The sequence below is a fragment of the Flavitalea plasmicola genome (genome assembly GCF_030546645.1).
In the GTDB taxonomy this organism is placed as follows: domain Bacteria; phylum Bacteroidota; class Bacteroidia; order Chitinophagales; family Chitinophagaceae; genus Puia.
Genome location: NZ_JAUOTO010000006.1, coordinates 173,014 through 230,684, shown reverse-complemented (window position 1 = coordinate 230,684; position 57,671 = coordinate 173,014). Strand labels below are relative to the sequence as shown.

The following is a 57,671-nucleotide window of genomic DNA, read 5'->3' as shown; positions in this document are numbered from 1 at the left end:
GGTGCTCCGTATACATTGTACACACCGGCCGTCCAGTTGAAACCAAATCGTTTTTTTCGGGGCGGGTGATAGCTGGCTGAAAGATCCAGGCGATGATAGGGCCTGGTACGATAGTCATTGACCCCCGAAAAATGATAAATGAACCGGTAGCTTTTCAACAGATCGTCCGGGTTGGAGATCTGCTGGGCGTTGTCGTAATCCGGGTAGATGCGTTCCGGCAGCGTAAAAACATCGCCCGAAGATATCATCCACAGTAAAGATATGTCTTTACTTTTGTCCGCCTTGTAGGTAACGGCCATGTTGAAGTTGTGGCGCCGATCGTATTTAAATGGGAATTTCCTGCCTTCGTTGATCTGATCGAACTGCCGCCAATTCCAGGACAGGGTGTATGCGATATGCATATTGAGCTTGCGCCCCTTCTTATCTCCCGCGAATTCCAATCCATAGCTCCAGCCCTTTCCCGTCTGGACATTCTGTTCCCAGGTGGAGTCGGTGTTTATAAAAAAGCTCTTCCCTTCCGAGTAGTTGGTCACTTTGTACATTTTCTTCCAGTAGCCGCCGATGGTAAAGGAAAGGTCCTTTTTCCCTTTATAAGCATATCCCAGATCGACGCTCTTCCCATTTTCCGGCCCCAGCGCACCGGTGCTGGGCACCCATGTATCGCTGTTGATGCCCAGGGAGGGGTTTGTCAGCAAATGGAGATATTGGGTCATCCTGCTGTAAGAAGCATAAATCTGTCCCGTGGCACTGAACTTGTAGACGGCATATAGCCTGGGTTGCAGAGAAGTGTACCGATCGTCTTTGAACCTGTATTTTGAAAAATGGATCCCCGGTCGCAGCAGGAAGCGTTTGGTTACATTGACGTCCGCCTCTGAATACAATGTGATCTCCCGAAATGGCAACGGCGTGAACGATTGAAAGCTGGCCGGGTCGATGGCGATGGTGGAGTCGATCCTGCTTTCGAAGGGTTTGATCCGGGTATAAGCAAATTCGGCCCCGGAATTTAGCCGGATCGCATTGGTCATCCGCATTTCGACCTGTGTCCGACCGGAATAATGTGCCAGGGAGGAATACGTATTGAAGGATCGCCGGGAGAGCGGCAGGCCGGAAGAGTCATCATAATTCGTATAGATAAACCCGGCGAGGTTGTAATAGTTACTGTTGGAGATCGTGGTGGTGACAAAAGCGTTGGAAGAAAGCAGATGGGTCCAGCCAAGTGAAGCGACCTGGTTGCCCCACCGCTGTCTATTGTTCAGATTGTTGTTGCTGACCTGGAGGTTGAGATGGTCGATGCCAGTGTAGGCGTTGAATATCAGTTTGTTATTTTTATCGAGCAGATGGGTGCATTTGAATTGGATGTCATAAAAATTGTTGTTGAAATCTTTCTGAAAGAGGTTGATCAGGGAATTGAACATGCTGTGGCGGAAAGACAGCATAACGGCGGTCTTATTCTTTCTTAAGGGGCCTTCGATGGTAAACGATCCTGCCAGGAAGTTGAGATTGGCTTCACCTCCCCATTTCTCCATATTCCCATCCTTTGTATTGACGTCAATAACAGCCGAAAGCCTGCCTCCATACCGGGAGGGAAAGTCGCTTTTGAACAGCTGCATTGATTTCATGGAAGTCTTATTCACGATGGACAGGGCGCCCAGCATATGGGTAGGGTTAAAAACGGGGTTCCCATCCAGCAAAAAAAGGTTGCCGTCCTGCTCGCCGCCCCGGACCAGGAGCCCGTTGGCTGCGTCCGTCACATTCATCACGCCGGGAAAAATATAGAGTGAACGGAGGGCATCGTTCTCGCCCAGAAAGTTATTAAAACCATCGTACTCGCCAGGATGGATCTTATCATTGGCGTTCTTCTTTATCCCATTATCCGCGGAGACGATCACCTCGGGGAAGTCTTCCTTGCGGGCCAGGAAGATATCGGTGCGAAGGCCCCAATGCAGTCCTATCTCCAGCTGCCGGGGCTGGCATCCCGCGTAGCTGATCTCCAGGATGTGACGTCCTTCAGGCAGCAACATGGTGAAATAGCCATGCGTGTTGGTTACGACGGCTTTATGGGTGGATGGTTCATATATGACCGCATCGTGCAGGGGTTCGCGGCTGCCTTGCTCGGCGACAATACCAAAAAGAGAATAAAGGGGTAAAAGCGCGTCATCCGCCAATGGAGTGGCAGCAGGCGCCAGAATGATCTTATCGTTCTTTTCTATGGCTTTTACTTTCTCGCCGGAAAGGACCTGCTGCAGGAGGGCGCCCAGTGTCAGCGCATCCCTGTCCGGGGTGACGATCCTGCCGGCCTGAAAGCTTACCGATGCATATTCGATCTGTATGCCACTGCTGGCATTGATCTCGTCCAGAAAATCCCTGATAGTGCCTTTTTGCAGGTGGGAGCGGAAGGGTCTGTATAGCATGCTGTTCTTTTGGGCCGGCAGCCGGAGAGCAACCAAAAAGAATAAGAGAAGAAAGCAGCAGTATATCAGTGTGCTCCTCATTTCCGGGCAAAGAACAGGGTATCTTTTTCCTGTTTGGTTTGAAGACCTGTCGTCAGCCGTACCTCTTCCAGCACCTGTTCCAGCGGCTGATGGTCAAAGCGGGCCGTGACTTTTATTTCTCCTGCCTCATTGCGGAGGTCCGGAGCAATGGAAACGGATGCTTTGAAGTGATCACTGATGTCCCGCGCTACCTGGTCCAGGGGCGCCTGCCTGAATTCCAGCAGGCCTGTCTTCCACGAAATAAAGTTAGGTGTACCCATTCCGGAAAATGACAATTTATTTTTCGAGATCGTTGCTTTCTGTCCCGGAGAAAGGACCAGCGGATGGGAAAGGTCTTCATTGGCCGTCAGCTTCACCTTTCCCGTAGCTACAACGACCTCTCCCCCCGTGTCGCGGTCTTTCACCAGAAAAGAGGTGCCAATGTCCTCGATGGTGACATGGGTGGTATGTATCCTGAATGGCCGGGTAGCATCCGGAGCGGGTGCAAAAAAGGCTTCACCGCTGAGCTCCACCTGGCGGGCCCTGCTGCCGAATCTATTGGGATATAGTAACTCAGCTCCTTTTCGCAGCCAGACCATCGATCCATCGGGCAGGGTCAACTGCCTGACGTCCCCGGCGGCAAGGACATGCTGTTGCGGGCCATTGCGGCTTGCATTATAATACCACCATCCGGCGCCCATCACCAGCAGAACGGAAGCTGCTGCAAGGGTTTTCGTCCAGCGTCGCCGGAATATTACCGGTGACGTATAGGTGTCCGGACTTGCCTGTTGCCGGGGATCGATCTTCTTCCAGGCGGCTTTCTCATCAAATCTCCGCTGGTTGAACAGGTTTCCGCTGGACTCCCACAGCTTTTTCATTGCTTCCAGCTCGATGGGATGATCCGGGTCAGCGTCCAGCCACTGTTGCAGGGCTGCCTCCTCGTCCGGAGAGGCACTACGGCTAAGGTACTTTGTCATCAGCCGTACATGTTCGTTGTCCTCCATCATGAAAGGTGGTTTATATAAGAACGAAAAATTGGCCTTTTCCCCCACGTACTCATAAAAAAATATTAACCAGGACCCAGGCCAGGTAAACTCCTTTATCCTTTAAGAAAGCCCTTATCATCTTCAATGCCTTACTCAGCTGATTTTCCACTGTTTTGACGGAAATGTCCAGGCTTGCGGCGATCTCTTTGTAGGTCATATTACTGATCCTGCTCAAAAGAAATACTTCCCTGCACCGGGGAGGCAGGCCTTCGATGGCTGTCCGGACGAGCGCCATGTAGTCTGCCGGGCCGTTTTCTTTGTCGGGAATGTAATCGACCCCATCCTCTTCCCATTCCACCCTGCCGCCTTTTTTTTCCCGCCGAAGCTTGGTGATACAATTGTTGCGGACTGCCGTGAAAAGATAGTATCGTATGCCGTCCGTCTCTATAAGATCCGGGCGGTCCTTCCATACGCGCATGAAAACTTCCTGAACGATGTCCTCGCTGTCGCTTTCGTCCTTTAAAAAGCTATCGGCATAATTACAAAGGGGATTATACCAGGTATTGAATATTACCTCAAAGGAATGGTATAGGTGGTCCCTGTTAGTGCTCATACGTTAACGGGCCCAAGTTAGCAGCTTTGGTATAATCCGTTGAAAAAATTTCGCGCCGATGAAAAAAAAACCAGACCTTTGAGCGCAATAATGGCCAGCATATGAAATTTTAACTTTCCCTTCGCATTGTCGGCAGTCTCTGCCGACTCCCTCTACCGGCTGATCTTTTATTTTCCAATTTTTTAAATCGGGTTCAAATGTCTTCTGATCAAACTACTTCGGGCAGTAATAATTCTGTCTATTCCGTTATAAAACAAGCTTTGTCCGGCGAGCACCGCGACTATACCACAGGCAGCATCCGCAGGGCCGTCATTTTTCTATCCATCCCCATGATCCTGGAAATGTGCATGGAATCGGTGTTTGCGGTGGTAGATATATTTTTTGTAGGTCGCATCGGTAAGGAAGCCGTAGCAACGGTGGGCCTGACGGAGTCTGTCCTCACCCTGGTATATTCCATGGCCATGGGGCTCAGCATGGCGGCTACCGCAATGGTGGCGCGGCGTACGGGCGAGAAGAATCCCGAAGGGGCCGCGCATGCGGCTGCCCAGGCCATCAACCTGGCCCTGGGCGTCACCGTGGTGGTCAGTCTGGCAGGCTTCCTTCTCGCTCCGGATATCCTGCGGCTGATGGGCGGTTCCCCGGAAACGGTAGCAAACGGCGCCATATACACCCGGATCATGTTTGGCGGCAGCGTGGTGATCATGCTGCTGTACCTGATCAACGGCATCTTCCGCGGCGCCGGCAACGCTTCCATGGCCATGTGGTCATTATGGCTCGCCAATGGCTTTAATATCCTCCTCTGTCCCCTCCTCATCCATTATTTCGGATTGAAAGGAGCGGCTATTGCTACGACGGTCGGCCGGGGTATTGGCGTCATTTACCAGCTCTATCATCTCTTCAGGGGTAAGGGCATCATCCGGATAAGCGCGAGATCCTTCAAGCCTGATCTGCCTCTTTTGAAGGCAATCGCCAAAGTTGCCTGGACCGGTACTACCCAGTTCCTCATCCAATCCGGCAGCTGGATCGTTTTGGTATGGATCGTAGCTCATGTGGCGATCTCCAAAGACGCAGCTATCGCAGGTTACCAGGTGGCCATCCGGATCTTCATCTTCTTCCTGCTACCGGCCTGGGGCATGAGCAATGCAGCCGCCACGCTGGTGGGCCAGAACCTGGGGGCACAACGTCCCGACAGGGCGGAGCAATCCGTGTGGACTGCGGCCCGCTATAACGGTATCTTCATGTTCATCGTCACCCTGCTGTTCCTCTTTGGCTCGGATGCCATCGTCTCTTTCATGAACAAGGACCCGGAAGTACAAAAAGTGGCTGTGTTGGCCTTGCGTGTCGTCAGCCTGGGATACATCATCTACGGAGTGGGCATGGTGCTGACCAATGCTTTCAACGGGGCAGGAGATACCCGTACTCCCACGCTGATCAATATCTTTTGTTTCTGGGCTTTCCAGATCCCGCTGGCGTATATCCTCGCCATGGCGCTGCACCTGGGCCCCCTGGGCGTCTTCATCGCCATCCCTGTTACGGAGCTGGCCGTGATCATTTCGAGCTACCTGATATTCCGAAAGGGTAACTGGAAAAAGGTAAAAATATGACCTTATAGGACATTTAAATATTCCATTGATAATTAACCCCTTACAGGCCGTAAGGGGTTTTTCTTACTCCTTCGAAAAAGGGAAAGATCGCACAATAAAAACTTTCTCTAAAAGGTTCTTGTACAAGCAGGAATAAGATAATATTTTAGTTTCCCGTCCGTTTAATGTCCGGAAAACGGAGGTCCCTAAAATGTAATCCGTTTTCCGGAAAGATCTAATATCTGTCCTTCGGACAACGAACCTCCGGTTCGTTCTGAGAGACATCAAATTAAAACCTTTAGAACAAAATGCGTCGTATTCTTTTTAACCCGCTGTGCTGGCTTGTGGCGCTCGCTTTTTTGGCGCCGGTGAATGTGCTGAAAGCAGGTGAGGGAGATGGTCCCCGGGGGCACAAACATACTATTGGGATCAAGGCTACCAGCGCCAAAGCAACTGCCAAGGCGGCGGCTTTTGCGGAAGAGGTTGCCGCGCTTTATGAGCAGATCAACCTGAAGGAGACAGGTCTGACGAAGAAGGCTTTCGAATATGCCCTGAAGGGGTATTATTATATGCTGGAACATCATTGGCTGAGCAAAACAAACATCCTGTCTATCTGTGACCTCAGCCAGTCTTCCCGGAACAAGCGTCTCTATGTGCTGGACCTGGAGCAGAAGACGGTGCTGGTGAATACCTATGTGGCGCATGGTCGGAATTCGGGTATGGAATATGCGCGGAGCTTCTCCAACAACCCGTCGTCGCACAAGACGAGCCTGGGTTTTTACGTGACGCAGGACACCTATTTTGGATCCAACGGTTTGTCGTTGAAGATACGGGGCATGGAGAATGGGTTTAATGACAGGGCGACGGGACGGAATATCGTGGTGCATGGATCGGAATATGTGGGGCCGGATTATCTGCAGATGAATGGCGTCAGTGGCAGGAGCTACGGGTGCCCGGCGATCCCTGCTGATGAGTCGCAGGAGATCATCGACTTAATTAAAGAAGGTTCTTGTCTTTTTATTTATCATCCGACTAAAAGATATATTACGCGATCGAAGATACTTAACGGCTAGCTTCTAGCATGGACGCAAACTTCAGATGGTTTGAAGGTGAAAAAGCTCAATATAGGTTCGTACCCTATGATTGGGCTTTTCTTTTTTCTTGTGGTTTGATTAGGTGCTTTGAGATTTTTCTTCTGTGTTATTTGCCGCAGCTATGTACCTTCCGTCGCTGTACATTGGGTACCACTGAACATTTTTTCATAGTTGCGCGGATCTTCTATTGGGCATTTGTGGCTGAATGCGCTGACCCAATGTAAGGCTCCTCCAGGTCATAGCTGACGGCCTGGTCGCGGAGAGGGCCAGCCGTAGTGGATGGGTTAAGCAGAAGAGTCAGTGGCTGTGGGGAGAGTTAACAGGTGAGATGAGTTCGACTGTATGAAGTTGGCGATTTGCCGATCAGTGGCATTGAGGTCGACCCTGCCGTGAAGTCCGCCTTACCTTTCCTACGGTGGAGATTTAGGAAAATGTTGATTATAGTTATCGTTGAAAAAAGTACTCCGTTTTATCGGAGATGGAAAGTACAGCGGCGGAACGGTTAGGGTCGCCGATAATAGCGGAGAAAGAAAATCCCGAAACACCTAGAAAAATCCAAAAAGTCGAATAGCCACGCGCCAGTACAAGTGAGTGACACAACGGCTGCTGAACCCTGCTGGACCGCCGGCACCATTCAAAATTGCCAGGCGATGAATTGGGCGAGCATCCCTACGGCAAGGCCGGAATACATTTCAAACGGGGTGTGATCCCCCGTGAGTAAGCGCGAAGTGGTTACCAGCCCGGCGGCTAATACGGAGATGGAAAGATACAGACCGGAAGCGTAGCTATCCGTAAACGAGAACAGAATGAAGAACATCACGGCGCCTCCCAGGGCGATGCCGTGCATGCTGATCTTAAAATAAATATTGGCGATCCATCCTCCGCACAGGGCCAGGAAAGCTCCCAGCAGAAAATGAATGGAGATGGGGGGGCTGTCCGAAAGATTCTTGTACACGTTCCAGGTCCACCAATAGAAGATCATGGCAATGATATAGGGTATGATCCGCTCTTTCTCGGTGCGGAGGTGCATGGATTTAATGAAACCCAGTCTCCACAGGAGGAATACGGCAAAAGCGGGGAAGAGTGCGTCGCAGAGGACGACGTTGAGAAAGCGAAAGAACTTTATCCTGGGGTCGAACCCGGTGAAGGCATAGGGATGAAAAAAGATGAGAAAGGCCATTACATAGCTGGTGATAAATAATGGATGGAAGATATAGGCGATCAGGCGGGCGAAAAAGCGCAGGATCGGATGGGGTTTGCCCGGATGCGGATGGCTTACTGTAAGTGCAGGATTTGCGTTGCTCATACTTTCGATTTATAACTCTTTCCGTAGGCGGGCGACGGGGATGTTCAGCTGCTCGCGGTATTTGGCTACCGTGCGGCGGGCAATATTGTATCCTTTTTCCTGGAGGAGCTCGGTCAGCTTCTCATCGCTGAGCGGCTTTTTCTTGCTTTCTCCTTCGATGAGATCGCTGAGGATCTTCTTTACTTCGCGGGTGGACACTTCCTCGCCGCTGTCGGTGCTGAGCGATTCACTAAAGAAGAATTTCAGGCGATAGGTGCCGAATTCCGTCTGGACGAATTTGCTGTTGGCGACGCGGCTGACGGTGGAAATATCCAGCGCGGTCCTTTCGGCAATATCTTTCAGGATCATGGGCCGCAGCGTGGTCTCATCACCTGTGAGGAAGAACTCGTGCTGGTAGTCCATGATCGTGTGCATGGTATTGTAAAGCGTTTGCTGCCGTTGTTTGATGGCGTCGATGAACCATTTGGCGGCGTCGATCTTCTGCTTGATGAACAGCACGGCCTCTTTCTGGCGTTTGTCCTTTTTGCTCCCGCGGTCGTATTCCTTCAACATCTCCTTGTATCCTTCGCTGATGCGGAGATCGGGCGCATTCTTGGAATTCAGTGACAGCTCCAGCTTTCCGCCTGTGTTGGAAATGAAAAAGTCGGGGATCACGTAGCTCTCTGCCTTATTCACTTCGCTGACGTCGCCGCCGGGCTTGGGGTTGAGCTTGACGATCTGGTTGATCACGTCTTTCAGCTGGTCGTCAGTCAGGTTGAGGCCACGCTGGATCTTATCGTAATGCTTCTTGGTGAATTCGTCAAAATAGTAGGTGAGGACATCGATGGCCATTTCGACGCTTTTACCGTCGCCCTTTTTCCGATTGAGCTGGATGAGCAGGCATTCCTGCAGGTCCCGGGCGGCGACGCCGGGCGGGTCGAACTGCTGGATCTTTTTGATGAGGGATTCTATCTCCTGTTCCGAAGTTTCAATGTTCTGCCGGAAAGCCAGGTCGTCTGCAATGGAGGCGGTCTCCCTGCGCAGGTAGCCATCATCGTCGATGCTGCCCACGATCTGCTCGGCGATCTTGCGGGTCCGATCGTCCACCACCAACATGCCCAGCTGGTCCAGCAGTAATTCGTGGAAAGAGGTCTCCACTCTGTGGGGCATTACCCTGTCTTCGTCCAATTCAGGGTAGTTCTCGTCCCGTAGCTTGTAATCCGCTACGTCATCATCGTATTCGTTGACATATTCGCTGATGTCGATGTTCTCATATTCGTCCTCGCTGCCGTCCTTCTCTTCAAACTCCTCCGTATTCTCGAATTCGTCCTTCAGCTCTTCTCCATCGCTGTGATCATCCTCTGTCACTTCCAGGGCAGGGTTCTCCTCCAGCTCTTCCTTGATCCTTTCTTCAAGGTTGGCCGTAGGCACCTGCAGCAACTTCATCAGCTGAATTTGCTGTGGCGACAGTTTTTGTAGTAACTTTTGCTGTAAAGATTGACTTAACGACATTTAATCAGGGGTTTTGCTCTGTCGGTCATTTCCAAAAAAGGGAAAAGGCCGGCGCGAACCACAAAAATCAGGCCGTAAATCTACATAAAAAGGATAGAAGCACCATGCAACGAAAAAAAATGTTTCTTGTTGTATGTCTTTCAGCTCTTCTGGCAGGAAGCGCGAGCGGGCAGAATTTTTTGCCGGAGAAGGCTAAACTGATCCCGGTCCGCCAGGATGGGGGCGAGGAATCTTTCCTTTTCCGGGTCATCCCGGCCTGGGAGGTATCCGGCAGGGGGAAAGCGGGATGGGGCATTGTTTTGCCGGAGAGGGGCCAGGGAAATGAGGGGATGGGGAGAAGGATGGTAGGTGCGGATGCCCGGTGGACAGGGGGTTCGACGCTGGGGGCGATGACAGGGTTTCGGGAGGGACAGGCCGGATCGGGCGTCCGGGGAGGAAGGGGGTTGACGAATAGGGAGGGTACCAATGGATATAATGGTGGTGTTGGTTATAATAATGGTGTCATTCCGGCAGACAGGGTGGTCACGCATTTCGGGTTCTTCTGCAAAAGGGAGCTGGAGCTGGAAAAAACGATCCGTTTGCCCCTCCGTTTTCGGCTGGGCTCGCTGGAATATTGCAACAGGCTGGAGGGAAAATAGGCTGTCCCCTGCCGGATCCATGGTAGCTTTACGGCATGACGGCCTGGTCACGACTACTGCGTCCTTCCCGGGTCAAACAGCTGCTTTCTCGCGGCTGAGCACTTTCTTTACCGCCGCCACGATCTTTTCTCCTTTCTCTTTCAGCTGTTCTTCCGTCCATGCAAGGCTGATGGCGGTGGAAATGCAACGTCCGATGACACGATCGCTGACGGGGAAGGCTTCCGGTGAAAGCCGTTTCAGCGCTGCCTGCTGTTCGTCGTTGAGCCGGTTGAGGCTTGCTCCCTGGTGGAGGTGCGTCCATTTGCGGTAATAATGCCAGTTATTGTCGAACCAGTAGAAGTTTCCGGGAAGGATGCCCTGCTCTTTCAGCTCGGCTACCAGGCTTCGGGTGATCGCTTCCGTGGGTAAGAACCAGCTGAGGAAGGTGCAGCTATCTCCCGCGGGGTCGGGTATCTGCCGGAAGGTGATCTCTGGAACGGTGGACAGTATCGCTTTCAGCTGCTGGTGATTTTTTTTCTGGATGGCGAGAAATTTGTCCAGCTTGCGGATCTGGGCCAGACCCACGGCGGCGTGCAGCTCGGAGATCCTGTAGTTATAGCCGATGAAAGGATGGAGGTCTGCTCCCCGGTCGACCCCGGCATGGTCATGGCCATGGTCTGTATATCCGTCCGCCTTGATATAAAGGTCTTCGCTGTTGGTCAGCACGGCTCCGCCTTCGGCGCAGGTGATGGTCTTTACAAAATCAAAGGAGAAGGTACCGGCATGGCCGATGGTGCCCAGGGCTTTGCCCTTATATTGAGCGCCGATGCTCTGGCAGGCGTCTTCCAGCAATATCAATTGATGTTCTTTGCAAATTGCCTGGAGGGCATCCAGGTCCGCCATGCTTCCGCACATATGTACGGGCATCACACATTTGGTGCGGGGGGTGATCGCCCGGCGCACGGAGGCCGGGTCGAGCGTCAGGGTTTCATCCACATCCACCAGCACGGGAATGGCCCCCACGCTGAGCACGGCTTCGAAGCTGGCCACGAAAGTAAAAGTGGGCATGATCACTTCATCGCCGAAGCCGATGCCCAGGATCGCCAGCGCGGTGGACAAGGCGGACGTGCCACTGGAGGTCAGCTGCGCATATTTTACACCAAAGGTCTCGCAGATGGCTGCTTCCAGCTCTTTGGACTTCCAGATCCCTTTGCGGGGACCGTCGAATCCATAGCGCATGTAGATACCAGTTTCCAGGACATCGTTGACCTCCTTACGTTCTTCGGGACCAAATAATTCAAAACCAGGCATATATGTGGATTTTATCTGTTCTTAATCTGCGTCAAAGTTAGGCAAAAGGTTGCGAATGGCTACGGGTGGACTTTCCATATTGGTCCTGCCGATGGCTGTCGCGAAATAATAGTATTTTTTCCCGGCGGGCTGGGTGTAGACCCTGATATGGAAGCCGGCTACGGGATCATAGGGAATGTATTGAAAGACCTGCATGGAGTCGATGTTGCATACGGGGGCTTCCGAGCGATAGAGCGCATATCCCCTTAAAGTGTCCTCATTGGCGCCCTTTGCCATCCAGACTGTCTGGACGGCCTCTTTCTTATTGTATTCGTTATGGGCGAAGGGCTCGTGGGGTCTCGTGGAATCGATCCATGGCATGGGCGGGATAAGGGCCGGGTAATTATAATAGGTCAGCTGGAGGCTGTCGCTCCATCCGTTGGGATTGGTCTCGAATGATTTGCTGCTGAAATAGATCGCACCCTGTATGCTGTCCGTATTGCGTTGGAGCTGGATCTGGCGGGTCAGCTGGGTCCTGTCCCTCCAGGCAGCGTTGGTGCCGGCCTTATAGACGGCCAGGCCTACATAGCAGTGTCTGCCATAGGTATGGCGGGCCCACCAGGGCAGCAGGACGGCATAATCGGCTCTTTTGTAGCCTATCTCCAGGTAAAGCTGGGGCGCTACGTAGTCGATCCATCCATTCTTCAGCCAGAGGAGGATATTGGCGTAGAGGTGGTCGTAGTTCGTCAGGCCAGCCATGGTCTCGCTGCCTTCGGGATCCTTGCTGCTGTTGCGCCAAACACAGAATGGGCTGATGCCGAACTTGCAAAATTTTTTCTCCTGCTTGATCATGGTGCTGACGTGCAGTATGATGGAGTCCACATTGCTGCGTCTCCAGTCGTCCCGGCTCATGCCGTTGCCATATTTCGCATAGCTGGCATCGTCAGGGAAGTCTTTGCCGCCAATGGGATACGGATAGAAATAATCGTCGAAGTGCAACGCATCGATGTCATAACGGTGCACGATGTCCTGTATCACATGAACGACGTACTGCTGTGCCTCCTTATTACCGGGATCGAAGTAAAGGGTGCCGCCATAGTTAACGAACCATTCGGGATGCAGGCGGGTGATATGCGTAGGTGAAATGGAAGACTTGCCGACGGTGAATACGGCCCTGTAAGGGTTGCACCAGGCGTGAAACTCCATGCCGCGTTTGTGTGTCTCCTCGATCATGAACTGCAGGGGATCGTAGTAGGGCGAAGGGGCTTTTCCCTGCACGCCGGTGAGCCATTCGCTCCAGGGTTCGTACGGCGAGGGATAGAGCGCATCTGCCGCGGGGCGTACCTGGACGACGAGGGCATTCATGCCATTGTGCTGATGCATGTCCGCCAGCTGGAGAAATTCCAGCCTTTGACTATCGGAGGACAGGCCTTTTCGGGAGGGCCAATCGATGTTCTCCACGGAAGCGACCCAGGCGGCCCTGAACTCATATTTGGGTGGGGACGCCTGCCTGGTGACAGGTGGTGCCGGAGGCGGGGTCAGCTGACAAAAAGAGAGGGCGGGAACGGCCAGGAGGCTGGCGGCAAGCAACGATCGGTACAATCTATTCATCCTTTGCATTTCTTATCTTATCCAACAATTCATTCAATGTTTGCGCTTCCTGTTCTGTAAGGTTCTTCATGATGGCGTCCATCTGCTCGCTGTATTGATCGATCTTTTCCAGGAGTTTTTTTCCTTTATCCGTGATGACGACGTCCACCAGACGGCGGTCCAGCTTGCAGATGCTTTTTTTTACCAGTCCTTTTCTCACCAGTCGATCCACGATCCGGCTGGTGTCGCTCATCCTGTCCAGCATCCTTTGACGTATCTGTAAGGTAGATAACGGCTGACCTGCGCCCCTGAGTATGCGCAGGATATTGAATTGCTGGGCGGTGATATCCCATTCGTCGAAGAGCTTATTCATCTTTTCCGCCATCCAATTATGCGTATAGATGATATTGATCGCGGATTTTTGGTATTCGTTACGGAACTTTCGCTGGTTTATTTCATTTTCAAGCGACATGGTTAGCTGCTGATTTGCGGGCGGACCTGTGGCCCGCCCTAAGTTGTAAATGTACAGAAATGTCCTGAAAATGGATGTCCTGGAATATGTACCCCGTTTTTTGGAAGCACTTTTACATACGGGCTTTGCGCAGGTCCTGCGTCAGCATAAATAGCGTGAACAGGTGGTGGGCTTCATGGAGGAGATAGAACTCTGTCCATTGTGTGACGGTGAGCAGGCCGTATTTGGGATGGAGGCCGGTGCGAAGCAGGCCGGCTTCATTCGTTTGTGCGAGGATGGTATTGATCTGTGCGGCCTGTGCGGATATCAGCTCCCATAGCGCTGCGAGGGGTTTGTCCAGGCAGGCATAGAATTGCGGATCTTTTTCCGCCACGTATCGTTCGAAGGAGGGGGTGGGCGCCGTAGCTATTTTTTCCAGGCGGCTGATGAAGGCGGGTTGATAGGCGGCCAGGTGAGCGATATGTTCAAAGGCGCTCCATTTATCAGGGTTGACGCGTTGTTTAAGCGCTATTTCGGCGAGGTCGCCGGTGATCTCCCGGAGGGATTCATGCTGGTGGCGCAAGCGGGTCGATATGGAAGCGGATAAGGGCATCAGTCGCTCCATACTTTTGTTCCTTCGCTGCAGTTGGCGCAGATGTCGATGTTCCTGCGACTTTGGAGGATCTGGCGGCGGAAGTCCACGTATTGCTCATTATGCCAGATCTCTTTGAATGGCCGGCCTTTCAGGTCGCCCAGCTGGTGCTGCGCATCCTTGTCAAAGCAGCAGGGGACGACCAGTCCATCCCAGGTGATGACGGTGGCATGCCAGAGGCGCCAGCAATGGTTGTCCAGGGAGCCTTTGAATGTATAGCTGCCGTTATCGTCCTTGCGATAGCGGCTGTATTTTTCGTTGTCCGGAATAAGGTGGTTGGGGTCGTTGCCGTAGTCATACACCTGCGCGGTCTTGAAGCGGACCTCGTCCACGCCTACTTCTTTAGCCAGGCGGCGGATGTCGTCCAGCTGATGCTCGTTGGGTTTTACCACCAGGAACTGGAAGAAGACGAAAGGTTTGCTACGCTTCAGCTCTTTCTTCCATTTGACGATGTTGCGGGCACCTTCCAGGACTTTTTCCAGCTTGCCGCCTACGCGGTATTGTTCGTATACTTCCTGGGTCGTTCCGTCGATGGAAATAATGAGCCTGTCGAGACCGCTCTCCACCGTTCGTTTGGCATTCTTATCGTTCAGGTAATGGGCGTTGGTGGAGGTGGCGGTGTAGATCCCTTTTTTGGCCGCATAGGTCACCATATCCAGGAAAGCGGGATTGAGGTAGGGTTCGCCCTGGAAATAAAAGATGAGGTAGAGCAGGTCTTTGGACAACTGATCGATGGTGTCCTTAAAGAAATCGTTCTCCAGCATGCCGGTGGGGCGGGTGAAGGCGCGCAGACCGCTGGGGCATTCCGGGCAGCGCAGATTGCAGGAGGTAGTGGGCTCGAAGGAGATGCTGACGGGGTAGCCCCACTGGATGGCCTTCCCGGTGAATTTGCTCATATAATAGCTGCTGAGGACCTTTGTTCCATTCCACAGGCGCCGGAGCGTGAGCTTCGATAAAAGGTTGATGGTATCGTTACGGTTAAATGCGGGCATGGAAGGTTAAAATTAGGCATTTTATGTAGGTTTTTGATGAAGGTTTTTCATAGGATCAAAGTCTTACCTGATGGACAGGAAGAACCTGACATGGCAGGGGAATTCCAGCGGGCATTGAATATAGTGCATTGACATTGATTGCAGAATCAAGCATTTTGATGTAGGTTTGCATCCGCAGCTATGGCGCAAGCATCGAACAAATATATTGCCTGGAAGATCATATTATTGTCTATGGGGGTTGGGATGGTCGTCATGCTGGGTTTTGCGGCATATGACTGGTGGATGGAGCGAAGGGCCCATTTTGTCCGCTATCCTGAATTCGGGATAGACATTCCTGTTAATTATACGATTCATGGCATCGATGTGTCCAAATACCAGGATGTCATCGATTGGGAATCCGTGCGGGATATGCGGGTGGGGAATGTGCAGCTGGGATTTGCATTCATCAAGGCGACGGAGGGGTTGGGCAATGAGGATGCGTTGTTCCAGCGTAACTGGAAGAAGTCGAAGCATGCGGGGCTGGTGCGGGGGGCCTATCACTTTTTCCTGGCCACGAAGAGCGGCAAGGCACAAGCAGAGAATTTCATCAATTCCGTGGAGCTGTCGCCGGGAGACCTTCCGCCCGTGCTGGATATCGAGCAGACGTATGGGGTGCCGGCGGACAAGCTGCGGGAAAGGGCCAGGGACTGGCTGCTGACCATACAGGAATATTATCATGTCACGCCGATCGTGTATACCAATGTGGATTTTTACCGGCAGTTCCTGAAGGATGACTTTGATGGTTTTCCTTTATGGGTGGCGCATTACCTGCAGAAGGAGCGGCCCCGGACGTACAGGGAATGGACCTTCTGGCAGCACAGTGAGCTGGGGAGGGTGAATGGGATTGTTACGAGGGTGGATTTTGATGTTTTTAACGGGGATAGTGTGGAGTTCAAGAAGTTGTTGGTGAATTGATCAGGTCTAGCTGCTGTGGTCGGACACGATGACCCAGCGACCATCGATCTTGCGGAACAATAAGGTATACACGCCGCCGACGTCGCCGGCTTTTCTTTTCAGCTGCCATTTACCCACGACGAAATAGTATTCGGCGGAAAGCCTTTCCAGCCTGAGGAGGGTGAAGATCAGCTCTCCCATCTTATCGGGGGTGTCGTAATGTTTCTTATAATTATTCAGGGCGGCGGTGTAACCGTAGGTGATACCGGCCTGGCCGATGAAGGTCAGGGAGTCACTTTTCCAATAGCCTTTCATGAAATTATCGAGATCGCCCTTGTTCCAGGCGGTGATCTGGTCGGCCAGGATCTGGCGGATGGTGGATTCGTCGCCGGATTGTGCAAAGGAGGGGGCGGAGAGCAGGAGCAGGAGGCTGAAGAGGAGGGAGGTTCTTCTCATGGGTTATTTTTGCGGAAAGTTACTACACCTCTTCCATTTCCCGCAGCAGGTCCTCCAATTTCCGGATGTGCTGTCCATACAGCCGCCCCACATACCATACATTGAGGAAATAGACGGCAGCGGTGACGGGAATGAGCAGGCCAATCCAGGTAAGGGGATGCTGCCACCAGGGTGATCCACTGATGCGATAGAAAAGGTCTGCCCCGGGTAGGGGCGGGAATTTCCAACGGATGATGAGCCAGGTGAGGATGGTCATAATGGGGATCATGGCGGTGCCTGCGCGGACATAGAAGCGGATGTATCTTTTCAGGGTGGCCACCTGCTGCCGCAGGCTGGCGCAGACGTCGTGATCGGCGCACTGCATGGCTTTCAGCAGCCGGCTCTTCCGGTGAAAATAGACGGCCAGGATGACCAGCAACAGCACAAAGAGCCAGGCGACCCCGGATAGCCTGCCGTCAAATTCCAGGAAATAAAAGAGGATGGCGGGGGTATAGGTGACCAGGATAAGCAGCAGCTCGCCCACCATGTTTCGCCGCATTTTTGCCACGGGGCCTTTGGAGCGTCCCTGCAGCAGTGCGCGGATCTGTTCGGGGCTTTTCTCCGGAACGGGTTTGGACGCCAGGGTGCGCCATGCATATTTCAGGCTATCTAATTCCATAAGTGGCCTCCTTTGTCATTTTGCGTAATTTTTCGCGGATCCTGTTCATCTTCACCCGCAGGTTGTTTTGATTGATACCAAGGATCTCTTCCATTTCTTCATAGGAGCGGTCTTCCAGGTAAAGCATGACCAGCGCTTTTTCGATCTCCGACAGGCGATCGATGGCGGCGTAGAGTTGTTGCAGCTGTTCTTCTTCCTCTCCGGGATAGCTCATGTCCTGGAGGGACGCGGGCAGCTCATTTATGTTCAGCGGGGAGGGGCGTCTGCGTTGCTTGCGGAGGTTGGAGATGGCTGTGTTCAGGGCGATGCGATAAAGCCAGGTGCTGAATTTGGATTCGCCCCGGAAGGCGGGGTAGGCTCTCCAGAGCTGGATGACTATTTCCTGGAAAAGGTCCTGGCGGTCGTCCTCTGAAAAGCAATAAAGCCGGCACACCTTATACAGCATGGCCCGGTGCTCCTGCACCAGCTTTATAAATTCCTCCTGTGTGTGGGGCGCCTGCAAACTGCGGGTTTTTACAAAAATAAATGGTTGGTCCCGGCATTTGTCGCCGGGATGGTGAAAATATTACCTTCGCGCCATGAAGAAAATATTTTGTCTTTCTACCTGCAGCACCTGCAACCGGATCCTGGAGGAGATCGGGGCTGAGGAGAAGGGTTTTGATCTGCAGGATATCAAAACGGAGAAGATAACGCCGGCGCAGCTGGATCAGCTTAAAGAGAAGGCGGGCAGCTACGAAGCGTTGTTCAGCCGGCGGTCCTTGAAGTATAAGGTGCTGGGACTCAACGATAAACAGTTGACTGAGAAAGACTATCGCAAGCTGATCCTGGAGGAATACACGTTCCTCAAGCGGCCAGTGGCACTGGTAGGCGGCAAGATCTTTGTCGGCAGCGAGAAAAAGACGGTGGCGGCGCTGAAGGAGGTGCTCAGTTAGCGGACAGCAGCTTGATCTTCGAAATGCCGGGCTGTTGCGCCACCTTCACTTTTACCAGGCCCTTTCCCCCGGCATAATCGCGTGCCGAGCTAAAGAGATAGGCTTCGGGGAGGTCGACGATCCGTTCCCGGACGGGATTCTCGTGGATGTGCTCGATCCGGGCCATGAGCAGGTCGGGCTGCGTGGCGTCAATGTGCAAGGGGCTGCTGCAATTCTGCCAGAGGTGGCATTTTTCAATGCGTTTGAGGGATTTGCCAAAGTCCTCGAAGCGCTGCAGCATCCAGTCTTTACGGAGATCCATCTCCACTTCGATGGCCTTTAATATTTCGGGCGTGGTATATTTCTTAAAATCCCTTTCAAAATAGGCGGGGCCGCTGCCCTCGGGGGTTTTCACGAGGAGGTGCAGGTGGTGCGTCATCAGGCACCAGGCATAAACGGACACCTGGCCTATTTCCACAAAATGATTCAATGCGTCGACTATTACCTGCTTGTAGGCGGGCCTTGTAAATACGTCGATCCTATCCACCACATTCAATGTGAGGAAATAACAGGCTTCCCGGGATCCGAGGTGCTTATCGTTTGCCAGCATAAATATTTATTCATTTATGTGATAAAATAAATACAGGGTACTGACAGGTATGGGATGAGGGATACGTACAAGTTACAAAATCCGGGCCTTACATGTGCGGGAAGTGCCTTAATTTTTTATTGCCTAGGGGAGGACGCCGGGGTCTGGCTGGAATAATTTAACTTTTTGGAGGGGGTAAGCGCTGCAATAAAGGTAATGCTGGGGGGCGTCGACTATTTTTTCTTTCATAAGGCTGGCCAGGGGGGATGGAAGGGGATGGTCTTTTTTAACAAACTTGTCGAGGTCCACGGGCTGGTTGCCGAATTGCCAGAAATGATGTTCGGAGTCATTCTGATACCGGTTGGCGAAGAATTGAAAAAGGCGGAGGAGCCATTCTTTGCGGGTCTCGGTAGGATGCTCGGCAATGGCCCTCAGGATCTGTTTAGCTGAAGTGCTTTTCAGATCCCTCAGGACTTTGGGAAGGTTTGATCTTCCCTGTTCCACACCTGCGATCATATACAGGCGACTGGGTAGGATAGCATATTCGTATACCCGCAGCCGTTTGTGCTCAATGCAGTAATTCAGATTGTCAACCAGCAGATCACAATATTCATGGCGGGTGAAAACATCGATCCCGCCAACTACGGTTAGGGTTACAAAATACAATCCATCAGGCTGTATCTTGTACATTTCGGTCATGCGTAAAAGATAGCAAACTTTTGTTAAAATCAATAATTACCCGACCTTCCCCGGATATTAGCAAGGGCAAATTTTTCCTTTGTGGTTATTGCTGCGGAATTTTTTCCCGTCCTTGGAAAAATTCCCGTTGTGGCTACTCCACAATGCGCAGCTTGGCGTAGTTAAGCATGATCTTCTTCTCCCCATTGTATTGAAACTTCACTGTTGCAATGGGATTGTGCGCTGATCCTTCCATGCTGACCACTTCTCCGAAACCGAACTTCTGGTGCTCGACCTTTTGCCCAATCTGCAGCGCAGAAGTATCGCTGGCGACGAAGTCGGGGCTTGGATTGTGTTCGATGGTCTTCATGTATGGCTTAGGAGGAACGTATGCGGGCCTGGTATCTTTTTTGGCCGGAGGCGGGCCGTATTTTTTCTCGGCCTGCGACGCGGCGTTGCCGAAGCTGCCGCCATGCATCCGGTCGTAAGCGCTCTTGTTATCGCCAAAGGTGCCCTGGTTGCGGGCGCCGCCGCCGGCGAAGCTGCGGTCCAGGAAATCGGAGGGTATTTCTTCTATGAAGCGGCTGGGCTCATTCTGGACGAGCTGCCCGAACCGGTAGCGTGTATTGGCGTAGGTGATCCACAGTCTTTGCTTGGCCCTGGTAATGACGACGTAGAATAATCTTCTTTCTTCCTCCAGCTCTTCGCGTGTGTTGATTGCCATGGCATTGGGAAACAGCATTTCTTCCAGTCCGGCGGCAAATACGCAGGAGAATTCCAGGCCTTTTGCGGCGTGGATGGTCATTAGCTTTACCGTATCGGCATTGGGATCCTTCTCGTCCGCATCGGTCAGCAGCGTGATCTGCTGCAGATAGTTGCCCAGGCCTTTTACCTCTTCCTCCAGCACGCCGTCCTCATCCGGCCTTTCCGTGAATTCTTTAATGGAGTTCAGCAATTCCTGGATATTCTCGTACCGTGCGAGCCCTTCGGTGGTCTTATCGTTGAAAAGCTCTTTGACGAGATTGGTTTGCTTGCCTACGTGGGTGGCCACTTCGTAGGCATTCTTGGTGGCCAGCATACTGGCAAAGCTGCGGATCATCAGCACGAAATTCTCTACGGCTTCCAGGGTGCCGGCCTTGAATCCGAATTCCCTTGCTTTTTCCAGGACTTCCCACAGGGTGATATTGTGTTCGTTGGCGGCGAGGACGGCACGGTCGATGGACGTTTTGCCGATGCCCCGCGTGGGATAGTTGATGATGCGTTTGAGCGACTCTTCGTCGCGGGGATTGACGATGATCCGCAGGTAAGCGATCAGGTCCTTGATCTCCTTGCGTTGATAGAAGCTGACGCCGCCGTACATGGTGTATGGGATCGCCATGCGCCGCAGGCTTTCTTCAAAGGCGCGGCTCTGGGCATTGGTCCGGTAAAGGATAGCGAAGTCGCGGTTGTTGAAATGGTTGCGCAGCTTCTGCTCCTGGATGGTATCGGCCACAAATTTTCCTTCCTCATTATCCGTCATCATGCGCACCAGGCGGATCTTCTCCCCTTCGGCATTATCCGTCCAGAGATTTTTCGGGATCTGCCCCTTATTGTTCCTTATTACTTCGTTGGCGGCTTTGATGATGCTTTGGGTGCTGCGGTAATTCTGTTCCAGCTTGACCACCTTAACATCGTCGTAGTCTTTCTGGAACTGCAGTATATTCTCGATGGTAGCGCCGCGGAAGCTATAGATGCTCTGGGCGTCGTCCCCTACCACACAGACATTCTCATGTGCGGCGCCCAGGAGCTTGATGATCTCGTACTGGGCGGGGTTGGTATCCTGGTACTCATCGATGAGGATATATTTAAACTTGTGCTGAAATTTATGGAGGCTTTCGGGATGCTCTTTCAGCAGCTGGTACATTTTGATAAGCAAATCGTCAAAATCCATGGCTCCATTCTTAAAGCAGCGCTGGGCATAGGCGGCATAGATCTGGGCGATGGCCGGGCGGTTGGCCCGCATGTCTTCCTGCTGGATGGCATAATCATTGGCATATTCGGCGGGCCCCACCAGGCTGTTCTTGGCCTGGGAGATCCTGTTGTATACCACATTCGGCTTGTAGTGCTTGTCGTCGAGGTTCAGCTCGTTGATGACGGTCTTCACGACGCTTTTGGCGTCATCCGTGTCGTATATAGTGAAATTACTGGGGTAGCCGAGCCGGTGGGCCTCCCCCCGGAGGACGCGGGCGAAGACGCTGTGGAAGGTGCCGATGTACAGGCTGCGGGCATTGGAATTGCCCAGGATCTTTTCGATCCGCTCTTTCATCTCCTTAGCCGCCTTGTTGGTAAACGTGAGGGCGAGTATGTTGAATGCATCCACTCCCTGCGCGAGCAGGTGGGCGATGCGGGTGGTGAGGACTTTTGTCTTACCGCTGCCTGCTCCTGCCACGATCATGATCGGTCCATCCTTGTGCAAAACTGCTTCTCTCTGCTGTTCGTTCAGGCCGTTGATATAGTCACTCATGGTGCGAAGATAATTAATTAGCCGCAAGCTTCAAGCTACAAGCTGCAAGCCAGGGGTCATTTAAGAGCTGTACATTAAGAGACTGAGGCTCAGGTGGGAAGCGGGAGGGTTTACGGGTTGTTAAATGTATCGGAGGGGTATTGATACTGAGGGTAAGTTTAGCTAGATTTACTGATGGTATCTGCTTTAAGCCTCACATGTAAAGAATTGTGCGCAGGCAGGCCAGGTGAGGGACGATGGAGTCCTGACGCACACTTTCAAATCAGAAAAAGATCTAATGTTATCCGAACCGCTGCCTTACCATGTTAAGATCCGGGATTATTTCAAAGGGCAGCCCGGGATCTGGTCATTTTTTGCCGCCGCCCCGAAAAGGGAGGAGCAGCTGACTGCCTTTAAGACGGAGCTTTTAAAGAACACCTACCAGTTTAATGGAGGCAGTGATCCCCTATTATATGAAAAGATCCAGGCCGCCCGGGAAAAATTAGGCCTTGGTGGACTGGCAGTGACTGCTTACCAGGCAATTACCCATGAGCCGGAGCTGAATGCCAGCATTGTCTGCCTGGCCGGTGAGGCGCATATCGTGTTCAGCGGGGGATTATTACAGATCCTTGATGAAAGGGAGCTGCTGGCGCTGATCGCCCATGAGCTGGCCCACGTAAAATTCAATTCCCTTTTGGATGGGGAGCTGGAGATCACCGACCGGATCATAATGGCCATCGCCAACAGTCCCGACAGTGAGGCGGCCCAGTATGAAACGGCCCGGCTGTTCCGGCTGTACACTGAGATCTATTGTGACCGGGCGGCCTGTGGGGTCCTGGGTGATCCTACGCCCGTGATCACGATGCTATTGAAGATGGCGACGGGACTTTCCGTGGTGCATGCGGACAGCTATATCCGGCAGGCGGAAGCCATTTTTGCCGGGGGGCCGGGGGTCCAGTCGGCATCGCTGACCCACCCGGAGAATTTTATCCGCACCCGGGCATTGCAGCTTTGGGGGGACATTGAGCGTAATGGGACATTGAGCCAGCAAGGGGACACCGCGGACAACGAGCCTTCCGCCAGTGGGGGGACGAATACGTCGGTTCATTCGGGCAAGGCGGGTCCCGATCCGGTCATTGCGCAGATGATCGAGGGGGTCATGGATCTGGACCGGCTGGATGTGCTGGCGCAAAAGAACCTGGCCGGGCTTACGGAGGGGTTGGTGGTGTATTATCTCCGGCCAAAGTGGTTCAGGTCTGCACCGGTGGTGAGCCTCGCCAGGCAATATTTTGCGGACCTGTCGCCGGACGCCGAAGGGGACATTGAAAAGCTGAAGGCTTTCCTGGTTGGGGCGCATGCCAGCATTCGGGAATATTTTGCGTATGTCCTGTTGGACTTCGCCCTGGCGGACCCGGACCTGGAAGATGTGCCGGCAGGGTATGCGCTGCGACTTGCCGGGGACCTGGGCCTGCTGGAAGTTTTCGAGCCTGTCATGAAGAAAGAGCTGTCTTATACCGATAAACAATGGGAGCGTCAGCGGCAGCAGATGATAGCTGCGTATGATACCTTAAAGGAGGTGTGAGGATTAATCCGATACTATTATGTCAAGTAACCGAACTTATTTTAAAGTTTTCCTGCGAAGCGCCTTCGACGAAGGGGAATATACCACGGACGACGTGATCGCTTTTGTATTGCCCCTGTTCCGCGAAGTGTGCGGTCTCCATGAGGCGGGCCTGGTGGCTCCTTTTGGAAAGGAGGAGGTTTTATTCCTTACGGAGCAAGCCCTGGACATCGACGAGCAGCAGGCCCGGGCCCCTTCGTATGCCCTTCGCCGTGTGCTGGCGCTTTTCCCCGGCGTGCAGTCCGCGAACTTCGAGGTGGTGGGTAAGATAAAGCTTCGTGCAGATGCGGGAGAGGATGCTATCGAGCAGGAGAACCTGCAAGTGCACCTGGACTTCGGGCAGCCCCTGTCCTACCCTTCCTATGTACCCGGCTATCAATGTTTCGAGCAGCTGTTGGGCCATCATGATCCGCAGACGGATATTTTCTGCCTGGGGTTGATCCTGGGCAGCATGGCCCTGGGGCTGGACCTCTATGAACCGGATGACCTGGTGTCTTTCGCCCGTATCCGATCCAACCCGTCTCAATATAATGATCGCCTCCATCCTACGGTGGTCAGGCTGATCACGGAGATGACGGAGCTGGACAGGAGCCGCCGTACGCAGGACCTCTACGATGTGATCGAGCACCTGCAGCATTACCGGGATTACGATCCGGAAAAGCAAACGGACCTCAGCCGGGTGGCTGGCTGGGTCAATAAGGAGCTAAGGCAGCGGGATGCATTCATCCTGAATAAGCTGCGCAACCGATTGTTCGATACCAGCCGTCGGAACAGGCTGCTGTATTACAAGCCGAACATGCGATTTGTGAACCTGACGGTCAGCAGCGTGCCGGTGGTGCTGCACTACCAGAGCATTCGCCCGGAGCATCTTTTCACCTGGAACGAGGAACTGGCCGAAAAGTTCCGCGGCATGAAGGAGATCGTGCTGAACAAGTACCTCCGCTTTGACGATCATGCCTACCTGCCTTCCTCTCTGGACCGCGTGCGGGTGGAATCCCAGCGGGCCATACAGGAATATGGGTTCAACCAGCTGAAGCTGGTGATCGCCTTCCTCAACTGGCACAACCTGAAAGAGGACCCCAACGAACGGATACAAAGCCCGTTGCTATTGCTTCCGGTGTCCCTGAAGAAGAACAAGAAGCTAAAGGAAGATCACTATGTGCTGAAGGTATTGGACAATGCGGCCGAGGTGAACCCGGTGCTGGCGGGGCAATTGAAAGACCTGTATGGCATCCGGCTGCCGGACCTCGTGGACCTGGACGAAACGGACCCCGCCCAGTTCTATCAATCCGTCAAAGCCCAGATTGACGAGGCCAACCAGGGTATCGTGCTGAACTATATCAGCAAGCCCCGGATCCGGCTCATTCATGGCGAGGCCCGTCAGACCGTTCATAATTACCGGAAGCGGCTGCGCCGTCAACCGGGTCTCAGCAGCCATCACCATATTCCTTACAGCTATAAACCTGAGCACTACCAACCTTTGGGCCTGGAGATCTTCCGTCAAAGGATCGGGACGGAGAAGGGCTTTCTCGAGTTCCTCGTGCAGGGGGGTAGGAAAAGCGCCCCTAAGCGGCTGATGGAGACGGCGGAGCCCGTCGCCCGGGAAGTTGAGCGCGATCTGCCAGCCCGGGATCCGGCTGTCCGGGAAGCGGAGCTGTACAAGCTGGCGGAGAGCGAAAACAATCCCTATACCTGGGATTTCGATGTGTGTCATATGGTGCTGGGTAATTTCAACTACAAGAAGATGAGCCTGGTGAGGGATTACAATGTGGTGATCGACCAGCAGCTGCAGCACCCCGTATTCGACGCGCTGTTCAGCGAGCAGCCCAGAACCTTTAAAGAGCATCCTTTCGATCTGAACCGGACGGACGACTGGCACCATGTCATCCAGGCGGACCCGACACAAGCGAGGGCTATCCTGCAAGGCCGTGCGGGATACAGCTATATCATTCAAGGTCCTCCGGGTACGGGCAAGAGCCAGACCATTACCAATCTTATCGCGGACTATGTAGCCAGGGGTAAAAGCATCCTTTTTGTCTGTGAAAAACGGGCGGCGCTGGACGTGGTCTATCACCGGCTCAAACAAAACGGCCTGGATGAGCTGTGCTGCTATATTCACGACAGCCAGGAGGATAAGCGGGAGTTCATCCGCAACCTGCGCTCGACATACGAGGATTTCACGGCACGCCGGATGGACCTGCCTGGGCTCAGGGCCCAGCGTGCCGCATTGGTCGACAGGATGAACCGGCAGGTAGACCTGCTGAAGGAGTTCCATGTCACCAGCACCGGAGGAGAGCAGGAGATAGGCATTACCGTTAGAAAACTGATCGAGCGCATCATCGAGCTGCGGCCGGACCTCGTGGCCCTTTCCGCATTGGAAGAGGAGGCCTTGCCTGCCTACGCAGCGTGGCAGGCCGCCAGCGGCGTGGTCCATCAGCTGACAGCAGCGCTGGAAGAGGCGGGTTCGGACCCGATCTTCGCGGGTCATCCTTTCAGCAAGGTGCATGAACGCATTTTCCTGGCGGAGCATCCGCATCGGATGCTGGACGCTGCCCTGGGTCAGGCGCTGGACCTCCTGGACGCGGTGGACCGGAAGCTGGCAGGGGCACGGGTAGCGCAGGAGCACCGGAGCCATCCGGCAAGGCTGAAGAGCCTGGTGCAATTTGCCGTGCTGCTGCATCCCCTGGTGCTGACCGATAATTTCCGGCTCGCCGATCCCTCCGGGGAGGAAGCCCGGACCTTCATCCGGCGTTTTAACGAATACAAATCGCAGCAGGAAACATACCAGGAAGCCCTGCGGAAAAATATCCATTGGAAGGAGAAGCTTGTCGAACAGGACCTGTCGCACGCGCTGGACCTGGCGGTCAAACAGGAAAAAGCATTTCTGAACTTTTTGAACGGGGGCTGGCAAAAATTAAAGAAGCAGCTGCAGGCCTGCTATGATTTTTCAGCGCATGCCGTAAAGCCTTCCTATCGCAGCATCCTGGAGCATTTAAAAGATGAATACGAGCAGGCCCGGCTACTGGAGCAGGTAAAACGGCGGCTGAGGGAAGATTATCGCCTGGACAACCCGGATACGGCCTGGCTTGGCATCGGTATCCTTCATCAAAAGAAGGACGACCCTTCGCTGGTGTATCTGCTTCGTCATCCGGAGGCGGGCGCCGTGGTGATCTCCCTGCATTCGCTGCACCAGCCGCTGGTGGACCTGGAAAGCCGGCTGAAAGAATGCCTGCATGATCCGGGCGCACCGGAGAGCCTGGAAGGCCTGCGGGATGAGCTGCAGAATATCCGGCTGAATGCGGATGGCTTACGGGAGATGCTGCCTGCGCTCCGGCGCTTTACCGAATTGCCGGAAGGTGTGAAAAGCATGCTTCGCGGGCTTATGTTATCTCCCAGGCAGGCGGAAGCGGTGATCGCGCGTAAGGCCTTGCAGACCGTGTATCAATCGAACCGGGAGTTTGCCCGTATCGACCGGCCGGCGCTGGATAAGGCGGTGCAGGCATTGGGCGAGTGCTATGCGGAGCTGCAACAGGTGAATGCCGACCTGATCCGCGCCTTCATCCGGCAGCGTTTCCTGCAGCAGATGGACCTGGCCAATATGGCGGCCAGCCAGCTGAACGAGGAGCAGAAGAAATTCAAGAAGGTCTATAATGAAGGACGAAAGATCCTGGAAAATGAGTTCGGCAAAAGCATGCGCTATAAAAGCATCCGGGAGCTGTCGTCGCGGGAGAGCGGCAGGGTATTGAAGGATATCAAGCCTGTCTGGCTGATGAGCCCCTATAGCGTCAGCGACAGTCTTCCGCTGGACAGCGATCATTTCGATGTGGTGATCTTCGACGAGGCCAGCCAGATCACGCTGGAGGAAGGGGTGCCGGCACTCTACCGCAGCCGCCAGACGATCATCGTGGGGGATGAAAAGCAGATGCCGCCCACGGATTTTTTCAGCGCCAAGGCAGAGGATCCGGATGACCTGGAAGGTCTGGCAGACGGAGAGGAGGATGAATGGCTAAGCGACGACGTGGACAGCCTGCTGGCGCAGGGTGCCCGTAAGCTGGACAGCACCTTGCTCAGCTGGCACTACCGGAGCCATTATGAGACGCTGATCAGCTTCAGCAACCATGCTTTTTATGAAGGCCGGCTGCTCACCATTCCTGATAAGACGATCCACAAGACGGAGAAGCCCCCCATTCTCGTCAGCAATGTGCGGGAGGCCAGTCAGCAGACGGATTATCTCTTCGACCGCAGTATCAGCTACCATTTCCTGGAGGGGAGCGTGTATGAGAAGAGAAGCAACCAGGGTGAGGCGGTGTACATCGCGCACCTGGTGCGGGAACTGCTGCGCAGGGAAGCAAAGGAAAGTATCGGCATCGTTGCTTTCAGCCAGGAGCAGCAGCATGTGATCGAAGGCGCCTTGTCATCGCTGGGCGAGGAAGACGGCGTGTTTGCCCAACAGCTGGAAGAGGCATACAATCGCACGGAAAATGACCAGTTCACGGGGCTCATTGTAAAGAACCTGGAGAATATACAGGGTGATGAAAGGGATATTATCATCATGAGCGTCTGTTATGGACCTGACGCCAGGGGCAGGATGTTGATGAACTTCGGCCCAATTAATAAGAAAGGCGGCGAAAAAAGATTGAATGTCCTCTTCAGCCGGGCCAGAACCCATATGGCGGTGGTCAGCAGCATCCGGCATGGGGCCATTACCAACGAATACAACGAAGGGGCCAATTATTTAAAAAGGTTCCTGCAATATGCCGAGATGGTGAGCCTGGGGCAGATGCAGGGCGCCCGGAGCATACTGGACAGCCTGGTGCTGCGTAAGCAGGAGGGTCCTGCGGACAGTCGTCCTTCCCTGGTACGGCAGCAGATCCGGCAGCAGCTGCAGGCCCTGGGTTATGTCGTGGACGAGCAGATCGGGCAGTCGGATTTCAAATGTTCGCTGGCGGTGAAGGCCAGGCCGGAAGACCCGGCTTACAGGCTGGGGATCCTGCTGGATGACGACCGGCACTATTTGAATGACAATCTTATCGAACAATATTACCAGCGTCCGGCTATACTGGAGCGATTTGGGTGGAAGGTCCTGCAGGTGTTCTCACGGGATTGGCTACACCAGCCACAAAAAATCATGGAACACATCCGTAAGCTATTGGAGCGGCAAGCGAGCCATGAGCTGCAAGCTACAAGCGACAAGCTGCAAGTGGGGAGAGATGTGGAGCTGCAAGCCACAAGCTTCAAGCTGCAAGTGGAGCTTGGGCAGGAGTTGTCGGCAGGTGTTGGTGTAGGCACGGGAGGTTATGCAGGGGCCAGTCCCTATGATCAGCTGCCATTCCGCCGGCTTTACCAACGGGAGGGCAATAATGAGCGGTTCTGGGAAGCCGCTGTCGATGGAAATAAACTCGTGGTCCGCTGGGGCAAGCGGGGTGCTAAAGGACAGATACAGCTGAAAACCTTTCCCGACGGGGAGGTAGCCCAGGCTGAAATGGAAAAATTGATACTGGAAAAGCGGAGATCCGGATATGAGGATTAGGATCCTCGTTGTGAACCGCCGGTCAGCCGGGTGTTCTTAATCACTCCTTTGCTGTTGGCTTTGCCTTTCCCAGCGGGAAATCCGGGTATATTGCTTTTCGGGCCAGCGAGGGCCTTGCCGTCTTTTTTCTTCTTATTATTGGGGATCAATGCCATATGAATAGGTGTTGTTTGATTGGTGAATTTATACTCAAGGTACTGAAATTGACCACAATAACGTAAAAATCGAGGGAGTTAACATGTCGAGGGAACTATATTTTGATATCAGCTCGGAGCAAAGCGGCGGTAGTTTGTACCGGGTCAAGGGGTTGTCGGGGGTCCATTTTTTTTATAGCCACAGCACTTATGATGACAGCAAGGACGAGGTAAAGGTCTTTGAGACTGTTTATGCGGATTTTGCCGCTTTCTGGAAGGAGCTGACCAAGGATGCGAAATGGTTTTACCTCCATCCTATGTTCGTCCATCCGGAGCAACGGGATTTTGTGCGGGAGCAGCTGAAGTCGGTGAATTGGGGGGTGCATCCGAACAAGAAATGGCAGGAGAGTCATCAGCGGCAGTGGAAGAAGGTGCTGGAGGGGCCGGGGGGCTATTATAGAGGGCAGCTTTGAGCGACGAGCTGCAAGCTGCAAGCTACAAGCCAGGGAACAGCTTCAGGCTACAAGCTCCAAGCGACAAGCCAGGGATTGAATAGGACTTAAATAAGCTAACTTGTGGCTTGTAGCTTGCCGCTTGTAGCTCGCTTAAGCCTCGTACAGCTCCTGCCCATAGGCATCGAGGAGAGGCTGTCCCATACGTTGCAGATACTCATTGCATTGCTGCAGGAGGTGGGGTGAAACATTCGGGGAATAGAAATCGCCCCTGTACCAATAGCTGAACAAGGGTTGCAGCGGCAGCTGGTCTTCGCGCTGACCTTGCATGATCATCCAGCGCAGTCGTGCGATCTCATTATCGGGCAGGTGGTCGAACACGCCGCTGCTCAGCAGATCCCGGGTGAGGTCGATCAGGCTTTTTGCTACCATCTTCCAGCGTTTAAAGGAGGAAGTTCGTCTATTAATATTACCAAGGTGTAAAGTTTATATTAACCTGTTGGTATAACCATCGGCTGAAAGAAAAGTTCACATTGGCTGAGAACTATGCTTTGCTGGTATTTGCGGGGGCAGACGGCTTCCGTTCCCAGCGGGACAATTCGGTCTTATCTTCCGCCAGGAAGGTAAGGACGCCGTTCCTGAGCTTATAGTGGGTGGTGAGCAGCAGGTTTTTGAGGAAAGCTTTTTCATTAAACCCGGTGCAAGCCATTTTTGTGGTGACCAGCTTATCGCTGAAGGTGAGGCTGCTATCGGTGGCGCTGTACCAGAATTTTCCGCTCATATTATTACATCCGGTATTACCTGCAAAGCGACCTTTTTTCAGATCGAGCCGAAGGGTGGCTCTTTTGCCCGCCGCGGTATCGGAAGGGAGCACCGGCTGCAGGAACCAGGGTCCGTCGAGCACGGTGGTGTCGGGGGCCTGTGTAACCTTTGGAGCGGAAAGGGCGGCTGCGGTGGCGGAGTCTTTTGTAGTATTTTTCGTATCCGGCTGCTGACATGCCAGCAATAGTGTGAGGCAAGCGGCGATCATTAGTTTAAACATACCGGTGTTTTTTCATTGATGGGTCGAAAAGCGTGCCAATGTGAGCTGCAAGCGACAAGCCTCAAGCTGCAAGCTAAGAGTGATTAGGAGGCTGGCGGAACATATATATTCCTGCTTGTAGCTTGTCGCTTGCAGCTTGAAGCTTGATTAAGGGTGTGGAATTTATGCCCCAGAGGGAAATACCGCTAAATTTTTTAATTTACGGCATGTTGCAGGATAACTTATTACTGATCATTTCCTTGTTATTTGCCGTCACCATGCTGTCCATGTTGAGTGACAAGCTTCGGATCTCCTATCCTATTTTCCTGGTGATCGCGGGCCTGCTGATCAGTCTTTTTCCGGGTATACCCCGGATCATGGTCGATCCGGACATCGTCTTTGTGATCCTTCTTCCTCCTTTGCTCTATTCGGCGGCCTGGAATACTTCCTGGCAGGATTTCTGGCGGTTCCGCCGGCCTATCAGTCTATTGGCTTTCGGGCTGGTGATCTGTACCGCCTGCGCGGTGGCGTATGTCAGCACCCGGATGATCCCCGGCTTTTCTCCGGCGTTAGGGTTTCTCCTGGGCGGGATCATCTCCCCTCCCGATGCGGTGGCGGCCACGAGCGTGCTGCAAACGTTGAAGGTGCCGAAACGCGTGGTGACCATCCTGGAAGGGGAAAGCCTGGTGAACGACGCTTCCAGTCTCATTGTTTTCCGTTTTGCCCTGGCGGCCATTTTCACGGGGAAGTTCGTATTGTGGCAGGCCAGCGAGGAATTCCTCCTGGTGGCCGTGATGGGTATCGCCATTGGTTTGCTGATCGGTTTTGGAGTATATGCCATTCACCGCTGGCTACCGACAACGCCCAGCATCGATACGGGTATATCCTTGATATCGCCTTACCTGATGTATATCACGGCGGAACATTTTCATTTTTCCGGGGTGCTGGCAGTGGTAAGCGGCGGGCTGTTCGTGAGCTACCGGTCACATGATGCCCTGGCCTATAGTTCACGGTTGCAATCCCAAAGCGTCTGGAGTGTCCTTATTTTTCTCCTGAACGGCGTGGTATTCATTCTGATCGGGCTCCAGCTACCCAGCATCGTAAAAGGGTTGGGCGAATATTCCCTGGGATCAGCGATCATCTATGGCGTGGTGATCAGCCTGGTAACCATCTTCATCCGGATATTGTGGGTATTCCCCGGCGCTTACCTGCCTCGTATCTGCTTTAAGAAGATCCGGCTGAAGGAACAGCGGCCCGAGACAAAAGCGGTATTCATCATCGGCTGGAGCGGCATGCGGGGGATCGTCTCCCTGGCTTCCGCCCTGGCTGTTCCTTTTATGCTGTCCAAGGATGTCCCTTTCCCTCACCGGGACCTGATCCTTTTTATCACCTTTATCGTCATCCTTTGCACGCTGGTGCTGCAGGGCCTCAGTCTTCCGGTCCTCGTCCGCCTGTTGAAGCTGGAGGTACAGGAAAACGAGGAGGAGCAGCAGCTAAGCATCCGTCTTCGACTAGCCACTGCCGTGCTGGACCATATCACCGAAGCCTACGGCGAGGAGACGACCTCCATCGATGCTTTCAATCGGCTGAAAGAGCGTTATGAGCGGATGGTGCAGATCACCAGCAAGAAACTGGAGAAAGAGGAAGGGAAGGATCTGAGCCCGGCCTTTCTTCCCCGCTATCGCCAGCTGCTGCTGGAGCTGGTGGCTGTGCAGCGCCGGGAGCTGTCGCAAATGCGTCATGACAAGATCTTTTCCGATGAACTGTTACGGAGCAAGGAATTCGAGCTGGACCTGGAAGAAGCGCGGTTCAGAAGGACGGGAAAAGGAAAAAGCGCCATCAAACGCGACGGTGACTGATGCCTGGTGGATATCTTCGGCGCCGGGCGGCGTTTTATATGCATTAAACGTCTTATATTAGAGAAAAACACCATGAACCAGATTGTTATCCTTCGGAAAAAATGGCTCCTTTTATTTTTAATCTTAGGCCTGACGGCAACTACGACACAGGCTCAATTGGGCGGGCTGACAGGTGCCAAGTCTCCCAATGCCGGCGGCTTGCTGAAACAATTTGCAGGTGCGCTGAAACCCACCTCCTTTTTGAGCAGCTGGGCCAGTGGCGGTAAAGCAAATTGGCTGAGCGCGGCCAGCAAAGTAACAGATGCTGTCGGCATGGCCAGCAGTATTTCTTCTCTTACGGGCTTTATCAAGCCCGACATGTTCAAGCAGGGTTTTAATGTAAGCACCATCACGCAGGCGGCCAGTGCCGTAAAAACCTACTCCGATGCCAGCGGTCTGCTGAAGAGCCTGGAAGGAGGGTTGAAGCCGGCGGCTTTCCTCAGCAGCTGGGCCACGAAACGTCCCGCCTTCATGACTGCATTGAACCTGCTGAAGTAACTCTTCTTATTTTAAAGGGTGCGCCGATTCCGGGAACGACGGATAGTGACGCCGGAGGTGATGTCGCCTGTATGAGCGATTGCGGGCCAGCTGAAGCAGGCAGGCAATGCCTAACAGGATCGCGCCGGCCTCTGCCGCCAGGGTGATCTCCTTATAAGGGGAAGCGCCTGTCGCGTTGTGCCGTAGCAGGATGCCGCACAATGCCCAGATGATCACCGATCCATAAAAGATATTCCTTCTGCCCAGGATCATACAAAGGCCGACGAGTACGGTGATGCCGATCAGTACGGCTGTCAAACGTTCCTGCGATAGTCCTATGCCCCGCCAGCCTATGGCGAGCAAATAAATGTCCGCATTGGCGATGGTGGCGACGGTGATCCAGCCGAACCAGATGCTCAGCGGCAGCTGGGTACATATTTTTGATGCCGTCGAGGCGTCCCGATCGTAGATCCGCAGGCTGACATTGAGACTAAGCAGCAGCAGCAGCTGCAGCCCGATCAGCGCCAGAGAAGTGCCGAGCCAGGCATGGGTCCAGCAATAGAGCCATGCGGCGGTGGCGAGGTTGCAGAAGATGAACATGCCGCCCATTTCTTGGGTGTTCTCATTGGCGAAATGGGTGGGTGGGTATTTGAATGCGGCGATCAGGTGATAGATGCAGAGCATGAACAGCAGGAGATAGATCAGGCCCCAGATGGCGAAGGTGATGTCAGCCGGCGAGAATAAGGAGGGGAAGCGATGGGATATGTCTGCCACGCCAGTGTCATTGATGATGTTGAGTTGGGTGAGCCAGGAGAAGGCCAGGTGGATGAGGAAGGACCAGAAATTGGTGAGCGCCAGGAGGCGTATGTTTTTCATTTTTGGGTTTTTGGCTTTATGGTTTTAGGAATAGATTAAAAAAATGTGCCAAGGGTGCTTTGCTTGCTTTTTCGCCAGCCCTAACCGTTCCGCCGCTGTACTTTCCATCTCCGATCAATTTCAATGCAACATTGAACCAGGACTATTGCCCGGCATCAACTTATATCCCCTACCGTAGGAAAGGTAAGGCGGACTTCACGGCAGGGCATGGCGACAGACCGCGGAGGGGGCTAATTTTTGCTGTAAGGTTTTGGCCTTTGATATTGTGGGGATGGTTAGGTGCGGGTGGTTTAGGTGCTATTGGTTGGCTGGACCGGCGTGCTGGAGGATGACGCGGTAGAGGTCGTCGGGGTTGAAGGGTTTGACCACGATGTCGGTGAGGCCGGCGGCATAGGCTTCGCTTTCTACTTCTTTGGGTGTGCTGGCCGTAAGTGCGATGATGGGCAGGGTCTCTCCTCTTTTCCGCAGCAGGACGGTGGCCTCGTAGCCGTCCATTTCGGGCATATGGAGGTCCATCAGGACGAGGCGGTGGCGGGCGGCATTCAATTTTTCCAGGGCTTCCAGTCCATTAGTGGCGACGTCCACTGTAGCGCCGCAGTTTTCCAGCATGGTCTGGGCGACCAGTACGTTGAGGGGATTGTCTTCTACCAGCAGGAGGGTGATGCCTTTCAGCAGCTGGTCGCGGAAGGCGAATGTAGTGAACTCCTCATGCTGGCCGATGGCTTCCTCGCTGAAATTAAGTGTTTGGGTATAATAGAATTCGGAGCCTTTTCCCGGCTCGCTTTTCAATTGCAGGGCCACGCCCTGCAACTCCAGGATCCTTTTGGTGATGGCAAGGCCGAGACCTGTGCCGCCGTAGCTGCGGGAGGTGGAGGAGTCCGCCTGGGTAAAGCGGTCGAAGATCATGCTTTGTTTTTCTTTTGCGATGCCGATGCCGGTGTCGACCACCTTGACTGTGACGGTGGCGGCGCTTTCTGTCAGCAGATCGGCATGAATGATCAGCTTTACCGAGCCTTCTTTCGTGAATTTGATCGCATTGTGCACAAGGTTGTTGATCACCTGGCTGGTGCGGGTGGGGTCGCCGATGAGCTTGCGGTCGAGGCGCTGGTCCACTTCCAGTAACAGGGAAACGCCTTTTTCTCCGGCGGCATTCTTCAGGCCGGCCACGATGTTGCGGGCAATGGCGGGCAGGTCCATGGGGATCTGCTCGAAGCCGATCTTCCCTTCCTCGATCTTATTGTAGTCGAGAATATTATTGACGATGGACAGCAGGTTGTTGGCAGAGAAAAGCAATACGCCCAGGTCTTCTTTCTGATCGGCGCGTGGTTCGTTCCGCAGCAGCAGGTGTGTCATGCCGATGACGGCATTCAGGGGGGTCCTGATCTCGTGGGACATGGTGGAAAGGAATTCCGACTTGGTGCGGAGGCCTTGCTGTGCCTGGATGGCGGCTGTTTTAAAAGTCTGGGCAAAGCGGTGGGACAAGGCGAGGGACTGCAAAAAGAAAAAGGCAATATAGGCGGTGAGGACGATGAGGCGGAGCGGCGGAATGAACCCAAAGAAATGAAGGTTCAGCAGCAGGAAGACGAGCAGCAGGATGGCTGTGCTCAACATGGCGTATAGGGAGCCGCTGCGTTTATGACGGGCCGCCTTCAGGTAAACGAACATGGCATAGGCGATGGAAAAGAACATCACCACCAGGAATGTGGTCATGAACCGTGTGAAGATAACAGTGGATGTCAGCAGGATGATGGCTGTATATGTATGACAGAACCAGATCATCGCCTTCGTGAAAATGGGGTGGACATCGTCGGGATAGAGGTGGCGGGTGTACAGGGTAAAAAGGGTCACGCTCAGTGAAAGGCTCAGGTATTCTATGCGAATGGTGACAAACCAGTTCAGATCGGAGAAAAGGGAGTGAAGGGTATAGGTATCGGTGCCCACCATCCGATAGCTATAGACGATGCAGAAGAGCGAAAAGTAGAGGGTGGTCTTGTCATGCCGGCCGAAAATGAACAGGCCCAGGAAGAAGAGACCTCCCATGAAGAGGCACCCCGCCAGGAGAAAGTCGTAGGCGGCGTCCTGGTATTTCTTTTGGATGAGATCGTCCTTATTGCCTAAGAGTATTTCCTTATACGGTCCGCCTTTCGCATGCCAGAAATTGGCGATCTGCATCACCACTACGATGGTATCCGGCTCTGCCAGGGGCAGGACGACGGTGCGGGTGGCCCAGAAAGGGGTGGATGTTTCTTTTGTGTCGCCGGGCCGTCCATTCTGGGACTGGACGGCGCCATTGACATATAATTTATAAGAACAGTACGTATCGGGCACTTCCAGGCCCAGACGGGGCCGGTTTCGGGGTAAAAGAATGGTGAGTGTGTAAGTGGCATAGCCTTGGGTGGGATAGTCCCGGCCGTGGAGGTGGAGGTCTTTCCAGAGCCGGGGATAGGGTGCAAAGTCCGGAGCGGCGGCCGTCAGGCTGTCCGGGGAGAGGAGGTGCATCCAGTAGAAGCCCCATTCTCCGTGAAGCTTTATGGGGTGATCCGACAGGTCCGTGTTACGCAGGTCCAGCAGGCCTTTACGGGCAACGGGGGCGGGCTCCCGGTCGGCAAAACAGGTGAGACAACAGGTTAGCGTTAGCAGGGTCCACCCTATTTTGCGGAGATATCCTCTCATAAAGCCGGCTACTAGTTGAGTTACAATACAAATAACGCACAATAGGCGGTTAAAATGATTGGCGGGAGGAAAAAAAGAAGCCGTCCGCCAGTGGGCGGACGGCTTAGCTAGTATATTACACTTATTTCTTTTCAAGCAATTTGAAGAACTGATCGAGCGCAGGCAGGATCACGATACGGGTGCGGCGGTTAGCTGCACGTCCTTCGTCCGTATCATTGGTAGAAACGGGAACATATTCGCCGCGGCCAGCTGCCGTGATATGTGCGGGATCCAGGCCATACTGACCTTGGAGGATCCTGACGACGGAAGTGGCACGTTTGACGGAGAGATCCCAGTTGTCCTTCAGCTGACCAGGATGATGGTAAGCCTTGTTATCCGTGTGGCCTTCCACCATGAATTCGATGTCGGGCTGAGCTTTCAGGACAGTAGCTACTTTACCGAGCACGCCCTTGGCGGCTTCGTTCACGTCATAGCTTCCGCTCTTGAAGAGGAGTTTATCGGAAATGTCGATGTAAACAACACCTTTGTCGACCTTAATATTGATGTCCTTGTCATCCATGTTGCCGATGGCGCCTTTCAGGTTCATCACCAGGGCCATGTTCAGGCTATCCTTGTGAGCCAGTTCGGCCTGAAGGTTCTGGATGTAGGAGTCTTTACTGCCAATGTTATCCAAAGATTTCTTGATGCTTTCTGCCTGGGAGTTGGAGATGACAGAAAGATCCTGCAGTTGCTTGAGGGTAGCGTCGTGGTTCTGCTTCAGGAAATCGATCTGCTTGTTGAGTGCGTCGATCTGGTTCTGAAGGGCTGTCTTTTGGCTGGCGTCTTGTGCGGTAAGGTCGTTGCAATTTTTCAGATCACCAGCAAGCTTTGCGTTGGCTGCAGTGAGAGAATCGATCTTCGCCTGGGCGGCTTTAAATTTTTTAGAGCTAACGCAGGATGTAAAAAGCAATGCTGAGAGAACACCGAAAAAAAGGGTCTGTTTAAGCTTCATAGTAATATCATTTATTTAAAGAATTAAACTATTCTTTCATCGCTGATGGTCAGACGATCAACCTGGCGATCAATAGAATAATGTCAAAGATAGTTCAACAAACGAAAAAAGCTAATTTCGTGTTGTATAAATTAAGGCTAATTTAATGCCAAAAAACAGTTAGAGAGACAATTGCATATAGAAAAACCTAATATCCGAAGGGTTTTGATAAATATTTTTAAACTACACGCGCAATGAGATACGCAATGAGACAATTATTATTGTTAGGCTGTCTTTTCGTCCAGCTGGTGTCCTGTAAGCTAATGCCAAAGGAGGCTTCAGTGAAAGAAAGCAACAAAGAAGACAATAAGGCATTCGGTCTGTTCCTCTCCAATTATTATGAAGGAAGGATGCGGCTTTCACCCCTGGAGGCCACGCTGAATGGCGACTCCCGATATAATGACCAGCTGCCCGCGGAATTTGCAGATGCGTATCGTGACTCCCTGAAAAATTTCTACATTCAGTTCACAGATGGACTTGCGAAGTTTGACAGGAGCTCCCTGGGCGAGAATGATGGTCTCAGCTACGACATCTTGCAGTGGGAGCTGAACACGCGCTTGGAAGCATTCAAATACCCCTATTATTATATTCCTTTCAACCAATTCTATGCATTGCCGTTGACGCTGGGGCAATTGGGCAGCGGTGACAGCTATCAGCCGTTTGCCACGGTGAAGGATCATGAGGACTGGCTGAATCGGGCCAGGGCTTTTGGCCCATGGGCGGATAGCGCCATCGTTTATTTCAGAAAAGGGATTACGGCAAACTTCGTACTACCGGGGTCGTTGGTGGTGAAGATGATCCCCGAGATGCGGGCCCTGGTGACGGACCAGCCGGAGAAGAGCCTTTTTTATACGCCTGCGACGCGCCTGGAAAAAGTTACCACGGATACGGCGGCTATCCGGCGGCTGAAGGATGACTATGTAGTGGTGATCCGGGAAAGTATTGTACCTGCCTATAAAAGACTGGCGGATTTCCTGGAGAAGGAATATCTGCCAAAGGCAAGAGCGACTTCGGGAATCAGTGCTTTGCCCGGTGGCGCCGATTATTATACTTACCTGGTGAAGGACCAGACGACCACGATGAAGCGCCCGGAAGAGATCTACCAGACTGGTCTGCGCGAAGTCGCCCGCATCCGGGGCCTGATGGACAGCGTGAAGACCGTTGTTGGATTTAAGGGAGACCTGGCGGCTTTTTTTGCCTATATGAGGACGGATAAGCGATTCATGCCTTATAAAACACCGCAGGAGGTGCTGGCGGCTTTTGAGAAGATCCACCAGACGATGCAGCCTTCTTTGGCGAAAATGTTCCATCATGTGCCCAGGACGGGTTTTGAGATCCGTCAGACGGAAGCATTCCGTGCTGCGAGCGCCAGTGCGGAATACAACCAGGGTTCGGCGGATGGCAAGCGGCCCGGCATTTTTTATGTGCCGATCCTGGATGCAACCAGATTCAATACTACCTCTGGCATGGAATCGCTGTTCCTGCATGAGGCCATACCGGGCCATCACTACCAGATATCGCTCCAACAGGAAGACACATTACTGCCGTCATTCAGGCGTTTTGGCGGGGGCAATGCCTACCAGGAGGGATGGGCGCTGTATTGCGAGTCTCTGGGTAAGGAGCTGGGGCTTTACACGGACCCTTATCAATATATGGGGGCGTTGGGTGATGAGATGCACCGGGCGATCAGGCTGGTGGTGGATGTCGCCATCCACATGAAGGGGATGTCGCGCGAGGAGGCGATTAAATACATGATGGATAATGAAGCGATATCCCTGGAAGGGGCAACGGCGGAGATTGAACGCTATATGGCGATACCGGGGCAGGCGCTGGGCTATAAGATCGGGGCGCTGAAGATCCGGGAACTGCGGGACAAATACACGACGATGCTGAAAGATAAGTTCCGGCTGGCGGATTTTCATGATGAGATCTTGAAGGATGGGACGATGCCCCTGGAGGTGTTGGAAAAAAAGATGGATGCATGGGCGAAGCAGGTGTCTGCAGGCAATTAGGTTGATTTAAAAGTCGATCTTGAGGTTGACGGCGGGCGTCACTTCTTTAAAAAGTTCATGGAAGTACATACCAGGCGTCAGGACAAGATTGTTGCGCAATAAGTTTATGTGGCCTATAAAAAGGTTGTAGCTATTCTTTTCAAAAAACTCCCCGTCCCGTCGTATCAGCCGGCCGATGGAAAGGGAAGGGACGAGATTAATGATATGCTTGTTCATAGGGTCTTTCCATTCCCTGCTGATGCTGATCGTGAGAAATTCATTCCTGTAGGTTTGCGCATGTCCCTGTGCATTGGTCGCGAAAAGGAAAACAGGCTGCCACAGGGCGGTGAAGCTGCGGCTCCCATATTCCCCATTGAAATGCAGGCCGATGCCCAGCCCGAAGGAAGGGGCAAAATAATTCTTGTAGTTTCCCACGTTGAGCTGGATTACGGAGCCCAGGTAGTCATTGACCATCGCCACATAGCCGGCGGGCTGCGGCGCTGAGATCGTGGGGTCCTTCTCTGCCCGATAGCCGTTCTTATCGCGCACCCAATAGCCTTTCATATTGCTTTGCAGCCAGTGGATCTTTCCATTCAATCCTCCTGTGATATAGTTGGGCAGCTCATGATAGTCGTTGAGATAGAGGCTCAACCTGTCCTGCCTGATCCCGTCATGGCGCCGGCCCTCGTCTGCGGGGTATTCGAGGACGATCTGGATCGTATCCTGTTCCAGGCGCAGGGCGGCGGGCTCCGCCTGATCCAGCAGGTAGCTTGCTGCGGTAGGATGGAAGGTCTGCAGGCGGACCTTTTTCTTGCCTGCGGCATCTGTCACATAGTCGATCTGGTGCCAGGAGAGCGGGTCGGTGAGGGAATCATTAAAGGGCGCCATATCGGCAATGAATACCAGTAACAGGGAGTCGATGTTGGTGAATTTGGCCAGGTCCCGTGCGTCTTCCAGCTCCAGACAAAGGCGGTTGCCTTTGCCCAGGTCGATCCAGAATCTTCTTTCGATGCGTTCCTCTGACCTGCCGAATGGCTTGCCGAAGGTGGCGCGTACTGAATGTTGGGCGCATACGGTTCCCAGGATGCTCAACAGGGTGAGCATCGTACAGATGGGTCTTTTCATGATGTTATGGGTTTTGCGTGTGTTTAAGTGGAATGATCGGATGGTCTATGGGGTCGTTGTTATAGGTTGTTGCGGGTCTGAAGGTTTCGGATTGGGTCAGCCGGACCTGGAGGCGTCCGGGTTTCAGCCGCTCGCCAGCCGTGGAAGGCGTGGGCATTGCGGGTTCCAGCTCGTTGATATGGACTACTCTGGGTTGTTTTTTATAGCTATGAGCCATGAGCTGTGAGCTACGAGCGGCGAGCGGTGAGCCGGGAGTTGTGAGCGGCGAGCTGGGAGCCGGGGGGGCGGCAGGCTGCAAGCTACAAGCTACAAGCTGCAAGCGGTGAGCTACGAGCTGGGAGCGGCGAGCTACGAGCGGTGAGCGATGAGCAGGAAAGGGCGCGGCCTGTAGGCTGGGGGCGGTGAGCCGTGAGCGATGAGCTTTGAGTGGCGAGCCATGAGCGGTAAGCGGCGAGTGGTGGGCCGGGGCCGGCGCGGGATAGGTGCGGGCGGGGTTGATGAGGGCCTTGGGCCGGATGGCTATTTTGGGGTCCCGGGAACCGGAAATCACTCTTCTTTCCTTTAAAATGAAGGCGGCGGGGATGAGCGCCAGCAGGAGGCAGGCGGCGGCGGCCCATAACCAGGGCTGGGTTCGGCGGCGGGGCGTTTCCCGGAGCCTGTCATATAATTTATCCCAGGCGGCCTCTTTATCGGCGAGCCCCGTTCCGGGCAGGGCGCCCGGCTCTTCGAGCCGGCGGCTCCACCAGGTGCCTTCGGCTGGCAAGGGGCGTTCATTGGGTTTTGCGTTGTCCATAGCTAATTCCTTTTTGTAATAACATTTTTTGTAAAAGCGCCCGGGCCTTGCTCAGCTGGGATTTGGATGTGCCTTCGGCGATGCCCAGCTCTCCAGCGATCTCTCTGTGGTCCAGCCCTTCCATTACATGCAGGTTGAATACGGTGCGATAGCCTACGGGTAGCTGTATGATCATGTGGAAGATCTCTTCGGCCGAGAGGCTGGCCAGGGCGTCGGCCTCCATCGGGAGGTCATCGGCGGCTGTTTCCGCCAGCATGGTGAAGACGTTCTTTTTGCGGAGGAACATCAGGCATTCCCGTACCATGATGGTCTTGATCCAGCTGTAAAGGGCGGCCTCTCCCTGGTAGGTAAATCCGCCCAGGTGCCGGAAGAACTTTACGAACCCGTCCAGCAGCCTTTCTTCGGCATCTTCCCGGCTTTTCAGGTAGCGGCAGCAGACGGCCATCATCGGATCGGCGTAGCGGTCGAAGAGGCATTTTTGTGCTGCGGCGTTCCCTTTTGCGGCGTCCTTTATGAGGGGGGCTATCTCCATGGTTAAGGTCTGTGGCTGAAAATACTTCTTTATTGGTGGTTAAATGCGGATCTGGCCGATCCGGTTGCCCGGCATCACGGAAAAATGTGATCATGCGATGTGGCTGCAGGATTTTTAAGCAGTTTACCGGGTATTAAGAGCGGGTTTCCGAAAGGGCAGCCAAAAATATTAGTGAGAAAATTGCTAAAATATTTGGTGTGCATAAAATAATTCCCCTACCTTTACTGAATCAATAATTTTGGGAGAACTAAAAAATACGATTATGTCAAATGCAGAAAAACTCAAGGCTTTAAAGCTGACAATAGATAAGATAGACAAGGATTTCGGGAAGGGAAGCGTCATGATGATGAATGAAAAAAGCCAGGAGCCGATGGAAGTTATCTCTACCGGTTCCATTGGGCTGGACATAGCGTTGGGCGTAGGCGGTCTCCCGAAAGGAAGGGTGGTGGAGATCTATGGTCCTGAATCGTCCGGTAAGACGACGATCGCGACGCATATTATTGCGGAGGCGCAGAAGAAAGGCGGTATGTGCGCCATTATCGATGCGGAGCATGCTTTTGATAGCGGCTATGCGCAGAAGCTGGGTGTGGATATCGACAATCTCCTGATCTCTCAGCCGGATTATGGGGAGCAGGCGCTGGAGATCGCGGATCGTTTGATCCTTTCCGGTGCGCTGGACGTAGTAGTGATCGACTCTGTGGCGGCCCTTGTGCCGAAAGGCGAGCTGGAAGGCGAAATGGGCGATAGCAAAATGGGTCTTCAGGCCCGTCTGATGTCGCAGGCCCTTCGTAAGCTGACGGCTACCATCAGCAAGACCAACACCATTTGTATCTTCATCAACCAGCTCCGTGAAAAGATCGGGGTCATGTTTGGCAATCCCGAAACGACCACCGGTGGTAATGCGCTGAAGTTCTATGCTTCCGTAAGACTGGATATCCGTCGGATGGCGCAGATCAAGGATGGTGAGGAAGCGGTGGGCAACCGGGTGAAAGTAAAAGTTGTAAAGAACAAGGTCGCCCCTCCTTTCCGTTCGGCTGAGTTCGATATTGTTTTTGGAGAAGGCATTTCAAAGATGGGAGAGATCGTCGACATGGGTGTGGAGCTTGGCATTGTGCAGAAAAGCGGCAGTTGGTTCAGCTATGGTACGGACAAGCTAGGACAGGGAAGGGATACGGTGAAACAGCTGTTGCATGATAATCCTGAACTGGCTACAGAGATTGAGAACAAGATCCGTGAGAAGGTGAAGGAGATGCAGAGTGCATAATTAATGTTAGTATAAAGATTTTAATTGGGTTAGTAAGTACCGGCCCCGATGTTTATCGGGGCTTTAGTTTTTTTATGTGTTATGAGTTTGGCTTTATTTAATGCGGCTTGGCGTCGGGGGGAAGATCTTTTAGGCGCTTAGTAGTACTGCCTGCGGCATGGGATTGGTTAGACTCTAATCTATTGCGCCCTTCGGGCGCTTTTTCAAGGCACTGGACGTGCCTTAAAAAACAAAGGGGTCTGAATAGAAATTCAACCCCGTTTTAAAATCCAATATCCTATGAAAAACCGAGATAAAGGTAGCGGATTCAAATCAAATCTGCAATACCATTTTCCGGTATTCTTTTTTAAGTTGTTTTTAGTTTTTTATCAGCTGATTGGAAACGACCCTGTTGCTTTCTTTGTCGGCAACCCGCAAAATGTAGACTCCCCGTTCCAGAGAAGAAGCGTTAATTACCTGTATACCAGGCTGTAACCGTTGGGTAAATCGAATGGAACCAGCGGCATCCATGACCTGAATATCCACGGAATGTTCCGTTCGGATGATGAATAACTTGTCCACTGGATTAGGGTAAAACTTGAAAGTTACATCCCCGGAAAGACTTAGCTGGACTGCTTTTGTGTAATACTGGGTTTCACTCTGACCGGTGTACCTGACCCGGTAATGGTCGGTGCCGTTGGGCGGCGCCATATCTGTCAGCTCATAGTGATTGTTGTTCCCTGTCTTTCTCAATGCACCGATGGTCTCGAAATGCTGTCCGTCTGTTGCGCGTTCGACAATAAAATAATCGCCGTCCGCTGCACTGTCGACTTCCCATTGCAGCCATACTTTATTAATATCACGGATGGTGGCGGTGAAATTTGTGAAGACCTTACCGTTACTCTCGACCGTTATCTTTTTGATGCTGCTGTCCGAAGGGTCCATAGGTGCAGCTGGCTGTTGCGACCTAACGGTGATGCAACAGCAAAAAGCAACAACGGTGAACCAAAAAATCTTCTTCATGCCTATGGGTTAGTAACTTCATCAAGGAGCATGCAACTAACAAATTCCATGCCGGGAATGTTTGCGTTCGATCGCGCAACGCAGCGGTCGTTGTAAAAAACGCTGGGTTTCGTTTAAAATTTCTCTATACTTGTTATAATCTTCTTAAAACGGGATTACTTTGCCAGAACTTAAACTAACGCGCAATGGAACCGAAACTCCGGAAAATGGCCAGTTTCAAACGAATCGCCCTGGTGGCACACGACAACAAAAAGGGGGAGCTGATCGAGTGGGCCGTGTATAACAAGACGGCATTATCCCGGCATCGCCTGTATGGGACGGGCACCACAGGAACCTTACTGGAGAAGGCTTTGGGCCAGTCTGTCAGCAAATTCCTCAGTGGTCCGTTAGGGGGTGATCAGCAGATCGGGGCCAGCATTGCCGAAGGCAAGATCGACGTGCTGATCTTCTTCTGGGATCCTATGGAGGCCCAGCCGCATGATCCGGATATCAAGGCCTTGCTTCGTCTTGGCGTGGTGTGGAATATACCCATTGCCAGTGACCGTGCTACGGCCGATTTTCTGCTGACCTCTCCGCTGATGGTCGAGGATTACGAAATTATTCTACCGGACTATAGTCAATATCTTAAAAGACAAGTGAACCGGCCTTAAACAATATCGCAAACCAATTAACATGAGAAAATACGTTTTGACTGCCGGCACTCTGCTGCTGGCATCCCTGACATGGTCGCAGACCAAGCCGCTCGCGGGTTTTAGTGAATCAGCCGCAAAAGAGGAATTCGCAAAGGAAGAGCAGTTCGACGGCTACCTGAAGGCCTCCAATGTGGACAGCTTTATGAAGGTCATGTCCGCTCACCCGCATCATGTGGGGTCGCCGGCGGGCAAGGCTGTCGCCGACTTCATCTACGGCAAATTCAAGGGCTGGGGCTATGACGTCCAGGTGGAGACTTTCTATGTCTTGTTCCCTACGCCTAAGGAACGGCTGCTGGAAATGACAGGACCCACCTCCTACAAGGCCGTGCTGGCTGAATTGGCCCTGAAGGAGGATGCGACCTCGGGGCAGTCCCGTGAGCAGCTGCCCACCTACAACTGCTGGTCGCCGGACGGGGACGTTACGGGCCAGCTGGTGTTTGTCAACTATGGCATTCCGGAGGATTATGACCTCCTCGAAAGGCTGGGCATTTCTGTGAAAGGGAAGATCGTCATCGCCAAGTACGGTCATTCCTGGCGGGGTATCAAGCCGAAAGTGGCGCAGGAACATGGCGCGATCGGCTGCCTGATCTATTCCGACCCGAAGGATGATGGCTATTATGAAGGTGACGTATATCCCAAAGGGGCTTTTAAGAACGAATATGGGGTACAGCGGGGGTCTGTCATGGACATGCCCGTTTATCCCGGCGATCCGCTGACGCCCGGCATCGGCGCCACTAAAGATGCCAAACGGCTGGACCGGAAGGATGTCGCTACGATCCTGAAGATCCCGGTGCTGCCTATCAGCTACCATGACGCGGCCCCGCTGCTGAAAGCATTGGAGGGGCCGGTGGCGCCGGAATCCTGGAGAGGCGCCCTTCCCTTCACCTACCATGTGGGGCCCGGCAAGGCTACCGTCCATCTCAAGCTGGCCTTCAACTGGGATATCAAGCCTATCAACAATGTCATCGCCCGGCTTCCGGGTTCGCAATGGCCGGACGAGTGGGTGATCCGGGGCAATCACCATGACGGCTGGGTAAATGGCGCCGGCGACCCGCTCAGCGGGATGTCTGCCATGCTGGAGGAAGCGCGCGGCGTCAGCGAACTGGTGAAAACAGGCTGGAAACCCAAACGTACGATGATCTATTGCGCCTGGGACGGGGAAGAGCCGGGATTGCTGGGTTCCACCGAATGGGTGGAGTACCATGCGGACGAGCTACGCCAGAAGGCGGTGGTCTATATCAACACGGATGGCAGCGGCAGGGGTTTCTTCGGGGCGGAAGGCTCGCATGCGCTGGAACCATTCATGAATGAGGTCGCCAGGGACGTTACGGACCCTGAAACCGGGATCAGCATCGGCGATCGTATGCACTCGCGGGAACTGGTGAACGCGGCAGGCGGCAACCGCCTTAAGAAAGACCTCTTTTCCAAGAAGACCTTTTCCATCGGCGCCCTGGGTTCCGGCTCGGACTTCTCCCCTTTCCTCCAGCATACGGGCATTCCCAGCTTTAACCTGGCTTTCGGCGGGGAAGATCCGGGCGGGGAATACCATTCCATCTATGACTCTTACGATGATTACCGGCGATTTAAGGACCCGGGCTTTCAATATGGGGTAGCCCTTGCCAAAGCCGCGGGCCGCACCAGCCTTCGCATGGCGGATGCTTCCCTCCTCCCCTTCGACTTCCGTAGCCTGTATAAGACGGTGAGTGGCTATGCGACGGAGCTGTCGGGCTTGCTGGACCAGATGCGGGAAAGCACGGCCTTGTCCAATCAACTGATCAGGGAACATCATTATTCCTATGCGGGGGACCCGACTGTCACCCTGCTGCCTCCCCCTGTAAAGGAAGAAGTACCCTACCTGGATTTCTCGCCCCTGCAAAATGCACTGCGAAACCTGGAGAAGGCTACGGATCAACTGGCGGACACATTGGGGAAACGGAATCTTACGAATCTGGCGGCAAATGTGTCAGATGCTGTAAATCAGGCACTTTATAAGGCGGAACAACAATTGCTTTCCGATAAAGGACTCCCCCGCCGTGACTGGTACCGGCATGCGATCTATGCGCCCGGATTTTACACCGGCTATGGCGTAAAGACCCTGCCGGGGATACGGGAGGCGATCGAGCAACGGAACTGGAAAGAGGCGCAGGAGCAAATTGGGGTTGCGGCATCCGTGCTGCAGCATTTCACGGATTACCTGAATGGGATCCGGTTTTGAACATGAAATTTGGCTAAAATATTACGATACTTTTTATGGATAGCAGGCAGCTTAGGCTGCCTGCTTGTTCTTGCGTGGTTGGGGCTGGCCCTTTATGTCACCGTGCGCAAGCAAACGATCATTGAAAGCGCCCGTACTGAACTGAGGAACCGGATGGGAGGAGACGCTTCCATTGGTGATATGGAAATATCTTTTTTTCATCATTTTCCCAATATTACCCTGCACCTCTCCAAGGTCACGCTGCGTGACAGTCTCTGGCAGCAGCATCATCACGACCTGCTGAATGCGGAGGACATCTACCTTCATGTCGCCATTGTCCGAAGCCTTTTCTCCGGGGCGGCCCGCCTGGGCACGGTGTATATCGAACGGGGGACCATTTACATCTTTACCGATTCCACGGGCTATAGCAATACTTCGGCGCTGCAGGGCCGCCGGCAGGAAGGCGGGAAGGATGCCGATGTGCGGCCGCCCGACTTTTCCCTGCTGGAAACAAGGCTGGTCATGGAAAAACAGGATCGCCACAAATTATTCGATCTTGCATTTCACCGATTGGAATGCGCTATCGCCCAAAAAGGCCGGGCCTGGTCGCTGAATACCCATGTCGATGCGCGGGTGAAAAGCTTTGCCTTCAACACGGAAAAAGGGAGTTTCCTGAAGGATAAGACCCTGGCCGGCCATTTTACCCTGCAGTTCAACACAGCGAGCAAAATCATTCAGTTCAACAAGATCAAGGTCCAGATAGACGGCCATCCCTTTTTGCTGACGGGCCGGTTTTTCCCGGACGTTAAGCCTGATCCTTTCCTCCTGCATATTCAAACATCGAATATCCCCTACCGGAAAGCCACTGCCCTGCTGACGCCGATCATTCAGCAAAAGCTGGACCTGTACGAAGTGGACAAGCCTGTCTCTGTCGAGGCTGACCTGGATGCCGGATCGGCGGATGATCCTACGCCATTGATGAAGATCCACATGAGCGTACAGCATGCCGGCGTATTGACGCCGGCTGGAAGATTCAATGATGTCACTGTCTTGGCCAGCTTCACCAATGAATGGGTCCATCACGAAAAAAGGCGGGACGAGAATTCCGCAGTGCAGCTGACCGCTTTCACGGGTACTTTCCTGGATATTCCCCTGCATTGCGACACGGCTACCGTCACGGACCTGAAACATCCCATGATGGATTGCGATCTGCATACTGCATTTGCGCTGACCAGGCTGAATGACCTGGCGGGCAGCCGTACGATCGAATTCCGGAAAGGCAGCTGCCGGATGAATGTTCATTATACCGGTCCGCTGAAAGAGAATGACAGCGCGCGTGTATCGCTGTTTGGTGAAATCGATGTCGACTCTGCCGCCGTGACCTATCTACCCTATAACTTTCAGCTGACGGAAGGCGTTGGAAAGATCCGGCTGAGGGACCAGGACCTGCTGTTCGACCGGCTGCAGGCCCGCACCGGCAGCAGCAAGATCGGGTTGAAAGGGATCGTCCGGAATATCGCCCCGATGGTGGATCAGCGCCCCACCAATGTATCCATGGATTTTACGCTGAGCTCTCCGAAGCTGGACCTGGAAGACCTGACCGCCGTATTGGGGAAGCCGGTGGTGGAAAGCCCTTCCCGCAAAACTTCCGGGCATCCGTTGGGAGAGCCGGCTTCCAGGTTGGATCAATTGCTGCGGGATGGAGTGATCCGTCTGCAGATCGAGGCTGCAGAGCTGCGGTACCAGCATTTCACCGGGGCGAGGGCCAGGGCGGAGCTTTTGTTCCAGGATAACGAAGTACAATTAAAGAGCATGCAGCTGGCGCAGGAAGACGGTTCGCTCTCCCTTAGCGGGACGTTCAGGCGACGTCCGGGAGGCGGAGGCAATCCCCTGTTCTTCCGCAGTCATATCGAGCAGGTGGATGTGCACCGGCTATTCGCCGAATTTTCGGATTTCGGGCAGGAGGCTATTACCAATAAGAACCTGAAAGGGAGTTTGACGGCGGATGTGGAAATGTCGGGCTTGCTGACTGACAAGGCAAGGTTGATAAAAAACAGTATGAAGGGGACGGTCAGCTTCAGCCTGAAAGGCGGCGAGCTGATCGATTTCGAGCCCATGCAGAAGATCCATGAGACCGTGTTGAAAAAAAGAGACTTTTCGCAGGTGCGTTTTGCCGAGCTAAAGAACCAGTTGGAGCTTGATACGTCGACGCTTACGATCCACCGGATGGAGATCCAGTCCACGGCTTTTTCGCTGTTTGTGGAAGGAACCTACGATCTGAAAGGGGGGCCTGATCTGAGTTTGCAGGTGCCGGTGAGTAATCTAAAGAAAGACCGCGATCCCGATGTACCGCCGGACAGTAAGGGCAATGACGGCAAGGCGGGTCTCAGCCTGCGGCTACGGGTGCGGAGAGGGGATGACGGGAAGATAAAGATCAACTGGGATCCGTTTAAAAAAGCGCTGAAGGGTCACCTGAAGAAGAAATAGTCCATATTTGGTAACTTGCGGATATGGCTTTTAAAATTCATTCCGAATATTCGCCGGCCGGCGATCAGCCGGAGGCCATCCGCCAACTGACGGATGGTATCCTCTCGGGCGAACAATATCAAACCTTGCTGGGTGTCACAGGCTCCGGCAAGACCTATACCATTGCGAACATGATCCAGAACGTGCAGCGTCCGACGCTGGTGCTTACCCATAATAAGACGCTGGTGGCGCAACTGTATGGGGAGTTCAAGCAATTCTTCCCTGAGAATGCGGTGGGTTATTTTGTCTCTTACTACGACTATTATCAACCGGAGGCTTACATGCCCGTGAGCAATACCTATATCGAAAAAGATCTGTCGATCAACGAGGAGCTGGAGAAGCTGCGGCTGCAGGCCACGACGCAATTGCTCAGTGGCCGGCGGGATATCATCGTCGTCGCTTCGGTGAGCTGCATCTATGGTATCGGCAATCCCGCGGAGTTCGAGAATGGGATCGTGCGCATTCAGAAAGGCCAGATGGTGAGCCGGCAGGGTTTTCTGCACGCGTTGGTGAACAGCCTGTACAAACGCACGGAGATCGAGTTTAACCGGGGGCATTTCCGGGTCAAGGGGGATACGGTGGATATCAACCTTCCCTATGTGGATTATGGCTACCGCATCAGCTTTTTTGGCGATGAGATCGATGAGATCGAAAGCTTCGACGTGAAGACGGGCAAGCGGATCGGGTCGATGCAGGATGCGGCCATTTTCCCGGCGAATCTTTACCTGGCGCCCAAGGACATCCTGCACCAGGTGATCTATGAGATCCAGGACGAGTTGACGGCGCAGGTCGATTATTTCAAGAGCGTCGGCAAGTATATCGAGGCGCAGCGGCTGGCGGAGCGGGTGAACTATGACGTGGAGATGATCCGGGAGCTGGGCTATTGCAATGGCGTGGAGAACTATTCCCGTTTCTTCGACCGCAGGTATCCGGGTACCCGGCCTTTCTGCCTGCTGGATTATTTTCCGAAGGATTTTATTACGGTGCTGGATGAAAGCCATCAGACGGTGCCCCAGATCAGCGGCATGTATGGTGGTGACCGCAGCCGGAAGCTGGTGCTGGTGGACTATGGTTTCCGCCTGCCCAGCGCATTGGATAACCGTCCCCTGAACTTCCATGAATTCGAGTCCCTGACGGGGCAGACTGTCTTCGTCTCGGCTACGCCGGGTGACTATGAGCTGGAAAAGACGGGAGGGATTGTCGTAGAGCAGGTGGTGCGGCCCACAGGGCTGCTGGACCCTCCTATCGAAGTGCGGCCCAGCGCCAACCAGATCGACGACCTGCTGGACGAGATCGACAAGCGGGTGAAGAAAGGGGACCGTGTATTGGTGACTACGCTCACCAAAAGGATGGCGGAAGAAATGGATAAATACCTGCATCGCATCGATATCAAGTCAAAATATATTCATAGCGAGGTGGATACGCTGGAGCGGGTGGAGATCCTGCGGCAGCTGCGGCTGGGGGATATCGACGTCCTGGTGGGTGTGAACCTGCTGAGAGAAGGGTTGGATCTTCCGGAGGTGTCGCTGGTAGCGATCCTGGATGCAGACAAGGAGGGCTTCCTGCGTAATGAGAAGTCGCTTACACAGACGGCGGGCCGTGCTGCGCGGAATGTCGATGGGCTGGTGATCTTTTATGCGGACACGATCACGGAGAGCATGCAGCGGACGATGGATGAGACGGCGCGGCGGCGTGAAAAGCAGATCGCGTATAATGCCGAGCACGGGATCACTCCCCGGACGGTGACGAAGTCGAAGGAGCAGGTGTTTGCGCAGACGTCGGTGCTGGATATCAAGGGTTATGACCAGGCGAATCCTTATGCCATTGCGCCGGATGAGGACCTGGTGACCATGGTGGCGGAAGAGCAGGAAGTGTATCAGACGATCCCGCAGCTGGAGAAGGCGATCGCTAAGGTTAAGAAAGAGATGGAGAAGGCGGCGAGGGACCTGGATTTTATGGAGGCGGCGAGGTTGAGGGATAATATGTTTACGATGCAGAAGCAGTTGAAGGAGATGAAGGGGTAGGATTATTATGCAATAGCAAGTATTTTTAGCCCTTCAGAGACATATTTTTTTGCCTGGCGGTCGGCAGTGATGAAGATATAATCATTCCGTATCGCCTGCCATATCAACATGCGATCGAAAGGGTCTTTATGGTAAGCAGCCTTTAATTTGTGATAGGTACAGCTATCCTGATGCGACAAATGTTTTATTTCAAAACCAATGTGGGCACAGGCTCCGGGCAATTCCTCCGGAGTAAAGCCGGAGATCTCCAGTTTACCCAAAGCGCTTTTCAGCGATACTTCCCAAAAACTGATCGTGCTGACGATGATCCGAAAATCCGGGTTGGTAAGGACGTACTTCATTTTCCGGGAGATCTTCTCCGAGTCCGCAACGGCCCAAAGCACGTAGTGTGTATCTAGCAGATAAGTCATATTCCCAAAAATTCTTCTTCGGTCATTTTGAAATCAGCGTTGAATTGCACTTTTCCTTTGAGGATGCCCAGTTTTCTTTTGGCTTTTGGGGGAGAAGCTTTAGGAACCAACCTCGCAACAATTTCTTTATTCTTCCCGTAGGAAATAGCGATCTCTTCCCCGGCTTGTACCCGTTTGAGGGCTTCGGAGAAATCCCTTTTAAACTCGCCAACAGTCATGATGGTCATATGGAAGGTTTTGGGGTAAAGGTAAGGAGTTTTCTTGACAAGTTGACAAGGAAAGAGTGGCAAGTTTCAGGGAATCTTCCATAGCCCTGTCGATGGATTTTTCGGGGTCCTGGGTTTCTTCTATGCGTTCGTAGCCAACTTTTGCCAGCCATTGTTTGAAGGGTTCGGCCTTGGGGGAGGGGATGGATTGAATGAGGCGGAGCAGCTGTTGGGTGTCGGCGACGTCGGTCAGGTAAAATTTGCCATCCGCCGATTGCATTTTGAGTTGACTACAGTTTGTAGTCAAGTGACTTCCTTCCTGCTTTAGCCTGGTTTTCAATACACTCCAGTATTTTCGGGGATTAGGGCTTTCCGTGAGCACCCCGATGATGTCCACGACCGAAAAGTACCATTTCTCCTGTTCAGCATCCCAATGGCTGCGGATCTTTTGTGATTCGAATAGTTTTATATTACTCATAAGATAAATTTTAATTGTCTGTAAAGGTAGGAAATACCGAAAGCAAAAAACTAAGAATTTTAGCGCGGCGGGTGGTTGTGCATATCAGAAATCCCGGCCATCCCGGGATTCACCGAGGCCATTGAGAAGACATTATGCGTGGAGGTAATTTAAGTAACTTGCAGCATGGACAAAAGACTCTTTTTACTGGACGCCATGGCGCTGATCTTCCGCGCTTATTACGCATTGATCAACAGCCCGCGGATCACGACCAAAGGCAGGAATACGAATGCACAGTTCGGCTTTACCAATGCGTTGATCGAACTGATCAACAACCAGCATCCTTCTCATATGGCGGTGTGTTTCGACACCCATGCGCCCACGGAGCGTCATACGGATTTTGCGGATTATAAGGCCAACCGGCAGGAAGCGCCGGAGGACCTGCTCAGCGCGGTGCCTGATATCAAGGCGATCGTAAAGGGATTCAACATTCCCTGTATGGAGCTGGATGGGTTCGAGGCGGATGACGTAATTGGCACGCTCAGCAAACAGGCGGCGGCAGCCGGTTATGAGGTGTATATGGTGACGCCGGATAAGGATTATGGGCAGCTGGTGTCGGACAAGATCAAGATCTACAAGCCGGGTTACCAGGGGGGAAGCGTGGAGATCATGGGACCCGCAGAAGTGTGCGCCAAATGGAATATCAAAGAGGTTTCGCAGGTGATCGATATACTGGGGCTGATGGGTGATGCGGTGGACAATATTCCCGGGATCAAGGGGGTGGGTGAAAAGACGGCCGCCAAGCTGCTGGCTGAATATGGCACCCTGGAAAATGTGATCGCCAGCGCGGATACCATTAAGGGGGCTTTGGGAGAGAAAGTCCGGGCGGGCAAGGAGCTGGCGGTGATGAGCAAGAAGCTGGCCACCATCATCACGACAGTGCCCGTGGAGTTCCATGAAGAGGATTTCAGGCTGAAGGAATGGAATAAGGACGTGCTAAATGAGATCTTCACCGGGCTGGAGTTTAAGTCGATCGGAAAAAGGATCTTGGGAGATAGTTTTACGGCCGCTGTTGCGCCGGAAGGGGTGCAGCGGGACCTGTTCGGGAATGTGGTGAATATGCCGGCCGGGACGAAGAAGGGACCATCCGTGGAGAAGCTGGAAGAGGCGAGCACACGGCTGGAAGCTGCGGTTGAAAAAGGCGAAGAGGGCGCTGTGGAAGAAGGTGAGGCCTCCTCCGGCGTGATTGCGGGGAAGAATATCCGGAATGCGCCCCATACCTATACGGCTGTGGTGGGTGAAGCGGCTATCGCGGAGCTGGTGAAAAAACTGCTGGTGCAAAAAGAAGTTTGTTTCGATACGGAGACCACGGGCATTGACGCGAATGATGTGGAGCTGGTGGGCATGAGCTTTTCCTGGCAGGCCGGGGAAGCTTATTATGTTCCTGTACCTGCGGACCAGGAGGCAACCAAAAAAATATTAGGCGCATTCAGTCATGTATTCGACCAAGCCTCTATCACCTGGATCGGTCAGAACCTGAAATATGACTTGTTGGTCCTGAAATGGTATGGGGTCGAGCTGAAAGGGAACATTTTCGATACCATGCTGGCGCATTATGTCATCGAGCCGGAAGGCAAGCGGGGCATGGATATTTTGAGCGCCCAGTACCTGGGTTATGAGCCTGTCCATATCGAGGAGCTGATCGGCAAAAAAGGGAAAGGACAGGGGACGATGCGGGATGTGGAGCTGGAGAAGATCAAGGATTATGCGGCGGAGGACGCTGATATCACCCTGCAGCTGCAGCAATGTTTTCTTCCCCTGCTAAAGAAAAAAGAAGTGGAAAAGGTGTTTTACGAGGTGGAGAATCCACTGGTAAAAGTGCTGACGTCGATGGAGTATGAGGGTATCAGGGTGGATATGGACTTTCTCCGGGAATATTCGAAGGAGCTGGATCGGGAGGCGAAGGAAGCGGAGGAGAAAGTATATGCCCAGGCGGGAGGCTTGCGATTCAATCTTGCATCGCCCAAACAGCTGGGGGAGGTGTTGTTCGAGAAAATGCAGCTGGACCCCAAGGCGAAAAAGACGAAGACGGGTCAATATGCGACCGGGGAGGATGTGCTGCTGAAGCTGGCGGCGCGTCACCAGATCGTGGATGACATCCTCGCCTTCCGGGAGCTGACGAAGCTGAAGTCCACCTATGTGGATGCCCTTCCCCTGATGGTCAATCGCAGGACAGGCCGTGTACATACGAGCTATGCACAGGCGGTGGCGGTGACCGGAAGGCTTAGCAGCAACAACCCCAACCTGCAGAATATTCCTATCCGCACGGAGCGGGGAAGGGAGATCCGGAAGGCATTTGTTCCGAGAAGCGAGGAGTTCGTGCTTTTGTCCGCGGATTATTCACAGATAGAGCTGCGGATCGTAGCGGCTATCAGCGCGGACCCAAATCTCTGTGCCGCCTTCCGGGAAGGGAAGGATATCCATACGGCCACGGCGGCCAAGGTATTCGGCGTTGAGGAGAAAGATGTCACCAAGGAAATGCGCTATAAGGCCAAAAGCGTCAATTTCGGCATTATCTATGGGCAGGGCGCCTTTGGGTTAGCGGATAACCTGGGCATCAGCCGGAGCGAAGCCAAAGAGATCATCGACAACTATAAAAAGCAGTTTGCGGGCATCCAGCACTATATGGACAGCACGATGAATTTTGCCCGGGAGAATGGGTATGTGGAGACGCTGATGGGGCGGAAACGTTGGCTGCGGGATATCAACTCGGCTAATTTTACGGTGCGGGGCTTTGCCGAAAGGAACGCCATCAACTCGCCGATCCAGGGGACGGCCGCGGATATGATCAAGCTGGCCATGATCCGGGTGGACGAAGCTTTTCGGGTCAATAAGTTCAGATCCAGGATGTTGCTGCAGGTGCATGACGAATTGGTTTTCGACGCACACAAGGAGGAGGTGGATAAAATTAAACCCATCATTATGCGTTGTATGGAGACGGCGTTGCCTTTACCGAATGATGTGCCCGTGCTGGCGGAAGTGGGGTCCGGGGTCAATTGGCTGGAGGCGCATTGAGGCGGCGGGGCTTCGGCAGCAGGCATCGTGAAAACGATGGACATTAAAAAATCCGGGCAACATTTTAACAATTAATTTTTTAGCGGCATAAAACTTTTGGGTTCCAATTCAGTCATACTTTGGGACCATTCCGAAGAATGGCAACAGATGCGCCTATGTCCGGCGTTTAAGCTGTTGATCTGAGGTTCGTCCTCCGCCCGAATTTCGTTTTTCTACCATCGTTAACGATAAATGTACATATATGAGAAGTTTTCGTACTATACTACTTCCGCTCTTTTGTGCCGTGTTTTTTGCCGGCGCTGCCTTCGGGCAGGAGGCCCAGCAGGACTGGCCAAGGAGTTTTACGACGGATGATGGCTCGGTGATAAAGATTTATCAGCCGCAGCCGGAATCCTTCTCGGATAATGTCCTGAAAAGCCGGTGGGCAGTCTCGGTCCTGCAGTCGGGCAAGACGGAGCCCGTTTTTGGTACTTTCTGGTCGATCGCGAATGTTGAGACGGACCGGGATAATCGCCGGGTGGTGATCCAATCGGCAAAAGTGCCGAATGTGCGTTTCCCCGGGGAGCAGGATGACAATTTCAATTCCAGCCTGAAGAGATCGCTGGAAGCCAATCTGCCGGAGGCTGCCGGGGATCTGTCCCTGGACGAGCTGCTGGCTTCGCTGGATCAGAATACCGAGCAGAAAAAGCTTTCCAAGGACCTGAATACGTCGGCGCCCAGGATCATTTATTCCGACAGGCCTTCCCTGCTGGTGATGATCGACGGACAGCCGAAGCTGCAACCCAATAAAGATTGGGGGGTGGATGTCGTGGTCAACTCTCCTTTTACCATTGTCAAGAACACGGACGGGGCGTTTTATCTGTATGGCGGCAAGCATTGGTACACTGCACAGGCGGCTACGGGACCTTACTCCCCCGCCGGCAACGTGCCTTCCAACCTGAATGCGGTGAAGAGTGCGGTAGATGCGGCCAACGCTTCCAACGCGGGATATGTGGATTCGGCGACCGCCCAGCAGGATGTCCAGGTATCCAATATCGTCGTGAGCACGTCTCCCGCCGAGCTGATCCAATCCAATGGCCAGCCCAGCTTTACGCCCATTTCCGGGACGGACCTTAGCTATGTCAGCAATTCCCCCAATGATATTTTCCAGGACCAGAGCACAGGCCATTATTATGTGCTGATCTCCGGTCGCTGGTATACTTCTTCCTCCCTGACGGGCGGATGGCATTATGTTGCGGCCAATGCGCTGCCTGCCAATTTCGCCAGCATTCCGGAGGGAAGTCCCAAGGATAATGTGCTGGCCAGTGTCGCCGGCACGGAAGCCGCCCGCGAAGCGGTAATGGATGCACAGATCCCACAAACGGCGAAAGTGGACCGCAGCTCGGCCACCACGGATGTGACCTATAACGGGGATCCCAAGTTTGAACCGCTGCAAGGAACTGATATGCAGTATGGTACGAATACGAGCAGCTCGGTCGTAAAAAGCGGCAATAACTACTACACGGTGGACAATGGCGTTTGGTTTGTCGGTCCCAGCCCCAGCGGCCCGTGGCAGGTGGCTACGGAAAGGCCTGAGGAAGTGGACAGGATCCCACCGAACTCTCCCCTGTACAATATCAAGTATGTGTATGTGTATGATGTGACGCCGCAGTATGTGTATATGGGGTATACGCCCGGCTATCTGAACAATTATATTTATGGCCCTACGGTGGTCTATGGAACGGGATTCTATTATGATCCCTGGTATGGGGGCTATTATTATCCCCGCCCCTGGAGCTGGGGTTTCAATATGTGCTATAACCCCTGGGCCGGATGGAGCCTGGGC

At 53.3% G+C, this 57,671-nt stretch carries 47 protein-coding genes (2 of these 47 only partly in view); 18 read left to right on the top strand and 29 right to left on the bottom strand.

Annotated features, from left to right (window positions below):
* The 3 genes from Q4E93_RS22685 to Q4E93_RS22675 form a co-directional block, all read right to left on the bottom strand.
* On the bottom strand, positions 1–2,411 hold the 5' portion of the coding sequence (locus Q4E93_RS22685; RefSeq protein ID WP_303589201.1) for a TonB-dependent receptor. It extends 115 nt beyond the left edge of the window; the window shows 2,411 of its 2,526 coding nt (coding positions 1–2,411); the start codon lies at positions 2,409–2,411; the stop codon falls past the left edge of the window.
* Between the two features lie 77 nt (positions 2,412–2,488).
* Complete coding sequence (locus Q4E93_RS22680) at positions 2,489–3,478, bottom strand: FecR domain-containing protein (RefSeq protein ID WP_303589199.1); 990 nt, start codon at positions 3,476–3,478, stop codon at positions 2,489–2,491.
* 49 nt (positions 3,479–3,527) lie between these two features.
* Positions 3,528–4,070, bottom strand: coding sequence for an RNA polymerase sigma-70 factor (locus tag Q4E93_RS22675; RefSeq protein ID WP_303589197.1), 543 nt, complete (start codon positions 4,068–4,070; stop codon positions 3,528–3,530).
* A gap of 197 nt (positions 4,071–4,267) precedes the next feature.
* Between Q4E93_RS22675 and Q4E93_RS22670 the strand changes: the two genes are divergently transcribed.
* Both Q4E93_RS22670 and Q4E93_RS22665 read left to right on the top strand, forming a co-directional pair.
* A complete protein-coding gene (locus Q4E93_RS22670; RefSeq protein WP_303589195.1) occupies positions 4,268–5,674 on the top strand; it encodes an MATE family efflux transporter in 1,407 nt (468 codons plus the stop codon).
* 287 nt (positions 5,675–5,961) lie between these two features.
* The gene (locus Q4E93_RS22665; protein WP_303589193.1) at positions 5,962–6,726 is read left to right on the top strand and encodes a murein L,D-transpeptidase catalytic domain family protein; all 765 of its coding nucleotides are present in this window, start codon (positions 5,962–5,964) and stop codon (positions 6,724–6,726) included.
* A 655-nt stretch (positions 6,727–7,381) separates the two neighbouring features.
* On the opposite strand, the gene Q4E93_RS22660 is transcribed toward Q4E93_RS22665, so the two are convergent.
* Positions 7,382–8,053, bottom strand: a complete 672-nt coding sequence (locus Q4E93_RS22660) for a hypothetical protein (protein ID WP_303589191.1) — start codon at positions 8,051–8,053, stop codon at positions 7,382–7,384.
* A 9-nt stretch (positions 8,054–8,062) separates the two neighbouring features.
* Positions 8,063–9,544 carry an RNA polymerase factor sigma-54 gene (rpoN, locus tag Q4E93_RS22655; RefSeq protein ID WP_303589190.1) on the bottom strand — a complete coding sequence of 494 codons (1,482 nt, stop codon included), beginning with the start codon at positions 9,542–9,544 and terminating at the stop codon, positions 8,063–8,065.
* A gap of 119 nt (positions 9,545–9,663) precedes the next feature.
* On the opposite strand from rpoN, the gene Q4E93_RS22650 reads away from it, so the two are divergent.
* Positions 9,664–10,182, top strand: a complete 519-nt coding sequence (locus Q4E93_RS22650) for a hypothetical protein (protein ID WP_303589188.1) — start codon at positions 9,664–9,666, stop codon at positions 10,180–10,182.
* A 72-nt stretch (positions 10,183–10,254) separates the two neighbouring features.
* On the opposite strand, the gene Q4E93_RS22645 is transcribed toward Q4E93_RS22650, so the two are convergent.
* The 5 genes from Q4E93_RS22645 to Q4E93_RS22625 form a co-directional block, all read right to left on the bottom strand.
* Entirely contained in the window at positions 10,255–11,472 is a 1,218-nt protein-coding gene (locus Q4E93_RS22645; protein ID WP_303589185.1) for a DegT/DnrJ/EryC1/StrS family aminotransferase, read from the bottom strand.
* Between the two features lie 21 nt (positions 11,473–11,493).
* Positions 11,494–13,062, bottom strand: a complete 1,569-nt coding sequence (locus Q4E93_RS22640) for a glycoside hydrolase family 10-like protein (protein ID WP_303589183.1) — start codon at positions 13,060–13,062, stop codon at positions 11,494–11,496.
* Complete coding sequence (locus Q4E93_RS22635; protein ID WP_303589181.1) at positions 13,055–13,513, bottom strand: MarR family winged helix-turn-helix transcriptional regulator; 459 nt, start codon at positions 13,511–13,513, stop codon at positions 13,055–13,057. Before Q4E93_RS22635 ends, Q4E93_RS22640 begins: the two co-directional genes overlap by 8 nt.
* A 112-nt stretch (positions 13,514–13,625) precedes the next feature.
* Positions 13,626–14,117: a DinB family protein gene (locus tag Q4E93_RS22630; protein ID WP_303589179.1), complete on the bottom strand. Its 492-nt coding sequence runs from the start codon at positions 14,115–14,117 to the stop codon at positions 13,626–13,628.
* Entirely contained in the window at positions 14,105–15,136 is a 1,032-nt protein-coding gene (locus tag Q4E93_RS22625; protein WP_303589177.1) for an SPASM domain-containing protein, read from the bottom strand. Before Q4E93_RS22625 ends, Q4E93_RS22630 begins: the two co-directional genes overlap by 13 nt.
* A 180-nt stretch (positions 15,137–15,316) precedes the next feature.
* Here Q4E93_RS22625 and Q4E93_RS22620 point away from each other — a divergent pair, with 180 nt between their 5' ends.
* The gene (locus Q4E93_RS22620; RefSeq protein ID WP_303589175.1) at positions 15,317–16,090 is read left to right on the top strand and encodes a glycoside hydrolase family 25 protein; all 774 of its coding nucleotides are present in this window, start codon (positions 15,317–15,319) and stop codon (positions 16,088–16,090) included.
* Positions 16,091–16,096: 6 nt separating this feature from the next.
* Here Q4E93_RS22620 and Q4E93_RS22615 read toward each other — a convergent pair whose 3' ends face one another.
* The 3 genes from Q4E93_RS22615 to Q4E93_RS22605 are packed head-to-tail and all read right to left on the bottom strand — an operon-like array spanning position 16,097 to position 17,685.
* Entirely contained in the window at positions 16,097–16,525 is a 429-nt protein-coding gene (locus Q4E93_RS22615) for a YybH family protein (RefSeq protein ID WP_303589173.1), read from the bottom strand.
* 22 nt (positions 16,526–16,547) lie between these two features.
* Positions 16,548–17,183: a hypothetical protein gene (locus Q4E93_RS22610; protein ID WP_303589172.1), complete on the bottom strand. Its 636-nt coding sequence runs from the start codon at positions 17,181–17,183 to the stop codon at positions 16,548–16,550.
* Complete coding sequence (locus tag Q4E93_RS22605; RefSeq protein WP_303589170.1) at positions 17,170–17,685, bottom strand: RNA polymerase sigma factor; 516 nt, start codon at positions 17,683–17,685, stop codon at positions 17,170–17,172. Before Q4E93_RS22605 ends, Q4E93_RS22610 begins: the two co-directional genes overlap by 14 nt.
* A gap of 76 nt (positions 17,686–17,761) precedes the next feature.
* On the opposite strand from Q4E93_RS22605, the gene Q4E93_RS22600 reads away from it, so the two are divergent.
* Complete coding sequence (locus Q4E93_RS22600) at positions 17,762–18,115, top strand: arsenate reductase family protein (protein ID WP_303589169.1); 354 nt, start codon at positions 17,762–17,764, stop codon at positions 18,113–18,115.
* Here the strand turns inward: Q4E93_RS22600 and Q4E93_RS22595 are convergent.
* The 3 genes from Q4E93_RS22595 to Q4E93_RS22585 all read right to left on the bottom strand — a co-directional run bounded on the left by Q4E93_RS22595 (position 18,108) and on the right by Q4E93_RS22585 (position 21,864).
* Entirely contained in the window at positions 18,108–18,704 is a 597-nt protein-coding gene (locus Q4E93_RS22595) for a transposase (protein WP_303589167.1), read from the bottom strand. The genes Q4E93_RS22600 and Q4E93_RS22595 overlap by 8 nt on opposite strands.
* A gap of 123 nt (positions 18,705–18,827) precedes the next feature.
* Positions 18,828–19,382 (bottom strand): hypothetical protein, encoded by a 555-nt coding sequence (locus tag Q4E93_RS22590; RefSeq protein ID WP_303589165.1) that lies wholly within the window; start codon positions 19,380–19,382, stop codon positions 18,828–18,830.
* Between the two features lie 133 nt (positions 19,383–19,515).
* Complete coding sequence (locus Q4E93_RS22585; protein ID WP_303589163.1) at positions 19,516–21,864, bottom strand: ATP-dependent helicase; 2,349 nt, start codon at positions 21,862–21,864, stop codon at positions 19,516–19,518.
* Positions 21,865–22,141: 277 nt separating this feature from the next.
* Here Q4E93_RS22585 and Q4E93_RS22580 point away from each other — a divergent pair, with 277 nt between their 5' ends.
* Positions 22,142–23,425, top strand: coding sequence for a M48 family metalloprotease (locus tag Q4E93_RS22580; RefSeq protein WP_303589161.1), 1,284 nt, complete (start codon positions 22,142–22,144; stop codon positions 23,423–23,425).
* A gap of 19 nt (positions 23,426–23,444) precedes the next feature.
* A complete protein-coding gene (locus tag Q4E93_RS22575) occupies positions 23,445–28,994 on the top strand; it encodes an AAA domain-containing protein (protein WP_303589159.1) in 5,550 nt (1,849 codons plus the stop codon).
* On the opposite strand, the gene Q4E93_RS22570 is transcribed toward Q4E93_RS22575, so the two are convergent.
* Positions 28,991–29,149 (bottom strand): hypothetical protein, encoded by a 159-nt coding sequence (locus Q4E93_RS22570; RefSeq protein ID WP_303589157.1) that lies wholly within the window; start codon positions 29,147–29,149, stop codon positions 28,991–28,993. The two genes, Q4E93_RS22575 and Q4E93_RS22570, sit on opposite strands and share 4 nt — an antisense overlap.
* Positions 29,150–29,232: 83 nt before the next feature.
* Between Q4E93_RS22570 and Q4E93_RS22565 the strand changes: the two genes are divergently transcribed.
* Positions 29,233–29,601: a hypothetical protein gene (locus Q4E93_RS22565; RefSeq protein ID WP_303589155.1), complete on the top strand. Its 369-nt coding sequence runs from the start codon at positions 29,233–29,235 to the stop codon at positions 29,599–29,601.
* A 132-nt stretch (positions 29,602–29,733) separates the two neighbouring features.
* On the opposite strand, the gene Q4E93_RS22560 is transcribed toward Q4E93_RS22565, so the two are convergent.
* Positions 29,734–30,012, bottom strand: coding sequence for a hypothetical protein (locus Q4E93_RS22560; protein ID WP_303589154.1), 279 nt, complete (start codon positions 30,010–30,012; stop codon positions 29,734–29,736).
* Between the two features lie 112 nt (positions 30,013–30,124).
* A complete protein-coding gene (locus tag Q4E93_RS22555) occupies positions 30,125–30,622 on the bottom strand; it encodes an META domain-containing protein (RefSeq protein ID WP_303589152.1) in 498 nt (165 codons plus the stop codon).
* Between the two features lie 206 nt (positions 30,623–30,828).
* Between Q4E93_RS22555 and Q4E93_RS22550 the strand changes: the two genes are divergently transcribed.
* Both Q4E93_RS22550 and Q4E93_RS22545 read left to right on the top strand, forming a co-directional pair.
* Positions 30,829–32,460 (top strand): Na+/H+ antiporter, encoded by a 1,632-nt coding sequence (locus Q4E93_RS22550; protein ID WP_303589150.1) that lies wholly within the window; start codon positions 30,829–30,831, stop codon positions 32,458–32,460.
* Between the two features lie 72 nt (positions 32,461–32,532).
* On the top strand, positions 32,533–32,997 hold the full coding sequence (locus Q4E93_RS22545) for a hypothetical protein (RefSeq protein ID WP_303589148.1): 465 nt from the start codon (positions 32,533–32,535) through the stop codon (positions 32,995–32,997).
* 6 nt (positions 32,998–33,003) lie between these two features.
* Here the strand turns inward: Q4E93_RS22545 and Q4E93_RS22540 are convergent, their stop codons facing one another.
* The 3 genes from Q4E93_RS22540 to Q4E93_RS22530 all read right to left on the bottom strand — a co-directional run bounded on the left by Q4E93_RS22540 (position 33,004) and on the right by Q4E93_RS22530 (position 37,516).
* Positions 33,004–33,852: a hypothetical protein gene (locus Q4E93_RS22540; protein ID WP_303589146.1), complete on the bottom strand. Its 849-nt coding sequence runs from the start codon at positions 33,850–33,852 to the stop codon at positions 33,004–33,006.
* A 297-nt stretch (positions 33,853–34,149) separates the two neighbouring features.
* The gene (locus Q4E93_RS22535) at positions 34,150–36,525 is read right to left on the bottom strand and encodes an ATP-binding protein (protein WP_303589144.1); all 2,376 of its coding nucleotides are present in this window, start codon (positions 36,523–36,525) and stop codon (positions 34,150–34,152) included.
* 121 nt (positions 36,526–36,646) lie between these two features.
* Positions 36,647–37,516 (bottom strand): OmpA family protein, encoded by an 870-nt coding sequence (locus Q4E93_RS22530; RefSeq protein ID WP_303589142.1) that lies wholly within the window; start codon positions 37,514–37,516, stop codon positions 36,647–36,649.
* A 233-nt stretch (positions 37,517–37,749) separates the two neighbouring features.
* Here Q4E93_RS22530 and Q4E93_RS22525 point away from each other — a divergent pair, with 233 nt between their 5' ends.
* The gene (locus tag Q4E93_RS22525) at positions 37,750–39,567 is read left to right on the top strand and encodes a DUF885 domain-containing protein (RefSeq protein WP_303589140.1); all 1,818 of its coding nucleotides are present in this window, start codon (positions 37,750–37,752) and stop codon (positions 39,565–39,567) included.
* Between the two features lie 6 nt (positions 39,568–39,573).
* Here the strand turns inward: Q4E93_RS22525 and Q4E93_RS22520 are convergent, their stop codons facing one another.
* From Q4E93_RS22520 to Q4E93_RS22510, 3 genes are read right to left on the bottom strand one after another with little or no spacing between them, the layout of a single operon-like run.
* Entirely contained in the window at positions 39,574–40,671 is a 1,098-nt protein-coding gene (locus Q4E93_RS22520; RefSeq protein WP_303589138.1) for a hypothetical protein, read from the bottom strand.
* A gap of 4 nt (positions 40,672–40,675) precedes the next feature.
* Entirely contained in the window at positions 40,676–41,464 is a 789-nt protein-coding gene (locus Q4E93_RS22515; protein ID WP_303589137.1) for a hypothetical protein, read from the bottom strand.
* Positions 41,442–41,996 carry an RNA polymerase sigma factor gene (locus Q4E93_RS22510; protein ID WP_303589135.1) on the bottom strand — a complete coding sequence of 185 codons (555 nt, stop codon included), beginning with the start codon at positions 41,994–41,996 and terminating at the stop codon, positions 41,442–41,444. Before Q4E93_RS22510 ends, Q4E93_RS22515 begins: the two co-directional genes overlap by 23 nt.
* Positions 41,997–42,258: 262 nt before the next feature.
* On the opposite strand from Q4E93_RS22510, the gene recA reads away from it, so the two are divergent.
* Entirely contained in the window at positions 42,259–43,260 is a 1,002-nt protein-coding gene (recA, locus tag Q4E93_RS22505) for a recombinase RecA (RefSeq protein WP_303589134.1), read from the top strand.
* A 357-nt stretch (positions 43,261–43,617) separates the two neighbouring features.
* Here the strand turns inward: recA and Q4E93_RS22500 are convergent, their stop codons facing one another.
* Positions 43,618–44,262: a T9SS type A sorting domain-containing protein gene (locus tag Q4E93_RS22500; RefSeq protein WP_303589133.1), complete on the bottom strand. Its 645-nt coding sequence runs from the start codon at positions 44,260–44,262 to the stop codon at positions 43,618–43,620.
* A 185-nt stretch (positions 44,263–44,447) separates the two neighbouring features.
* Here Q4E93_RS22500 and Q4E93_RS22495 point away from each other — a divergent pair, with 185 nt between their 5' ends.
* From Q4E93_RS22495 to uvrB, 4 genes are read left to right on the top strand one after another with little or no spacing between them, the layout of a single operon-like run.
* Positions 44,448–44,912, top strand: coding sequence for a methylglyoxal synthase (locus Q4E93_RS22495; RefSeq protein WP_303589132.1), 465 nt, complete (start codon positions 44,448–44,450; stop codon positions 44,910–44,912).
* Positions 44,913–44,934: 22 nt separating this feature from the next.
* The gene (locus Q4E93_RS22490; RefSeq protein ID WP_303589131.1) at positions 44,935–47,169 is read left to right on the top strand and encodes a transferrin receptor-like dimerization domain-containing protein; all 2,235 of its coding nucleotides are present in this window, start codon (positions 44,935–44,937) and stop codon (positions 47,167–47,169) included.
* Positions 47,170–47,178: 9 nt separating this feature from the next.
* The gene (locus Q4E93_RS22485; RefSeq protein WP_303589129.1) at positions 47,179–49,635 is read left to right on the top strand and encodes an AsmA family protein; all 2,457 of its coding nucleotides are present in this window, start codon (positions 47,179–47,181) and stop codon (positions 49,633–49,635) included.
* A gap of 23 nt (positions 49,636–49,658) precedes the next feature.
* Positions 49,659–51,698 (top strand): excinuclease ABC subunit UvrB, encoded by a 2,040-nt coding sequence (gene uvrB, locus Q4E93_RS22480; protein WP_303589127.1) that lies wholly within the window; start codon positions 49,659–49,661, stop codon positions 51,696–51,698.
* A gap of 5 nt (positions 51,699–51,703) precedes the next feature.
* On the opposite strand, the gene Q4E93_RS22475 is transcribed toward uvrB, so the two are convergent.
* From Q4E93_RS22475 to Q4E93_RS22465, 3 genes are read right to left on the bottom strand one after another with little or no spacing between them, the layout of a single operon-like run.
* Positions 51,704–52,108 carry a type II toxin-antitoxin system VapC family toxin gene (locus tag Q4E93_RS22475; RefSeq protein WP_303589126.1) on the bottom strand — a complete coding sequence of 135 codons (405 nt, stop codon included), beginning with the start codon at positions 52,106–52,108 and terminating at the stop codon, positions 51,704–51,706.
* Positions 52,105–52,335 (bottom strand): type II toxin-antitoxin system Phd/YefM family antitoxin, encoded by a 231-nt coding sequence (locus Q4E93_RS22470; RefSeq protein WP_303589124.1) that lies wholly within the window; start codon positions 52,333–52,335, stop codon positions 52,105–52,107. Before Q4E93_RS22470 ends, Q4E93_RS22475 begins: the two co-directional genes overlap by 4 nt.
* Positions 52,307–52,792, bottom strand: coding sequence for a BRO-N domain-containing protein (locus tag Q4E93_RS22465; protein WP_303589122.1), 486 nt, complete (start codon positions 52,790–52,792; stop codon positions 52,307–52,309). Before Q4E93_RS22465 ends, Q4E93_RS22470 begins: the two co-directional genes overlap by 29 nt.
* A gap of 165 nt (positions 52,793–52,957) precedes the next feature.
* On the opposite strand from Q4E93_RS22465, the gene polA reads away from it, so the two are divergent.
* Positions 52,958–55,846 (top strand): DNA polymerase I, encoded by a 2,889-nt coding sequence (polA, locus tag Q4E93_RS22460; protein WP_303589120.1) that lies wholly within the window; start codon positions 52,958–52,960, stop codon positions 55,844–55,846.
* 241 nt (positions 55,847–56,087) lie between these two features.
* Positions 56,088–57,671, top strand: the 5' portion of a protein-coding gene (locus tag Q4E93_RS22455; RefSeq protein WP_303589119.1) for a hypothetical protein. Its footprint extends 780 nt past the window's final position; only the first 1,584 of its 2,364 coding nucleotides appear in the window; the start codon lies at positions 56,088–56,090; the stop codon falls past the right edge of the window.

Excerpts from the sequence above, each read along its gene's own strand:
- Q4E93_RS22680 (WP_303589199.1), bottom strand. The coding sequence starts at position 3,478 with ATGATGGAGGACAACGAACATGTACGGCTGATGACAAAGTACCTTAGC.
- Q4E93_RS22675 (WP_303589197.1), bottom strand. The coding sequence starts at position 4,070 with ATGAGCACTAACAGGGACCACCTATACCATTCCTTTGAGGTAATATTC.
- Q4E93_RS22670 (WP_303589195.1), top strand. The coding sequence starts at position 4,268 with ATGTCTTCTGATCAAACTACTTCGGGCAGTAATAATTCTGTCTATTCC.
- Q4E93_RS22665 (WP_303589193.1), top strand. The coding sequence starts at position 5,962 with ATGCGTCGTATTCTTTTTAACCCGCTGTGCTGGCTTGTGGCGCTCGCT.
- Q4E93_RS22660 (WP_303589191.1), bottom strand. The coding sequence starts at position 8,053 with ATGAGCAACGCAAATCCTGCACTTACAGTAAGCCATCCGCATCCGGGC.
- rpoN (WP_303589190.1), bottom strand. The coding sequence starts at position 9,544 with ATGTCGTTAAGTCAATCTTTACAGCAAAAGTTACTACAAAAACTGTCG.
- Q4E93_RS22650 (WP_303589188.1), top strand. The coding sequence starts at position 9,664 with ATGTTTCTTGTTGTATGTCTTTCAGCTCTTCTGGCAGGAAGCGCGAGC.
- Q4E93_RS22645 (WP_303589185.1), bottom strand. The coding sequence starts at position 11,472 with ATGCCTGGTTTTGAATTATTTGGTCCCGAAGAACGTAAGGAGGTCAAC.
- Q4E93_RS22640 (WP_303589183.1), bottom strand. The coding sequence starts at position 13,062 with ATGAATAGATTGTACCGATCGTTGCTTGCCGCCAGCCTCCTGGCCGTT.
- Q4E93_RS22635 (WP_303589181.1), bottom strand. The coding sequence starts at position 13,513 with ATGTCGCTTGAAAATGAAATAAACCAGCGAAAGTTCCGTAACGAATAC.
- Q4E93_RS22630 (WP_303589179.1), bottom strand. The coding sequence starts at position 14,117 with ATGGAGCGACTGATGCCCTTATCCGCTTCCATATCGACCCGCTTGCGC.
- Q4E93_RS22625 (WP_303589177.1), bottom strand. The coding sequence starts at position 15,136 with ATGCCCGCATTTAACCGTAACGATACCATCAACCTTTTATCGAAGCTC.
- Q4E93_RS22620 (WP_303589175.1), top strand. The coding sequence starts at position 15,317 with ATGGCGCAAGCATCGAACAAATATATTGCCTGGAAGATCATATTATTG.
- Q4E93_RS22615 (WP_303589173.1), bottom strand. The coding sequence starts at position 16,525 with ATGAGAAGAACCTCCCTCCTCTTCAGCCTCCTGCTCCTGCTCTCCGCC.
- Q4E93_RS22610 (WP_303589172.1), bottom strand. The coding sequence starts at position 17,183 with ATGGAATTAGATAGCCTGAAATATGCATGGCGCACCCTGGCGTCCAAA.
- Q4E93_RS22600 (WP_303589169.1), top strand. The coding sequence starts at position 17,762 with ATGAAGAAAATATTTTGTCTTTCTACCTGCAGCACCTGCAACCGGATC.
- Q4E93_RS22595 (WP_303589167.1), bottom strand. The coding sequence starts at position 18,704 with ATGCTGGCAAACGATAAGCACCTCGGATCCCGGGAAGCCTGTTATTTC.
- Q4E93_RS22590 (WP_303589165.1), bottom strand. The coding sequence starts at position 19,382 with ATGACCGAAATGTACAAGATACAGCCTGATGGATTGTATTTTGTAACC.
- Q4E93_RS22585 (WP_303589163.1), bottom strand. The coding sequence starts at position 21,864 with ATGAGTGACTATATCAACGGCCTGAACGAACAGCAGAGAGAAGCAGTT.
- Q4E93_RS22580 (WP_303589161.1), top strand. The coding sequence starts at position 22,142 with ATGTTATCCGAACCGCTGCCTTACCATGTTAAGATCCGGGATTATTTC.
- Q4E93_RS22575 (WP_303589159.1), top strand. The coding sequence starts at position 23,445 with ATGTCAAGTAACCGAACTTATTTTAAAGTTTTCCTGCGAAGCGCCTTC.
- Q4E93_RS22570 (WP_303589157.1), bottom strand. The coding sequence starts at position 29,149 with ATGGCATTGATCCCCAATAATAAGAAGAAAAAAGACGGCAAGGCCCTC.
- Q4E93_RS22565 (WP_303589155.1), top strand. The coding sequence starts at position 29,233 with ATGTCGAGGGAACTATATTTTGATATCAGCTCGGAGCAAAGCGGCGGT.
- Q4E93_RS22560 (WP_303589154.1), bottom strand. The coding sequence starts at position 30,012 with ATGGTAGCAAAAAGCCTGATCGACCTCACCCGGGATCTGCTGAGCAGC.
- Q4E93_RS22555 (WP_303589152.1), bottom strand. The coding sequence starts at position 30,622 with ATGTTTAAACTAATGATCGCCGCTTGCCTCACACTATTGCTGGCATGT.
- Q4E93_RS22550 (WP_303589150.1), top strand. The coding sequence starts at position 30,829 with ATGTTGCAGGATAACTTATTACTGATCATTTCCTTGTTATTTGCCGTC.
- Q4E93_RS22545 (WP_303589148.1), top strand. The coding sequence starts at position 32,533 with ATGAACCAGATTGTTATCCTTCGGAAAAAATGGCTCCTTTTATTTTTA.
- Q4E93_RS22540 (WP_303589146.1), bottom strand. The coding sequence starts at position 33,852 with ATGAAAAACATACGCCTCCTGGCGCTCACCAATTTCTGGTCCTTCCTC.
- Q4E93_RS22535 (WP_303589144.1), bottom strand. The coding sequence starts at position 36,525 with ATGAGAGGATATCTCCGCAAAATAGGGTGGACCCTGCTAACGCTAACC.
- Q4E93_RS22530 (WP_303589142.1), bottom strand. The coding sequence starts at position 37,516 with ATGAAGCTTAAACAGACCCTTTTTTTCGGTGTTCTCTCAGCATTGCTT.
- Q4E93_RS22525 (WP_303589140.1), top strand. The coding sequence starts at position 37,750 with ATGAGATACGCAATGAGACAATTATTATTGTTAGGCTGTCTTTTCGTC.
- Q4E93_RS22520 (WP_303589138.1), bottom strand. The coding sequence starts at position 40,671 with ATGAAAAGACCCATCTGTACGATGCTCACCCTGTTGAGCATCCTGGGA.
- Q4E93_RS22515 (WP_303589137.1), bottom strand. The coding sequence starts at position 41,464 with ATGGACAACGCAAAACCCAATGAACGCCCCTTGCCAGCCGAAGGCACC.
- Q4E93_RS22510 (WP_303589135.1), bottom strand. The coding sequence starts at position 41,996 with ATGGAGATAGCCCCCCTCATAAAGGACGCCGCAAAAGGGAACGCCGCA.
- recA (WP_303589134.1), top strand. The coding sequence starts at position 42,259 with ATGTCAAATGCAGAAAAACTCAAGGCTTTAAAGCTGACAATAGATAAG.
- Q4E93_RS22500 (WP_303589133.1), bottom strand. The coding sequence starts at position 44,262 with ATGAAGAAGATTTTTTGGTTCACCGTTGTTGCTTTTTGCTGTTGCATC.
- Q4E93_RS22495 (WP_303589132.1), top strand. The coding sequence starts at position 44,448 with ATGGAACCGAAACTCCGGAAAATGGCCAGTTTCAAACGAATCGCCCTG.
- Q4E93_RS22490 (WP_303589131.1), top strand. The coding sequence starts at position 44,935 with ATGAGAAAATACGTTTTGACTGCCGGCACTCTGCTGCTGGCATCCCTG.
- uvrB (WP_303589127.1), top strand. The coding sequence starts at position 49,659 with ATGGCTTTTAAAATTCATTCCGAATATTCGCCGGCCGGCGATCAGCCG.
- Q4E93_RS22475 (WP_303589126.1), bottom strand. The coding sequence starts at position 52,108 with ATGACTTATCTGCTAGATACACACTACGTGCTTTGGGCCGTTGCGGAC.
- Q4E93_RS22470 (WP_303589124.1), bottom strand. The coding sequence starts at position 52,335 with ATGACCATCATGACTGTTGGCGAGTTTAAAAGGGATTTCTCCGAAGCC.
- Q4E93_RS22465 (WP_303589122.1), bottom strand. The coding sequence starts at position 52,792 with ATGAGTAATATAAAACTATTCGAATCACAAAAGATCCGCAGCCATTGG.
- polA (WP_303589120.1), top strand. The coding sequence starts at position 52,958 with ATGGACAAAAGACTCTTTTTACTGGACGCCATGGCGCTGATCTTCCGC.